At 65.9% G+C, this 56,444-nt stretch carries 48 protein-coding genes and 1 tRNA gene (1 of these 49 running past the window's edge); 24 read left to right on the plus strand and 25 right to left on the minus strand.

Translation table 11 applies throughout. From position 1 onward, the window contains the following. The first annotated feature begins 421 nt into the window (after positions 1-421). From J2805_RS22365 to J2805_RS22380, 4 genes are all read left to right on the plus strand, one after another. Entirely contained in the window at positions 422-1,990 is a 1,569-nt protein-coding gene (locus J2805_RS22365; protein ID WP_309980229.1) for an NCS1 family nucleobase:cation symporter-1, read from the plus strand. A gap of 30 nt (positions 1,991-2,020) precedes the next feature. Next, positions 2,021-2,764 carry an aspartate/glutamate racemase family protein gene (locus J2805_RS22370; protein WP_309980230.1) on the plus strand — a complete coding sequence of 248 codons (744 nt, stop codon included), beginning with the start codon at positions 2,021-2,023 and terminating at the stop codon, positions 2,762-2,764. A gap of 42 nt (positions 2,765-2,806) precedes the next feature. Beyond that, the gene (locus tag J2805_RS22375; protein ID WP_309980231.1) at positions 2,807-3,586 is read left to right on the plus strand and encodes an SDR family oxidoreductase; all 780 of its coding nucleotides are present in this window, start codon (positions 2,807-2,809) and stop codon (positions 3,584-3,586) included. 220 nt (positions 3,587-3,806) lie between these two features. Continuing rightward, positions 3,807-5,318 carry a cation:dicarboxylate symporter family transporter gene (locus J2805_RS22380; protein WP_309980232.1) on the plus strand — a complete coding sequence of 504 codons (1,512 nt, stop codon included), beginning with the start codon at positions 3,807-3,809 and terminating at the stop codon, positions 5,316-5,318. A 186-nt stretch (positions 5,319-5,504) separates the two neighbouring features. Here J2805_RS22380 and J2805_RS22385 read toward each other — a convergent pair whose 3' ends face one another. The 3 genes from J2805_RS22385 to J2805_RS22395 all read right to left on the minus strand — a co-directional run bounded on the left by J2805_RS22385 (position 5,505) and on the right by J2805_RS22395 (position 8,621). After that, positions 5,505-5,906, minus strand: coding sequence for a sterol carrier family protein (locus J2805_RS22385; protein WP_309980233.1), 402 nt, complete (start codon positions 5,904-5,906; stop codon positions 5,505-5,507). A gap of 64 nt (positions 5,907-5,970) precedes the next feature. Continuing rightward, positions 5,971-6,987 carry an asparaginase gene (locus J2805_RS22390; protein WP_309980234.1) on the minus strand — a complete coding sequence of 339 codons (1,017 nt, stop codon included), beginning with the start codon at positions 6,985-6,987 and terminating at the stop codon, positions 5,971-5,973. Positions 6,988-7,043: 56 nt separating this feature from the next. Further along, a complete protein-coding gene (locus J2805_RS22395; protein WP_309980235.1) occupies positions 7,044-8,621 on the minus strand; it encodes a molybdopterin-dependent oxidoreductase in 1,578 nt (525 codons plus the stop codon). A 91-nt stretch (positions 8,622-8,712) separates the two neighbouring features. Here J2805_RS22395 and purD point away from each other — a divergent pair, with 91 nt between their 5' ends. Together purD and J2805_RS22405 are read left to right on the plus strand one after the other, a co-directional pair. Next, the gene (purD, locus tag J2805_RS22400) at positions 8,713-10,038 is read left to right on the plus strand and encodes a phosphoribosylamine--glycine ligase (RefSeq protein ID WP_309980306.1); all 1,326 of its coding nucleotides are present in this window, start codon (positions 8,713-8,715) and stop codon (positions 10,036-10,038) included. A gap of 1 nt (position 10,039) precedes the next feature. Next, positions 10,040-10,993 carry a phosphoribosylaminoimidazolesuccinocarboxamide synthase gene (locus J2805_RS22405; RefSeq protein ID WP_309980236.1) on the plus strand — a complete coding sequence of 318 codons (954 nt, stop codon included), beginning with the start codon at positions 10,040-10,042 and terminating at the stop codon, positions 10,991-10,993. Positions 10,994-11,028: 35 nt separating this feature from the next. On the opposite strand, the gene J2805_RS22410 is transcribed toward J2805_RS22405, so the two are convergent. Beyond that, complete coding sequence (locus J2805_RS22410; RefSeq protein ID WP_307052248.1) at positions 11,029-12,303, minus strand: helix-turn-helix domain-containing protein; 1,275 nt, start codon at positions 12,301-12,303, stop codon at positions 11,029-11,031. 131 nt (positions 12,304-12,434) lie between these two features. Between J2805_RS22410 and J2805_RS22415 the strand changes: the two genes are divergently transcribed. Then, positions 12,435-12,662, plus strand: a complete 228-nt coding sequence (locus tag J2805_RS22415; RefSeq protein WP_309980237.1) for a hypothetical protein — start codon at positions 12,435-12,437, stop codon at positions 12,660-12,662. A gap of 198 nt (positions 12,663-12,860) precedes the next feature. On the opposite strand, the gene J2805_RS22420 is transcribed toward J2805_RS22415, so the two are convergent. The 6 genes from J2805_RS22420 to J2805_RS22445 form a co-directional block, all read right to left on the minus strand. Beyond that, positions 12,861-12,937 (minus strand) — tRNA-Pro (locus tag J2805_RS22420). A gap of 77 nt (positions 12,938-13,014) precedes the next feature. Continuing rightward, positions 13,015-13,707 carry a GntR family transcriptional regulator gene (locus tag J2805_RS22425; protein ID WP_309980238.1) on the minus strand — a complete coding sequence of 231 codons (693 nt, stop codon included), beginning with the start codon at positions 13,705-13,707 and terminating at the stop codon, positions 13,015-13,017. Positions 13,708-13,762: 55 nt separating this feature from the next. After that, positions 13,763-15,595, minus strand: coding sequence for an ABC transporter ATP-binding protein (locus tag J2805_RS22430; protein ID WP_309980239.1), 1,833 nt, complete (start codon positions 15,593-15,595; stop codon positions 13,763-13,765). Further along, positions 15,592-17,409, minus strand: a complete 1,818-nt coding sequence (locus J2805_RS22435) for an ABC transporter ATP-binding protein (RefSeq protein WP_309980240.1) — start codon at positions 17,407-17,409, stop codon at positions 15,592-15,594. Before J2805_RS22435 ends, J2805_RS22430 begins: the two co-directional genes overlap by 4 nt. A gap of 182 nt (positions 17,410-17,591) precedes the next feature. Then, entirely contained in the window at positions 17,592-18,536 is a 945-nt protein-coding gene (locus tag J2805_RS22440; RefSeq protein ID WP_309980241.1) for a metallophosphoesterase, read from the minus strand. 7 nt (positions 18,537-18,543) lie between these two features. Beyond that, entirely contained in the window at positions 18,544-20,844 is a 2,301-nt protein-coding gene (locus tag J2805_RS22445) for a transglycosylase domain-containing protein (protein ID WP_309980242.1), read from the minus strand. Positions 20,845-20,881: 37 nt separating this feature from the next. Between J2805_RS22445 and J2805_RS22450 the strand changes: the two genes are divergently transcribed. From J2805_RS22450 to J2805_RS22460, 3 genes are read left to right on the plus strand one after another with little or no spacing between them, the layout of a single operon-like run. Then, positions 20,882-21,037: a DUF4177 domain-containing protein gene (locus tag J2805_RS22450; RefSeq protein ID WP_011693223.1), complete on the plus strand. Its 156-nt coding sequence runs from the start codon at positions 20,882-20,884 to the stop codon at positions 21,035-21,037. 2 nt (positions 21,038-21,039) lie between these two features. Beyond that, a complete protein-coding gene (locus J2805_RS22455) occupies positions 21,040-21,609 on the plus strand; it encodes a RidA family protein (protein ID WP_309980243.1) in 570 nt (189 codons plus the stop codon). A gap of 16 nt (positions 21,610-21,625) precedes the next feature. Next, positions 21,626-22,537 carry an NUDIX hydrolase gene (locus J2805_RS22460; protein ID WP_309980244.1) on the plus strand — a complete coding sequence of 304 codons (912 nt, stop codon included), beginning with the start codon at positions 21,626-21,628 and terminating at the stop codon, positions 22,535-22,537. 341 nt (positions 22,538-22,878) lie between these two features. Here the strand turns inward: J2805_RS22460 and J2805_RS22465 are convergent, their stop codons facing one another. After that, positions 22,879-23,556, minus strand: a complete 678-nt coding sequence (locus J2805_RS22465) for a Crp/Fnr family transcriptional regulator (RefSeq protein WP_011693220.1) — start codon at positions 23,554-23,556, stop codon at positions 22,879-22,881. Positions 23,557-23,836: 280 nt separating this feature from the next. Between J2805_RS22465 and J2805_RS22470 the strand changes: the two genes are divergently transcribed. Beyond that, positions 23,837-25,021, plus strand: coding sequence for a MarP family serine protease (locus J2805_RS22470; RefSeq protein WP_309980245.1), 1,185 nt, complete (start codon positions 23,837-23,839; stop codon positions 25,019-25,021). Between the two features lie 67 nt (positions 25,022-25,088). Here the strand turns inward: J2805_RS22470 and J2805_RS22475 are convergent, their stop codons facing one another. Further along, a complete protein-coding gene (locus tag J2805_RS22475; RefSeq protein ID WP_309980246.1) occupies positions 25,089-26,129 on the minus strand; it encodes a DUF2332 domain-containing protein in 1,041 nt (346 codons plus the stop codon). Between the two features lies 1 nt (position 26,130). Further along, the gene (gene aroQ, locus J2805_RS22480; RefSeq protein ID WP_309980247.1) at positions 26,131-26,607 is read right to left on the minus strand and encodes a type II 3-dehydroquinate dehydratase; all 477 of its coding nucleotides are present in this window, start codon (positions 26,605-26,607) and stop codon (positions 26,131-26,133) included. A gap of 252 nt (positions 26,608-26,859) precedes the next feature. On the opposite strand from aroQ, the gene J2805_RS22485 reads away from it, so the two are divergent. After that, on the plus strand, positions 26,860-27,822 hold the full coding sequence (locus J2805_RS22485; protein WP_309980248.1) for an SMP-30/gluconolactonase/LRE family protein: 963 nt from the start codon (positions 26,860-26,862) through the stop codon (positions 27,820-27,822). Between the two features lie 106 nt (positions 27,823-27,928). Here the strand turns inward: J2805_RS22485 and J2805_RS22490 are convergent, their stop codons facing one another. The 4 genes from J2805_RS22490 to J2805_RS22505 all read right to left on the minus strand — a co-directional run bounded on the left by J2805_RS22490 (position 27,929) and on the right by J2805_RS22505 (position 33,585). Continuing rightward, on the minus strand, positions 27,929-30,151 hold the full coding sequence (locus tag J2805_RS22490) for an alpha-galactosidase (protein ID WP_309980249.1): 2,223 nt from the start codon (positions 30,149-30,151) through the stop codon (positions 27,929-27,931). A 160-nt stretch (positions 30,152-30,311) separates the two neighbouring features. Further along, positions 30,312-31,652 (minus strand): ABC transporter substrate-binding protein, encoded by a 1,341-nt coding sequence (locus tag J2805_RS22495; RefSeq protein ID WP_309980250.1) that lies wholly within the window; start codon positions 31,650-31,652, stop codon positions 30,312-30,314. Positions 31,653-31,707: 55 nt separating this feature from the next. Beyond that, positions 31,708-32,634, minus strand: coding sequence for a carbohydrate ABC transporter permease (locus tag J2805_RS22500; RefSeq protein WP_307052232.1), 927 nt, complete (start codon positions 32,632-32,634; stop codon positions 31,708-31,710). A gap of 9 nt (positions 32,635-32,643) precedes the next feature. Beyond that, positions 32,644-33,585, minus strand: a complete 942-nt coding sequence (locus tag J2805_RS22505; protein WP_309980251.1) for a carbohydrate ABC transporter permease — start codon at positions 33,583-33,585, stop codon at positions 32,644-32,646. Between the two features lie 216 nt (positions 33,586-33,801). On the opposite strand from J2805_RS22505, the gene J2805_RS22510 reads away from it, so the two are divergent. Both J2805_RS22510 and J2805_RS22515 read left to right on the plus strand, forming a co-directional pair. Further along, positions 33,802-35,004: a Gfo/Idh/MocA family protein gene (locus J2805_RS22510; protein ID WP_309980252.1), complete on the plus strand. Its 1,203-nt coding sequence runs from the start codon at positions 33,802-33,804 to the stop codon at positions 35,002-35,004. Positions 35,005-35,009: 5 nt separating this feature from the next. Then, positions 35,010-36,038, plus strand: a complete 1,029-nt coding sequence (locus J2805_RS22515) for a LacI family DNA-binding transcriptional regulator (protein WP_309980253.1) — start codon at positions 35,010-35,012, stop codon at positions 36,036-36,038. A gap of 31 nt (positions 36,039-36,069) precedes the next feature. Here the strand turns inward: J2805_RS22515 and J2805_RS22520 are convergent, their stop codons facing one another. The 5 genes from J2805_RS22520 to acs form a co-directional block, all read right to left on the minus strand. Next, positions 36,070-36,861, minus strand: coding sequence for a DeoR/GlpR family DNA-binding transcription regulator (locus J2805_RS22520; protein ID WP_309980254.1), 792 nt, complete (start codon positions 36,859-36,861; stop codon positions 36,070-36,072). Positions 36,862-36,919: 58 nt separating this feature from the next. After that, positions 36,920-37,849 carry a carbohydrate ABC transporter permease gene (locus J2805_RS22525; RefSeq protein WP_309980255.1) on the minus strand — a complete coding sequence of 310 codons (930 nt, stop codon included), beginning with the start codon at positions 37,847-37,849 and terminating at the stop codon, positions 36,920-36,922. After that, positions 37,846-38,832: a carbohydrate ABC transporter permease gene (locus J2805_RS22530; RefSeq protein WP_309980256.1), complete on the minus strand. Its 987-nt coding sequence runs from the start codon at positions 38,830-38,832 to the stop codon at positions 37,846-37,848. The genes J2805_RS22525 and J2805_RS22530 overlap by 4 nt, the downstream gene beginning before the upstream one ends. A gap of 132 nt (positions 38,833-38,964) precedes the next feature. Next, the gene (locus tag J2805_RS22535) at positions 38,965-40,275 is read right to left on the minus strand and encodes an ABC transporter substrate-binding protein (protein WP_309980257.1); all 1,311 of its coding nucleotides are present in this window, start codon (positions 40,273-40,275) and stop codon (positions 38,965-38,967) included. Between the two features lie 225 nt (positions 40,276-40,500). Then, entirely contained in the window at positions 40,501-42,609 is a 2,109-nt protein-coding gene (gene acs / locus J2805_RS22540; protein WP_309980307.1) for an acetate--CoA ligase, read from the minus strand. A gap of 586 nt (positions 42,610-43,195) precedes the next feature. Between acs and J2805_RS22545 the strand changes: the two genes are divergently transcribed. From J2805_RS22545 to J2805_RS22555, 3 genes are read left to right on the plus strand one after another with little or no spacing between them, the layout of a single operon-like run. Further along, on the plus strand, positions 43,196-44,749 hold the full coding sequence (locus J2805_RS22545) for a hypothetical protein (protein WP_309980258.1): 1,554 nt from the start codon (positions 43,196-43,198) through the stop codon (positions 44,747-44,749). Between the two features lie 10 nt (positions 44,750-44,759). Continuing rightward, on the plus strand, positions 44,760-45,593 hold the full coding sequence (gene nth, locus J2805_RS22550) for an endonuclease III (protein ID WP_309980259.1): 834 nt from the start codon (positions 44,760-44,762) through the stop codon (positions 45,591-45,593). After that, positions 45,590-46,267: an NUDIX hydrolase gene (locus J2805_RS22555; RefSeq protein ID WP_309980260.1), complete on the plus strand. Its 678-nt coding sequence runs from the start codon at positions 45,590-45,592 to the stop codon at positions 46,265-46,267. Before nth ends, J2805_RS22555 begins: the two co-directional genes overlap by 4 nt. A 25-nt stretch (positions 46,268-46,292) precedes the next feature. Here J2805_RS22555 and J2805_RS22560 read toward each other — a convergent pair whose 3' ends face one another. Continuing rightward, positions 46,293-46,493 carry a YegP family protein gene (locus J2805_RS22560; RefSeq protein WP_309980261.1) on the minus strand — a complete coding sequence of 67 codons (201 nt, stop codon included), beginning with the start codon at positions 46,491-46,493 and terminating at the stop codon, positions 46,293-46,295. A 160-nt stretch (positions 46,494-46,653) separates the two neighbouring features. Continuing rightward, positions 46,654-48,360: a bifunctional 3'-5' exonuclease/DNA polymerase gene (locus J2805_RS22565; RefSeq protein WP_309980262.1), complete on the minus strand. Its 1,707-nt coding sequence runs from the start codon at positions 48,358-48,360 to the stop codon at positions 46,654-46,656. 181 nt (positions 48,361-48,541) lie between these two features. On the opposite strand from J2805_RS22565, the gene ssd reads away from it, so the two are divergent. From ssd to J2805_RS22600, 7 genes are all read left to right on the plus strand, one after another. Next, positions 48,542-50,047, plus strand: a complete 1,506-nt coding sequence (gene ssd / locus J2805_RS22570) for a septum site-determining protein Ssd (protein ID WP_396134463.1) — start codon at positions 48,542-48,544, stop codon at positions 50,045-50,047. Further along, positions 50,044-51,366 (plus strand): TadA family conjugal transfer-associated ATPase, encoded by a 1,323-nt coding sequence (locus J2805_RS22575; RefSeq protein ID WP_309980263.1) that lies wholly within the window; start codon positions 50,044-50,046, stop codon positions 51,364-51,366. The genes ssd and J2805_RS22575 overlap by 4 nt, the downstream gene beginning before the upstream one ends. Beyond that, positions 51,363-52,232, plus strand: coding sequence for a hypothetical protein (locus J2805_RS22580; protein ID WP_309980264.1), 870 nt, complete (start codon positions 51,363-51,365; stop codon positions 52,230-52,232). The genes J2805_RS22575 and J2805_RS22580 overlap by 4 nt, the downstream gene beginning before the upstream one ends. Continuing rightward, the gene (locus J2805_RS22585; RefSeq protein ID WP_309980265.1) at positions 52,229-52,846 is read left to right on the plus strand and encodes a type II secretion system F family protein; all 618 of its coding nucleotides are present in this window, start codon (positions 52,229-52,231) and stop codon (positions 52,844-52,846) included. Before J2805_RS22580 ends, J2805_RS22585 begins: the two co-directional genes overlap by 4 nt. A gap of 165 nt (positions 52,847-53,011) precedes the next feature. Continuing rightward, positions 53,012-53,305, plus strand: a complete 294-nt coding sequence (locus J2805_RS22590; RefSeq protein ID WP_309980266.1) for a DUF4244 domain-containing protein — start codon at positions 53,012-53,014, stop codon at positions 53,303-53,305. Continuing rightward, positions 53,302-53,769 (plus strand): TadE family type IV pilus minor pilin, encoded by a 468-nt coding sequence (locus J2805_RS22595; RefSeq protein ID WP_309980267.1) that lies wholly within the window; start codon positions 53,302-53,304, stop codon positions 53,767-53,769. Before J2805_RS22590 ends, J2805_RS22595 begins: the two co-directional genes overlap by 4 nt. After that, entirely contained in the window at positions 53,766-54,278 is a 513-nt protein-coding gene (locus J2805_RS22600) for an Rv3654c family TadE-like protein (RefSeq protein ID WP_309980268.1), read from the plus strand. The genes J2805_RS22595 and J2805_RS22600 overlap by 4 nt, the downstream gene beginning before the upstream one ends. A 265-nt stretch (positions 54,279-54,543) precedes the next feature. On the opposite strand, the gene J2805_RS22605 is transcribed toward J2805_RS22600, so the two are convergent. Continuing rightward, positions 54,544-56,444, minus strand: the 3' portion of a protein-coding gene (locus tag J2805_RS22605; protein WP_309980269.1) for a DEAD/DEAH box helicase. Its footprint extends 514 nt past the window's final position; 1,901 of the gene's 2,415 nt are visible here — the last part of the coding sequence; the start codon falls outside the window, past its right edge; it ends in the stop codon at positions 54,544-54,546.

Consider the following 56,444-nt stretch of genomic DNA (forward strand, 5'->3'; position numbering starts at 1 on the left):
CCCTGATCAGCGTATCCAGGGACTCAATCCATTCGGCGGTCTCTTCCGGATCACGATCAGGCAGCTGGTTAGTCAACCCGCTGAGGATATGGGAGCTATCTTCTCCTGCAGCCACGGCAGCCTCTTTTCATCTTTGAATGTCTGGGCTTTAGTTTTCATATTGTGAGAAAACATTCTTGCCATTCGAGATTATGCAGAAGTCCGCGAGTGGTCAAGGTGACGACATGGAGCGGGTCCGTCCGGCGCGGGTCCGAGGCTGCGGACCGATTATGACCGTCGGCCGCCGCCAAAACTGCTTGACCCGAGGTGATCCACGTCATAGAGTTATTCCACTCTTCAAAACCTAATTTCCGCTATATGGAATTAGTCGTCGGAAGCGCAGACTTCCCGCCACACCCATCCCCTAGAACTGGAGATCCAGATGCAGACGACCCCATCAGTCGGCGTCGAAACGGCTCCCGCCCCGACAGAGTTGTCGGGCCAGCCGGTCCATCCCGCCACGGGCGTTGAAGCCCTGTGTGAAACAGCAAGCGCCGCAGCCGGGCGCACCATCAGCCCCAGCCTCTACAACATCGACCTTGCCCCGACGAAGCGGGAAGGCCGACGCTGGACCAGCTACAGCATCTTCACCCTGTGGGCCAACGACGTCCACAGCCTCGGAAACTATGCCTTCGCCATCGGGCTGTTCGCGCTCGGGCTGGGCGGCTGGCAAATCCTCCTGGCCCTCGGCGTCGGGGCCATCCTGCTGTTCGCCCTGCTGAGCTTCTCTGGCTTCATGGGCGTGAAGACCGGCGTACCGTTCCCCGTCATGAGCCGGATCAGCTTCGGCATCAGGGGAGCCCAGATCGCCAGCCTCCTCCGCGGCGCCGTGGCGGTGGCCTGGTTCGGCATCCAGACCTACCTCGCGTCAGTGGTGCTTCGCGTCATGCTCGTGGCCATGGTCCCTTCGCTCCACGAGATGGACACCAACTCCATCCTCGGCCTCTCCACGCTGGGCTGGGCCGCGTTTGTGTTCCTCTGGATCGTCCAGCTGGTCATCGTCAGCTTCGGCATGGAAATGATCCGCAAGTACGAGGCCTTCGCCGGCCCCATCATCCTGGTGACCATGGCGGCCATCGCCGTCTGGATCTTCGTGGAAGCCGGCGGCTCCATTGCCTGGGCTTCGGATAACGCCCTCGAAGGCGCGGACATGTGGCGCACCATCTTCGCCGGCGGCGCGCTCTGGGTGGCCATCTACGGAACCTTCGTCCTGAACTTCTGCGACTTCACCCGGTCCGCCGTCTCCAAGAAGGCAGTGGTGCGCGGCAACTTCTGGGGCATCCCCATCAACATGCTCCTCTTCGGCGCAATTGTGGTGGTCATGGCCGGCGGCCAGTTCAAGATCAACGGCACCGTCATCCAGAGCCCGTCCGACATCGTCCAGACCATTCCGAACACGCTGTTCCTGGTCCTGGCCTGCCTCGCGCTCCTCATCCTGACCATCGCCGTGAACCTGATGGCCAACTTCGTGGCTCCCGTCTACGCCCTGACCAACCTCTTCCCGAAGCACCTGAACTTCCGCAAGGCGGCCTGGGTCAGCGGCACCATCGGGCTCATCATCCTGCCGTGGAACCTGTACAACAATCCGCTCGTGATCGTGTACTTCCTGGGCGGTCTCGGGGCGCTGCTCGGCCCGCTGTTCGGCGTCGTCATGGCCGACTACTGGCTGCTGCGGCGCGGCAAGGTCAACGTCATTGAGCTGTACTCGGAAGACCCCGCCGGAGCCTACTACTACAAGAAGGGCTTCAACCCCAGGGCAATCATCGCGCTGGTTCCGGCAGCAGCCGTCGCGCTCCTGATTGCGTTCGTTCCCGCGATGGAGGCCGCAGCCCCGTTCGCGTGGTTCTTCGCGGCCGGCATCGCCGCGGTGGTGTACTACTTCATCGCGGACCGCTCGCAGCGGCTCGAAGACGTCGACGGCGAATCAATCGCCGTGGCGAGCACGCACTGACCGCCCGCCCCCGAAACGGAAGACATCATCATGCGCATCCTTGTCGCCAACGTCAACACCACGCAGTCCATGACCGATTCCATCGCCGCCCAGGCGCGGTCCGCCGCCGCCCCGGGCACTGAGATCATCGGGATCACGCCGCGGTTCGGAGCGGACTCCTGCGAAGGCAACTTCGAGAGCTACCTCGCAGCGATCGCCGTCATGGACGCCGTGGTCAACTACCCGGAACCGTTCGACGCCGTCATCCAGGCCGGTTACGGCGAGCACGGCCGCGAAGGGCTGCAGGAACTCCTGGACGTTCCCGTCGTCGATATCACCGAGGCCGCCGCCTCGACGGCCATGTTCCTGGGCCACAAATACTCCGTGGTCACCACCCTGGACCGGGCGGTTCCGCTCATCGAGGACCGGCTGAAGCTGGCCGGCCTCGATGCGCGGTGTGCGTCTGTACGCGCCAGCGGCATGGCCGTACTGGAGCTGGAAGAAGAACCGGAGCGGGCCGTTGAGGCGATCATCGAACAGGCGCTGGTTGCCGTCCGCGAGGACAAGGCCGAGGTCATTGTCCTGGGCTGCGGCGGCATGGCCGGGCTGGACGAGGAGATCCGCAAGCGTGCCGGTGTCCCTGTCGTGGACGGAGTCGCGGCGGCCGTCACCATCGCCGAATCCCTCGTGCGGCTGGGACTGTCCACGTCCAAAGTTCGGACTTTCGCCACTCCGCGGCCCAAGACAGTCATAGGCTGGCCCATAACGGCAGCGGAAGTGCCCGCTGCCCGGTAGCCTGGGCCTCGGCAGCCCGGCCCTCAACGCAAGGAGCGACGAATGACTGCAACCCACCGGCCCGTACCACCCCACCGGCCGGGACCGGTCGCCGTCGTGACCGGTGCAGGTTCCGGGATCGGCAGGGCGGTGGCGCGGCTTATGCTGGCCGACGGGTACCGCGTGGTGCTGGCCGGCCGCCGCGAGGCTCCGCTGCTGGAGTCCGCGGCCGGCCACCGCCAGGCGCTGACGGTGCCCTGCGACGTGACAGTGCCCGACGACGTCGAGCGCCTTTTCGCTGCAGCCCTCGGGAAATGGGGAAGGGTTGACGTCCTGTTCAACAACGCCGGCGTCTTCGGCCCGGCCGCATCGGTCGATGAAATCGGCCTGGATGACTGGAACACGGTGGTGGCGGTGAACCTCACCGGCTCCATGCTCTGCGCCGCCGCGGCCGTACGGGCCATGAAAGCGCAGGAGCCGCAGGGCGGCCGGATCATCAACAACGGGTCCATTGCAGCACATTCACCGCGGCCCCGGACAGTGGCTTACACAGTCACCAAGCACGCCATGACGGGCCTGACCAAGAGCATCGAGCTGGACGGCCGGGAATTTGGCATTACGTGCGGCCAGATCGATATCGGCAACACGGCCACGGACATTATGGGCACCATCGGCGTCGATTCCGGTGCCCTGCAGGCTGACGGCAGCCGCAGGGTGGAGCCCACGTTCCCGGTGCAGGACGCCGCGCGTGCCGTACTCCTGATGGCAGGAATGCCGCCGTCGGCAAGCGTGGGATCGGTGGTGATCACGGCCGCCGGCATGCCGTTCATCGGCCGGGGCTGACAAAGGGGAATACGCACCTTTCCGCTATGGAGGCGGGCGTCCGCATCGGGGTTTCCCGGCGCAGGCGTCCGTTTCTATGGCGGTTTTTTGTGCACGGAAATTCTGTGCATTTTTCCGCATTGTGAAAATCTAATTTCCTCTTGCGGAATAATGTGAGGGGGGTTACTTTTGAAACAGACCCCGATCTCCGGGGCTGTTCCCGATTGATAGGTACAGATCAATGAAGATCCCAGATTCCGCGGCGCTGAAGGCGAGTTCGGCGCCGTCGAAGAAGAAGCCCCTGTATAGGTCGCTCTTCTTCCAAATTCTGATCGCCGTCGTGGCAGGTGTTCTTATCGGACATTTCTGGCCGAACCTCGGCTCACAACTGAGGCCGCTCGGTGATGGCTTCATCCAGCTCATCAAAATGATCATCGCGCCGCTGATTTTCCTGGTGATCGTCACCGGCATCTCGGCCGTAGGCGACGTCAAGGCGGTCGGAAGGGTCGGAGTCAAAGCCCTTCTGTACTTCACCGCGGCCACGCTTTTCGCACTGGTCTTCGGCCTCATCGTAGGCAACATCGTCCAGCCCGGTGCCGGGCTGAACATTGATCCGAGCACTCTGTCCCAGGAGGCCCTGGACGCCAAAACCGGCCATGCCGCCCCCAAGGACGCCGCTGCATTCATCCTGGACGTCATCCCCACCAGCGTCATCGGCGCCTTCGCGAACAACAGCCTCCTGCAGGTCCTGTTCTTCTCGGTGTTCTTCGGCGCGGCCATTGTGGTCATCGGACGCGAGCGCTGCATGCCGGTCATCAGCCTCATGGAGACCGTCCTGGAGCTCATCTTCAAGATCATGTCCTGGATTATGAAAGTGGCCCCGATCGGTGCTTTCGGCGCCATGGCCTTCATCATCGGCCAGTATGGACTGGACACGCTGAGCACCTACGCGCTGCTCATAGCAGCCTGCTACGGCGCGGCCATTGTCTTCATCGGCCTGCTCTTCCTCGTGGCCTGGGGCTTTGCCCGGGTGCCGCTCTGGCACTTCCTGAAGTACACCCGCGAGGAGTTCCTGCTGGCGCTCGGCACCGCCTCCACCGAGGCCGTCATGCCGCGCATCATGACCAAACTCACCAACGCCGGCTGCTCACGCGCCACCACCGGCCTGGTTGTCCCCACGGGCTATTCGTTCAACCTCGACGGCGCCGCGATCTACCTTTCTATCTCCCTGCTCTTCCTGGCGCAGGCATTCGGCCACAACCTGGACCTCGGCCAGCAGCTGGCGGCGCTCGGCGTCCTGCTCCTGACCTCCAAGGGCATGGCCGGTGTGCCCGGCTCCTCGTTCCTGGCGCTGTCCGCCACCGCGGCCGCCCTCGGAATCTTCCCGGTAGCCGGCGTGGCCCTGCTCCTGGGCGCTGACCGCCTGATGGATTCCATGCGGGTTGTGGTCAACCTGCTGGGCAACTGCGTGGCCACGTTCGTGGTCTCCAAGTGGGAGGGCCAGTTCGACCGCAGCGTTATGGTCCGTGCCTTCCGGGGTGAAATCACCAACCACGACTCGGCCATCATGCTCGGCGTCGAGGATGACTTCGAGGACCAGGAGCTCGCCCGGATCAGCGGCGGCGAAGCGCCCTCGCCCAAATTCCGCGGCGGTCCCAACCCCGAGGACATCCCGGGGTTCCAAATGAGCCGGCCCGCAGGCGCCCACGCAGGGCCGCCGGAGCGCAGCTCGGCCGCCATCAACCACGAATAGCGGCAGCACAGCCACTCAGAACCAAAAAGGAACGCAGCCCCGCCCCGGTCACTTCGGGAGCGGGGCTGCGCCGTGACCCTGCCGGGATCAACCAGGCTCGGCCGCCTGAGTTTTGTCGAGGTATATGGGCGCAAAAGGTCACCGAAGGCCTTTGATCCGGACAAACTCCGGAAGGCGGACCGGGGCTTACAGCGGGAGCAGCTCCGACAGGTCCGCCCGCAGTCCTGATGCCGCCACTTTGCCGGAGGCGACGGCGTCTGACCAGCTCAAGCGGCCGGTGACCATCGCCAGCCAGGTGGCGGCGTCGCACTCGATGACGTTCGGGGGAGTCCCGCGGGTATGGCGCGGACCCTCCACGCACTGCGTGACGCCGAACGGCGGAACCCGCACTTCCACCGAGTTGCCCGGCGCCCGCGCGGTGACCTCCTCCAGGGTGTAGCGCACCGCCGTCGCGGTCACCGCCCGCGGGACCCCGGACACAGAAGGGCCCGACGCCGGAACGTCCGACGCCGGAACGCCGGCTTCCAGCCAGGCGGCCAGCGCGGCGCGGCCTTCTTCGATGCCAATGCGACGGCGTGAAACTGCCAAGGTTCGAGGTCCTTCCAAAAAACAGGCCGTTCCGGAACGGCGGTCCGGATTCAGCAGGAAACAGTCAGTCCAGCAGTGCCGAGACGGCGTGGCCCAGCCGGATCTTGCCCACGGGCCGTCCCCCGCCGAGTACGGGCTCCACCACTTTTTCCAGGACGCTGGAGACGCCCGGAATGTCCACGGCGCCGGAGGCGGCGAGCAGGGTGAGGCCCACCAGGGTCGTGGCGCGAAGGTTTCCATCCAGGACCTTGATGGCCACGGACACGCCCGTGGTGGTGGCCATGGCCAGCACGCCTTCGGCGCCGATCTTGGCGATGATCTCCAGTTCGTCCATCACGATGGTGTTGGGCTCGCCCTTGCCCTGGACTGCCCACGGGTAGTCGAGCATGGAGGTGGCGATGGTGGCAGCGCGCGCGTTGGAATTCTTGTCGCCGGGAGCCTTGGCCAGCCGCGAGTAGGCCCGGGCCAGGCCCGTCAGGGAAATGGCCGCCACGGGAGCGCCGCAGCCGTCGATGCCCAGGTGCGCAATCCGTTCGCCGGAGTACTCCTCGATCGCGGACCGGACGCGCTGCTGCAGCGGATGGTTGGGCTCAAGGTAGCTGTGGATGTCCCAGCCGTTCTCGGTGCAGGCCCACAGGAAAGCGGCGTGCTTTCCCGAGCAGTTGAACGCGAGCTTGGACCTGCCCTGCTCGGACCGGATGAGCCAGTGGCGGGCGTTCTCGTCCTGCGGCCAGGCGGACGGGCACTGCAGCTGCTCTTCCTTGACGCCGGCGGCCTTGAGCATTCCCTCCACCACATCCATGTGGTCCAGCGACCCGGTGTGGCTGGCGCAGGCCAAAGCAACCTGGGCGCCGCGCAGCGGGACACCGGCCTGCATGGCCGCCAGTGCCTGCAGCGGCTTCAGCGCCGAGCGGGCGTAGATGGGGGTGGTGATGTCGCCGAGCTGCGTGACCACTGTCCCGTCGGCGGCAAGAACCACGGCTGAGCCGATGTGCCGGGATTCGACGAAACCGCTTCGTTCCACGACTGCCAGTTCGACGGCGGACTCCACGGTGAATGTGGCATGCGGATTTTCTGGCATGGCTAAAGTCTATGGTGCGGGTGCCGGAAAGCCGGGCAATCCGGGGCCATGGCCGGCTATTGCACCGTGACCATGACCGACTGCCAGCCGGAGGCGCCGTCCGGCACGGGATCGGCACGCTTGTCTGTCTGGACCTCGCCGGTGCCATCAGTGGCGCGGGCCTTGATGTAGTGCGGCCCCGGGGTGGCATCCCATTCAAACGACCACTGGCGCCACGTCACCACGGAAGCCTCCGTGGACAGCACCGCTTCGGTCCAGGGGCCGTTGTCGATCTGCACTTCCACCTTGGTGATGCCGCGGGTTTGCGCCCAGGCGGTGCCGCCGATCGCCACCCTGCCGGCGGGGACCTGTGCGAAGGACTTCGGCACCTCCACCCGTGCCATGGTCTTGATGGGGCCGCGCTCGGACCAGCCGCGGTCCGTCCAGTACGCCTTGCTGTCCGCGAAGCGGGTGACCTCCAGGTCCACAACCCACTTGGTGGCGGACACAAAGCCGTACAGGCCCGGGACCACCATCCGCACGGGATAGCCGTGTTCCAGCGGCAGCGGCTCGCCGTTCATGCCGATCGCCAGCATGGCGTCACGGTCGTCCTGCAGCACCTCGAGCGGGGTCGAGGCGCTGAAACCGTCCTCGGAGGTGGACAGCACCATGTCGGCGCCTTCGGTGGGGCGAGCCATCCTGAGTACCTCGCGGAGGGGGAGGCCCAGCCACTTGGCGTTGCCGGCCAGGCTGCCGCCCACAGGGTTGGAGACACAGGTGAGGGTCACATGCGATTCGATCAGTTCGGCGTCGAGCAGGTCCTGGAACGTCAGGGTGACTTCCTGCTCCACCATGCCGTGCACCCGGAGTTCCCAGTCCTCGGCGTTGATTTCGGGCACGCTCAATGCGGTGTCGATCCGGTAGAACTCGCTATTCGGCGTAATCCACGGCGTGACGCCCGGCGCAGCGGACTGGACGCCGGCCGGGACGGCGGGGGCAGCCTTGGCAGGTGACGGAAGCTGCAGCGATTCCCGGGCCCGGGCAGTGTTGCTCCGCGCCGCGCTCAGCAGCCGGCCTCCGGTGGCAGCGATGGCCGCCGCCGCGGCTGTGATGCCGGTGGCGGCAAAGAAGGCGCGGCGCGTTGTGGCCGGACGGTCGGTGCCCTTGGCCGCCACATCGGCGGCGGCAGCGGGCCACGTGCGCAGCCGCCACAGCCTCGTCATCAGCAGCCGCAGCACCACCAGCCCGCCAACGCTGCCGATCAGGGAGGGCACTGCGTCCAGCGGGTCAACGCCGGCGCGGGTGACCACGCTGGCAACAATGACGGCACCCATCAGGAGCACGCCGGCAACGCCCAGCGCCCACTTCCGGTACGCCACCACCCCCAGCACACAGGCGAGCAGGAAGATGGTCAGGCCCATGCCCGCAAACAGCGCCGCCTTGTCATTGGTGCCGAACGTGGCGATGGCAAAGTCCTTCAGCCAGGGCGGCGTGAAGTCGATAAAGGTGGATCCGAGGGCAATCAGCGGCGTTGCCCGCGCCGTGAAGAAGGCGCCGATCAGTTCCGCAACGGAAAGGACGACGGCGGCCGCGGCCACGCCTGCCAGCGCGGCCAGCGCAGTAGGACCTTTGAGCCAGTTCGTAAGCTTCTTCATGCCCGGGGTTCGTAGCTGCCGGGCCAAAGGATTGATCGGGGCAGGTCACGGCTTAGGACCGGACCGGGTGCACAAAGTACCCTTGGAGACTGTGAAGGTACTCGTCATTGGCCCTGGTGGCCGCGAACACGCCATTGTCCGTTCCCTGCTTGCAGACCCCAACGTTTCGGAAGTCCACGCGGCTCCGGGCAACGCGGGCATCGGCAAACTGGTCCCCACGCATGCCATCGACGCCAACGACCCCGACGCCGTTGCCGCCCTGGCCGCCAAGCTTACGGTGGACCTGGTGGTGGTTGGTCCCGAGGCGCCCCTGGCGGCCGGAGTGTCCGACGCCGTCCGTGCAGCCGGGATCCCGGTGTTCGGCCCCAGCAAGGCAGCCGCCCAGCTTGAGGCGTCCAAGGCCTTCGCCAAGCAGGTCATGGCCGAGGCCGGCGTGCCCACCGCGATGGCGCGCGTCGCCAGCAACGCCGAGGAAGCCGCCGACGCGCTGGACACCTTCGGCGCCCCCTACGTGGTCAAGGACGACGGCCTCGCTGCGGGCAAGGGCGTTGTAGTCACCAACAACCGGGACGAAGCCCTGGCGCACGCCCAGACCTGCTTCGACGTGGGCGGCTCCGTGGTGATCGAGGAGTTCCTGGACGGTCCCGAGGTTTCCGTGTTCGTCCTGTGCGACGGCCGCAACACCGTGGCGCTCTCCCCGGCGCAGGATTTCAAGCGCATCTATGACAACGACGAGGGCCCCAACACCGGCGGCATGGGCGCCTACACCCCGCTGGAATGGGCCCCGGAAGGCCTGGTCCAGGAGGTCATTGACCGTGTAGCCCAGCCCACCGTCAATGAGATGGCGCACCGCGGCACCCCGTTCGTCGGCGTGCTGTTCGTTGGCCTTGCCCTGACCAAGCGCGGCACCCGCGTCATCGAGTTCAACGTCCGCTTCGGAGATCCCGAAACCCAGGCCGTCCTGGCCCGGCTCAAGACCCCGCTCGGCTCGCTGCTGCTGGCAGCCGCCAAGGGCGAACTGGACAAGGCCGAAGAGCTGCGCTGGTCCAAGGACACCGCAGTCGCCGTCGTGGTCGCCTCCGAGAACTACCCGGACACCCCGCGGACCGGGGACCGCATCCGCGGGCTCAAGAAGGTCGACGAGCTGGAAGGCGTGCACGTGATCCACGCCGGCACCAAGCTGGACGAGGAAGGCAAGGTGGTCTCCGCCGGCGGCCGCGTGCTCGCCGTGGTGGCGCTGGGAACCGACCTTGTGGAGGCCCGGGAACGGGCGTACGACGGCGTGGAGCTGGTGCAGCTTGAAGGCGGACAGTTCCGCACCGATATCGGGCGCAAGGCGGCGCGCGGCGAGATCAAAGTGGCGGCCACCAACGGATCCGTCACCGGAACGCTGCCCGTGACGAAAGCAAAGGCATAGCATGACGGAGAATTCCCAGCAGGACGCAGCCCCCAAGGCGGGCCTGGACACCGAAACGCTGGACCTGCCGGGCTGGCGCCACGTCTACTCCGGGAAGGTGCGGGACCTGTACGTTCCCGCGGACGATTCCCTCACGGAGCAGTTCGGCCAGGACTGCGTCCTGGTGGTGGCCAGTGACCGCATCAGCGCCTACGACCACGTGCTGTCGAGCGAGATCCCGGACAAGGGCCGCATCCTCACCCAGCTCAGCCTGTGGTGGTTCGGCCAGCTGGACGTGGAGCATCACGTGCTGGCATCGACCGTGCAGGACGGGGTTCCCGCTGCGGTCGAAGGCCGCGCCATGATCTGCAAGAAGCTGGATATGTTCCCGGTGGAATGCATCGCCCGCGGGTACCTCACCGGCTCCGGACTCCTGGAGTACCAGGTGTCCCGCACCGTGTGCAGCATTCCGCTGCCGGAGGGCCTGGTGGACGGTTCGCGCCTGGACGAGGCCATCTTCACGCCGTCCGCCAAGGCGGAGGTGGGGGAGCACGACGAAAACATCACCTACGACGCCGTGGTGGGGCTCGTGGGCGACGACGTTGCCGCGCGCCTGCGTGAGCTGACACTGAAGATCTACACCAGGGCGGAGGAAATCGCCCGTGAACGCGGCATCATTCTCGCTGACACCAAGGTGGAGTTCGGCTTCGACGTGGCCACCGGCGTCATCACCCTGGGTGATGAGGTCCTGACCCCTGACTCCTCGCGGTTCTGGGATGCGGCAACGTACGAGCCGGGCAAGTCCCAGCCGTCCTACGACAAGCAGTATGTCCGCGACTGGCTAACGTCCCCCGAATCCGGCTGGGACCGGTCCTCGGACGTACCCCCGCCTGCGTTGCCGGCGGACGTGGTGAGCCGCACGCGCGGCCGTTATGTTGAGGCGTACGAAAAGCTCACCGGGCTCAAGTTCGCTTAGGGAATTTGCCGAACGGACGTGCCTGAGGGGCGTTCCTAGCTGGCCTCTGCCGCGGCTTCGGCCGCGGCAGCGCGCCGCTGGGCCAGCTTGATCTCCAGCACGGCGTCCATGGCCTGCTGCACCCGGTCCGAGGCGCCGGCGGCACTGAACTCCTTCTGGGCCTCCTCGAGGAGCACCAAGGCTTCGTCGGACTCCCCGGCGGCCTTGAGCGACTTCCCCAGCAGGAGCGATACTTCGCCTGCGGTGTGGCGGGCAAGGGCCTTGCGCTCGGCATGGATCTCGCGCAGTTTCTCCACGGCTGCGGGGATGTCACCGGTGAGGTAGAGCCAGCGCGCGCGGATGAACGCCACTTCGAGCTGGTCGGTTTTGTTTCCGCCGACGATGGACAGGGCCAGTTCGGCGCGTTCGATCGCGGAGAGGGTTTCCGGTTCCACGATGCCGGACGAGAGCCGCACCGCGGCGGAGGCTTTGTTGAAGCGGGCCCAGAGTTCGATGTCATTGGCCGGCGAGAGCAGTTTGGCCGCCCGCTCGTGGTACTTGATGCCCTCGGGATAGTCATGCCGCATGAAGGCCACGTTGCCGATCACCCAGGCCACTTCGCCTGCGAGCTGCGAGATGGACTGGTCGTCCATCTGGTCGTTCATTGCCTGGCAGTAGGTCCAGGCTTCGTCCAGCCGGCCGCTTTCGGCCAGGGCGCCGATCAGCGCGCGCAGGGCACCGATGATCAGCGTTGACCCCTTCGGCAGCTGGGAGCACAGCTCAACGGCCTTTTGGGCATGCTCGACGGCGGTGGCCAGCTGCCCCTGCCCATGGCACACAGCAGCGAGCATCTGCCGGGCGCGCACTCCCAGGCCGGCGGACTCGGTGGCCATGGGGTGCTCAAGGAGGTGCAGCATGATGTTCTGGCATTCCTGCAGCTGGCCCTGCTTCATGAGGCATTCCGCCTGCATGTAGGTCATGTTCCACCAGGCGCTGGTGTTCTTGCCCTCGAGGGCTATCTGGGCGGCTGTGGCTGCGTGGGCCGCCGCGAGCGGGTAGTCACGAAGGTCCCAGGCCTGGCGTGCATAGAGACCGGCCAGTACGTACTCGGCATCGCTGACTGAGATGGGCTGGCTCCAGGCTTCCAACGCTTTGGGGGCAAGCTCGAGCCGGCGTGCTAACTCTTCTATAACATCGGCGGTTGGTTCACGCCGACCTGTTTCCAAGAGGGAGATATAGCTGGGAGAATAGAGGTCCTTTCCCAGTTCTGCTTGCGTCAACCCACGTTCGAGTCGTTCGGCGCGGAGCTTCTCCCCGAATCCGTTCCCCACGGGTTTCCTCCTTATTCCGGACAGTCTTTGTACCAAATGCTTGACAGTCTCTGTGGAAAACATTTTACAATGTATGTCAACAAGGGCAGTGCTGACTTTGTAACGAATCCGACTCGTATTGAGGAAACCTAATGTTGAAGAAGATCGCAGCCGCCGCCGCTTTGGCTGGCGCACTGGCGTTTTCAGCCGCGGCCCCCGCAGTGTTGTCTGCAGGTCCCGTTGGCAACTGGGTGGATCAGCTGGGAAGCACAAGCACCACCGCCATTGGCAACTGGCCCGATCCGATGCAGGCTATCGGCAACTGGCCGGACCCCATGTCTTTCCAGGCTTCCATCGGCAACTGGCCGGACCCGATGTAGACGGCTGATGCACCTCCCGCAAGGGACCGCAGGCTCCGGGACATGCGCGAACCATGTCCCGGAGCTCTTTTTTAATCAAAACGACGCCAGGGAGTGTCATGAAGCGCCGGGAACCCGATGACAGCCTCTGACGCCTGAGACGAGAGGCGTCATGGCAAAGCAAAGAGGGCCTTCCGAATGGAAGACCCTCTTTGCGTTTGGTCGGGATGACAGGATTTGAACCTGCGACCTCTTCGTCCCGAACGAAGCGCGCTACCAAGCTGCGCTACATCCCGATCCGCTGCAAAAGCAACTTTACAAGAATAGCGGATGCTTGCCCCGGATGCGAAATCGGGGCCAAAATTGCTCCCGGCTAGCGCTTTCGCACCACCCTGGGCGTGGCCTCGGCGGGCAGCCGCTGCGCCAGGACAGGGAGGGCAGCAGCCCTGCCGCGTTCAACGTGTGCCGTGGCCAGGGCCGCCGCGAGGGCGGACTGGCCGGCGGCTATGGCCTTGACAAGTTCCTCGTGTTCCTTCCACATTCCGGGGGTGTCCCGTTCCGGTGTCAGCCGGAACAGCCAGCGGACCCGTCCGTTCATCAGGCTGGTCAGCCGCTGCAGCAGCAGGTGGTCCGCAAGCAGGACAATCTCCTCGTGCAGGTCCGAGTTGCGGCCTGATGACTGTTCACCGGGAATCCCTCCCCGCGCATATTCCAAGGCTTCCAGCAGCCGGCCCGGGTCGGCTCCCGCGGCCACCCGGCGGGCGGCGCAGCCGGCGGCCAGGGGTTCGAGCTGGAGCCGCAGGTCAAATACTTCCTCCGCGTCGCGAAGCGTGAAGGTATGGACCACGGCGCCGCGCCGGGGCTCGGTTGCGATGAAGCCTTCCGCTTCAAGGAGCGGGAGGGCCTCGCGCAAGGGGATACGGGATACTTCGAACTCCGAGGCAAGTTCGCGTTCGTTCAGTTTGCCGCCCGCGGGAATCTGCCCTGAGATGATCCGTTCCCGGAGGATCTCTGCCACGTGTTCGGACAGGGACCCCGAGGCCAGGGCGGGGACTGCGGATTCCATCTTTTTGCTCCTCCGGGCTACGGGTTTCCCTAGCGGATTCCCATAGCGTAGTTCACTATACGAGCGAGTCCTTCCAGGCCCCGTGCAGCTGCGCGAACCGGCCGCCCCCGCCGATCAGTTCCTCGGGGGTGCCGTCCTCCACGACGCGTCCGTTATGGACCACCAGGACGCGGTCCGCAGTCTCCACCGTGGACAGGCGGTGGGCGATGATCAGGGCGGTACGCCCGACGTCGTGCCCCGCCACACCCGCCAGGAGGCCGGCGAGGCCGTGCTGGACCAGGCGCTCCGAGGGGATGTCCAGGGAGGACGTGGCCTCGTCCAGAATCAGCACTGCGGGGCGGGCCAGGAAGGCCCTGGCAAAGCTGATGAGCTGGCGCTGGCCGGCAGAAACACGGCCGCCGCGCTTGTTCACCTCGGTGTCGAATCCTTCCGGCAATTCCATGATGAAGTCATGGGCGCCCACCGCCCGCGCCGCTTCCTCGATTTCCTCGCGGGACGCTTCCGGACGGCCCAGTGCAATGTTGTCTGCCACGGACCCGCTGAACAGGAAGGCCTCCTGGGTGACCATCACCACGTTCCGCCGCAGGTCCGGCGTGGTGAGGCTACGGAGGTCCACGCCGTCGAGTGTCACCGACCCCTCGGACACATCGTAGAAGCGGGCGATCAGCTTGGCCAGGGTGGACTTGCCGGCCCCCGTCTGACCCACCAGGGCCACAATCTGCCCGGCCGGAATGTGCAGGTCCAGCGTCGGAATGATCACCGGGCCGTCGCCGTACCGGAATTCCACCGCGTGGAAGTCGATGGTGCCACGGGCGTCGCGGAGCGCTACGGGGTTCTTGGGGGGCCTGACCGTGGGAACCTCCTCGAGGAGGCCGGAGACCTTTTCCAAGGCCGCCTGTGCGCTCTGGAAGGAGTTGTAGAACATGGCCATCTGGTCCACGGGCTGGAAGAAGCGCTTGGTGGACAGGATCAGAGCCAGCAGCACTCCGACGGCGAGCTCGCCGCCCAGCACCCGGAACCCGCCGAAGAGCAGCACCACAGCGACGCAGACGTTGCCGATCAGCACCAGCCCCGGCTGGAAGACACCGTTGAGGTTGATCGACCGGACGGTGACCTTGCGGTAGTCCTCGGCCAGTTCCCCGTAGCGGGCTGCGTTTGCGCGCTCCTTGCGGAAGGCCTTGACCGCCCGGATGCCCGTCATGGTTTCCACGAAGTGCATAATCAGCCGTGCGGACACCACGCGGGATTCGCGGAACGCGATCTGGGAGTGCTTCTGGTACCAGCGGGCCAGGAAGTACATCGGAACACCCGCCGCCAGCACGATGAAGCCGCTGCGCCAGTCCAGGGCGAAGACCGTAATTACGGTGAACACCATAAAGAGCATCCCCGAAACCAGCGAGCTGACGCCGGAGTCCAGGAGTTCACGCAGGGCCTCGAGGTCCGAGGTCTGCCGAGCAATGATGCGGCCGGAGGTGTACTTCTCATGGAATTCAAGGCTGAGCCGCTGCGTATGCCGGAAGACGCGGACGCGCAGATCCAGCAGCATCGCCTGGCTCAGGTTCGCCGTCGACGTGACGTACAGGGCGGTGAGGCCGGCAGTGGCAACCGCCGCGGCGAGGTAGGCGGCGCCGGTGAGCACCAGCGGCACGTTGTTCCCGGCACGGAGCGCCGGCAGGGCGTGATCGATGCCGAAGGCAATCAGCGCCGGTCCGGCCACCCTGGCGGCCTGCGAGAGGACCACCATGGTGATGGTGAGCCAGAACCGCAGCCGGACGGGCCGGATCAGGGACCAGAGCAGGGCGAGCGACCGCCGTCGGACGGCCTTGCTTTCGCTTTTGGTCAGGTGGGCGTTGTCCTCGTTGGCGGTGCCGAACGTTGCGGTGCTCATCGGGAGATCTCCTCGGACTCATCGCTTAACTCTGAGAGGTCCGACAGTTCGGAATCCAGGTCCCGGGGCTCCGTTTCCAGGCTGGCGATCACGTAGCGGTAATGCTCGTTCTGCCCCAGCAGTTGCGCATGGGTCCCGACGGCGGTGATCCTGCCTTCCTCGAGCAGCGCCACCCGGTCGGCCAGCGCCACGGTGGATGGCCGGTGGGCAACGATCAGGGTGGTGGTGTCGGCGAGGACTTCGCGGAGGCGGGCTTCGACGAGCTCTTCGGTGTTGACGTCCAGGGCGGACAGCGGATCATCCAGCACCAGCACCTTGGGCTTGGCAGCGATGGCCCGGGCCAGGGCGATGCGCTGCCGCTGGCCGCCCGAGAGGCTGAGTCCCTCCTCGCCGATCAGCGTGTCCAGGCCGTCGGGGAGCGAGTAGGCAAAGTGTGCCTGCGCAACATCGAGGGCTTCCTCCAGTGTTTCCTGGCTCCGGTCTCCGGCGCCGAGCAGGACGTTGTCGCGGACGGAACTGGAAAACAGGGTGGTGTCTTCGAAGGCCACGCCCACCATCGTACGAAGTTCCTCCACAGAGAACTCGCGCAGGTCAATGCCGTCGATAGTGATGGAACCTGCGGTGACGTCGTAAAGGCGGGGGACCAGCTGGAGCAGCGCGCTCTTGCCGCTGCCGGTGATGCCCACCAGGGCCATGGTTTCGCCGGGGCGGATGTCCAGGCTGACATCCTTGAGGATCGGTTTGTCCGGGGCGTCCTCAAACGCGAACGTCGCCGCGTTGAAGCTGAGGGCGCCCGCCAGCCGTGCGGGTGCCCGGGACCGCTCCGGACTGGTGATGGTGTTGGCCGCGTCCATCACCTCGAAGTGCCGGTCGATGGCTGACTTAGCGGTCAGGGCCATGGCCAGCAGCATGCCGCTGAACTCCACGGGCGCCGCGACCACGGCTGCGGTGGCGAAGAACGCCACGAGGGCGCCGATGCTGAGCTGGCCATCCGCGGCCAACATGATGCCCACCACCAGTCCGGTGCCGAGCGCGAGTTCCGGCAGCAGGGTGACCACCATACTGAAGATGGCCTGGTGCTTGGCTTTGGCGATCTCGGTCCGCCGAAGTTCCTCGGCCTGCCCGTTGAAATTCTCCAGGGCCTCGCGGCTGCGGCCGAACGCCTTCAGCACCCGGATGCCGTGCACGGACTCCTCCACGGTGGTGGCGAGGTCTCCGGCCTGGTCCTGGCTTCGGCGGGCCACCTTGCTGAACCGGGTCCGGAACCGGAATCCGTAGATCATGATGGGCACGGCGGCGGCCAGGAAGATCAGTGCCAGCTGCCAGCTCATGGAAAACATCGCGACGACGCCGATCAGCGCCGTCAGGGTGGTCACCACCAGCATGATGGCGCCGAACGCCATCCAGCGCCGCAGGAAGTTCAGGTCCGTCATCGCCCGGGACAGCAGCTGACCGGAGCCCCAGCGGTCGTGGAAGGACACCGTCAGGTCCTGGAGATGGCGGTACAGCGATACCCGCATGCGTGTTTCCACGGTGGTTGCCGGGTTGATGACGAACTGCCGGCGGAGCGCAACCAGACCGGCTTCGGCGATGCCCAGGCCCAGGATGATCAGCGAGGCGATCCAGACTGCCTCCGTCGCGCCGCCCGGCTGGAGGGAGTCATTGATGAGGACCCGAAGCACCTGCGGGATGGTCAAAGCCACGATGCTGGCCAGGAGTGCGCACAGAAGTCCCATGACCAGCCGGGGGATGATCGGTTTTACGTGGGGATAGAGTCGGCTGATTGACGTGAAGAATGGAGTCTGCTTGGCCATGCCCGCTTCTTAAAGCTCAACTGCGAATGTAGTTTCCTTTAGCAACTACCTTAGGCCATGCCGTGACACGGTTCACAGGATTCCGGGCGGTCCGGGGATCTTGCCCAGTCATTGCGTTTCGCAATACTCCGCGGCTGCTCGAGCCGATCCCATTGGTGGGCCCGGGCTCGGCCACCGCCGCGTCAGCGTGCGGTCAACGTCAGCAGCACGGCCTCGGGCCGGCAGGCGATGCGTACGGGGGCGAAGCGTGAGGTGCCGATCCCGCCGGACACGTTTACCGGCGTCGTGCTTCCATTGCTTTCCCAGTCGTTGAGGCCCTTGGCACGCCACGTGGGGATGTCGCAGTTGGCAACCAGGGCGCCGAAGCCGGGCACGCAGATCTGGCCGCCGTGGGTGTGGCCGGCCAGCAGCAGGTCCGCGCCGTCCTCCGTGAAATGGTCCAGCACGCGCTGGTAGGGGGCGTGGACCACAGCCACCCGAAGGTGCGGCGTGGTGTCCTGGCCCCTGGTGCCGCGGGGCCAGCCGGCGTACCGCTCCAGGCCCAGGTGGGGATCGTCCACACCGGAGAAGTCGAAGCGCAGGCCGTTCAGCACCACAGACTGGTTGCGGTTGGTCAGATCCACCCAGCCGGACATCCCGAAGTTGGAGCGCAGCCGGGGCCAGTCCAGCACCACCGGCTTCGGCTGGGCCTTTGAGGGACCACGGAGGTACGACGCCGGGTTCTTGAGTTTGGGCGCGAAGTAGTCATTCGATCCCGGCACGAACACGCCCGGAAATTCCAGCAGCGGCGCCAGGGCCTTCAGGAGCGGGTCAATTCCGTTGACGTGGCTGAGGTTGTCGCCGGTGTTGACCACCAGGTCCGGTTCCAGTTCCGCCAGCGAGGACAGCCACTGCGCCTTCCGGTCCTGCCCCGGGACAAAATGGATGTCACTCAGGTGCAGGATGCGGAAAGGACCGAAACCGGCGGGGAGGATGGGCACGGTTTCCTCGCGGAGTACGAACTGGTTCTTTTCCCACAGCCCGTAGCCCGCCGCTGCGAGTCCCGCGGCCGCCCCGGCAGCGGCGGTGACGGCAAAGCCGCGCCCGATCCCGCGGACGCGGCTTGCCAGCGACGTTGTGTCCCCCATCGGTGCGCTACCCGTTTCCGTTGCCGTTGCCGTTGCCCTTGCTGGGCGCCGGTGCGGGGGTGGAGGGTGCCGGGGCGGGCGCCGAATTCTGCGTGGACGGTGTGGTCTGCCGCGTGGTGGGTGCCCCGCCGACCAGGTTGGCCGGCGGCGCGGTGAACGGGTTGGTTCCGTACGCCGGGGCCACCTGGGACATGAAGTTGGAGAACATCGGGCCGGCGATCATGTAGCCGTCGATGCCCTTGTAGAACTTGCCGTTGATGGTGACGTTCTGGCCGGCACGCTTCTGGTCACCGAGGGGATCTCCGAACCAGGCCGCGGTGGCCAGGCCGGTGGTGTGGCCCACCACCCAGGTGGAGCCGTTGTTGTTGGAGGTACCGGTCTTTGCCGCGATGGGGAAGCTGGTCTTGGTGGAGATCCGGGGCTGGATGAGTGAACCGGATCCCTGGTTGAGCACTTCCTGGAGCGCGTAGTTCACACCGCGCGCCACCTCCGGCTTAATGGCGTCCCGGCAGTTGGTGGACTGGGCGGGCAGCTGGGCGCCGGTCTGGTCCGTCACGGAGGTGATGGCGATCGGAGCGCAGTATTTGCCGTCATTGGAGAAGGTGGCGAACGCGCTGGCCATGGTCAGCGGCGACGTCTGCGTGGAGCCGAGCAGGTTAGCCAGGGTGAACATGTTGATCTTCGGCTGCGCCTCGACGACCTTGCCGGTGTCATCCCGCTTGGGCAGCCCGGAGTGCAATCCCACGGCGTCGACAATCTTCTGGATGCCGCAGAAGTCCAGTTGGGCGGCAGAAGCGAACGTGATGGTGTTGATCGAGTTGTAGAGGCCCTGCAGCACCGACATTGAACGGTAATAGCCCTCCTCGGCGTTCTGCAGGTCATCTGCGGCGCCGAGGCCCACCTCCGCAGAGTTGTACGCACCGGTGGTCACGCCGCAGCTGTTCCGGAACTGGTAGCTCAGCGGGTACTTTCGCACGGCCCCGTTGACCACGGTGTTCATGGATTTGCCCTCGTTGAGCCACTCCGCGAACGTGAACGGCTTCATGGTGGAACCGGGCTGGAATCCGCCCAGGCCGTTGAGGTCGTTGCCGTCCGCATCGAGGGTGTCCACGTTGAAGTTCTGTTCGGCCTGGAATTTGCCGTCAGCGGGCAGCCACACCGTGTTTTGGGCCATGTTGGTGATCTTGCCGGTGTTCGGCTGGACCGACACCATGGATGCGCCCCACTTGTCCGGGTTCGCGCCTGCAGCGCCATCCACCTGGGCCTGCGCTGCGTTCTGGGCGTTCGGATCAAGGGTGGTGGTGATGGTCAGGCCGCCGCGGAAGATCTTGCGTTCGCGCTCATTGGCGTCGGCGCCGTAGGCGGGATCGTTCAGCAGCAGGTGCAGGACGTAGTCACAGAAGTACGGGGCCGTGGAGGCGTAGGCACAACCCTGGCGGGCGGGGGTGACTTTGGTTTCCACCGGCGTGGCCACTGCCGCCTCATAGTCGGCCTGGTTGATCTTGCCCTGGGTGTACATGGCGTTCAGCACCTGGTCGCGGCGGTTCTTCGCGTTGTCCGGGTTGTTGATGGGGTCATAGAAGGACGGGCTGTTCACCACACCGGCCAGCAGCGCGGCCTGGGGGAGCGTGAGGTCCTTGGCTGCGGAGCTGAAGAAGAACTTGGACGCGGCTTCGATGCCGTAGGCGTCCCGGTTGAAGAACACGATGTTGAGGTAGCCCTCAAGGATCTGCTCCTTGGTGAACTTCTTCTCCAGGGCGATGGCCAGCTTCATCTCGCGGAGTTTGTCTCCCACGCCCTTGTTGACGCCGTTGAGCTTGATGTCCTCAGTGTTGCCTTCGGCTTCGAGCGAGGCGTTGATGACGTTGTTCACATACTGCTGCGTGATGGTGGACGCGCCCTGCTTGTTGCCGCGGGCCGTGCTGACCAGCGCACGCATGATGCCCGTGGTGTCCACGCCGCCGTGCTCATAGAAGCGGCTGTCCTCGATGGCGATCACTGCGTCCTTGATGTATGGCGACATCTGGTCCAGTGAAACGCGCGTGCGGTTTTCGGCGTAGAGGTTGGCGATCAGGCTGCCGTCAGCGGCAAGGATCTTGGTGGACTGGCTGGGCGGGTCCACCTGCAGCTCCGCCGGCAGCGTGTCGAAGAACTCGATGGAACCGCTGGCTGTGCTGCCGGAAACAGCTGCCGCAGGGACCAGCAGGCCTGCTACCAGGACACCACAAATCGCGCTCACGCCAAGGAAAGCAAAGATCTTTCCGAGGGTGGTGGCCGTGTCGAATAAAGGGTTCTTACCAGTCGCCATGTTTTCCACTTTACCGGCAAGGACTAGTCTTTAGCTCATGACCAAATGGGAGTACGCCACGATTCCGCTCATTATTCACGCCACAAAGCAGATCCTGGACCAATGGGGAGAGGACGGCTGGGAGCTCGTCCAGGTCGTCACCGGTCCTGACGGCAACGGCCTCGTTGCCTACCTGAAGAGGGAGAAGCAGTAGTTATGACAAGCCCTGCAGGCACGGCGCCGGAAACCCCGGCCCCCGCCGAAAACCCGGTCTCCGGTGCGGAAAACGGAGCGCCGGCATCCGCCGTCGAACAGCGGTTGGCCGAGCTGGGACTGGTCCTTCCGGAGGTCGCGGCCCCGGTCGCTGCCTACGTCCCGGCCGTCATCTCCGGCAACCATGTTTACACCTCCGGACAGCTGCCCTTTATTAACGGCAAACTCGAAGCTACGGGCAAGGTGTCCACCGGTACCGAGGGCTTCGCCGACGAACCCACTGTGTCTCCCGAAGACGCCAAGCGCTTCGCTGCCGTTTGCGCCGTCAACGCCCTTGCCGCGGTGAAAAGCGTGATCGGCGACCTCGATCGGATCACCCGGATCGTCAAGGTGGTTGGCTTTGTCTCCTCCGATCCGTCCTTCACCGGTCAGCCGGGAGTTATCAACGGCGCCTCGGAGCTCCTCGGCAAGGTCCTCGGCGACGCCGGCCAGCATGCCCGCTCTGCCGTCGGCGTGTCGGTCCTGCCGCTGGACTCGCCGGTGGAAGTCGAACTGATCGCCGAATTCAGCTAAAGGCCGGTCACTTCCCTTGCCCCAGTTAGCCCGTCGCCTGTTCGTGCTGCCTCCCGATCTCGAGGGGGCAGCACGAAGCTGGCTCGAACACGGCGAGCGGACACCACGTGCCGCCAGCCTCGCCTCCTCCGTCGTCCTGCTGCGCGATGCGCCCACAGGACTGGAAACCTGGCTGGGCTACCGTCCGGGTAATTCCCCGCTCGGTGTGCTCGCCTTTCCCGGCGGCTCACTCGATGCGTCCGACGACGACGCCGTCGGCTGGCTAGGCCCCACAGCGCAGCATTGGGCGGAACAGATGGGAACGGACGACGTCGGGCTGGCGCGCCGGCACGTGGTGGGCGCCATCCGTGAACTTTTCGAGGAAACAGGCGTCCTGCTGGCCGGTCCGGACCTCTCCACCACCGTGGAAGCCACTTCCACTCCCGAATGGATGCGCGCCCGCGAGGCTGTGGCCAACCAGGAGAAGTCCTTTACGGACGTCCTGGCCAAGCGCGGCCTGTCCATCCGCACCGACCTGCTCAAACCGCTGGTCAACTGGCTCAGCCCTGACTTCACCCACCGCCGCTTCAACACCCGCTACTTCGCCGCTACCGTGCCCGTGAACCAGCAGCCAACCCTGTTGGCGAGCAAGGGCGTGTGGGGCCGCTGGGTCTGTGCCAGCAAGGTCATCGCCGATCGCGACACCACCGCCCTGGGCGACGAAGTGGGCCAGGAAAACACCGTCGGCCTGAAACTCGGCCAACTGCTGGTGCCCGGCTCCGAAATCATGCTCGAGAAAATGGCAGCCGCCAACGGCTGCATCGCGTACCTGAGCTACAAGCGCAAGGCCCACGTATATCAGCCGAAGCTGGTCGAAGAAGACGGCACCCTCATGCTCGAGGTCGAAGCGGCCAAGACGGTCGCCGGGGAACCCCAGCGGGAGCGCTAGCCTCTCTTCTCTCCGGGCTGGATCCGGTGGCGCCTGTGGTCGCGACGCTCTCTCAGTTGTTGTCGCGTTTTCCGCGACGCTCTCTCAGTTCCCGTCGGTTTCTGAACGATCCTCTCCCGGTTCTTTCAGTCTCGACTGCCCGGAGCCGAAGAAGAGCTCCGGAAAAGCCGCAGGAAGTGAGAGAGCGTGTCCGGAAAAGCCGCTGGAAGCGGGAGAGCGTGTCCGGAAAAGCCGCTGGAAGTGGGAGAGCGTCCGTGGGTTTAGAACTCAATTAAATGCAGAAGGCCGGCTCCGTACTTGCGGACCGGCCTTCTGTTTGCGCTGTAAGGGTGTAGCGGGGGCTAGCGGGAGCGCTGGCGGAGCCGCTGCATGTCCAGGATCACGACGGCGCGGGCTTCGAGGCGGAGCCAGCCGCGCTGCACGAATTCGGCCAGGGCCTTGTTCACGGTTTCGCGGGACGCGCCCACCAGCTGGGCCAGTTCTTCCTGGGTGAGCTCGTGTGCCACCAGGACGCCGTCGGTTGCCGGGCGGCCGAAGCGGTCGGCCAGGTCCAGCAGTGCCTTGGCAACGCGGCCCGGGACGTCGGAGAACACGAGGTCCGACAGGGAGTCGTTGGTGCGGCGCAGGCGGCGGGCCAGGGCCTGCAGGAGCTGGGCCGAGACCTCGGGACGGGTACGCAGCAGGGCGTTGAGGCTTTCGTTCTTCAGGCCGGCGAGGCGGGTCTCCGAGACGGCAGTTGCCGTGGCGGTACGCGGGCTCGGGTCAAACAGTGCCATTTCGCCGAAGAGCTCGCCCGGGCCGAGGATGGCCAGCAGGGACTCGCGTCCGTCCGGGGACGTGCGGCCAAGCTTCACCTTGCCGGAGACGATGAAGTAGAGCTGATCACCCTGGTCGCCTTCACGGAAAACCGATGCTCCGCGTGACAGGTCCACCTCTGTGAGTTCGTCCGTGAGCAGACGGAATGCTTCGTCGTCGAGCGTGGCAAATAGGGGTGCGCGGCGCAATACCTCGATGTCCATGAAATCTCCTGAGTAAATGTGTCGGCTGGGGCGCTTCAGCCATTGTTTCAGAATTTTGAAGCTTCTGTGACGTACTTGGCACGTGAAACGCCTGAAACGGGGCGCCGGGAGCCCTTCAAGGGCCGGATTCGCATCCGGGACGTGGCCTGTGGAAGGGGTGTGGAGCTTTTCCAAGGCATTCCGAGTGCGTCTTGCGGTATCGCCCCGGTCCGCCGGTCATCGGGAAACTGTCAGGGTTCGCCACTAGAATTGGGGCTTACCTGTTTTGTAAGGAGCCCGTGTGTTCGGCTTGACCATCCTGGACCTGGCGTTGATCCTGACGTTGCTGTCCTACCTGATCTACGGCCTTCGCAACGGCTTCCTGGTGACGCTTGGCGGCATTGCCGGTTTTGTTGTGGGCGCCTTGGCCGCGTTCGTGTCCGTGCCCATCGTCAGCAACCTGGTGGAGGACAGCGGTTGGAGGCTCACCGCGATCGTGGCCAGCGCCGTCGTACTTATTGTCCTGGGGCATGCGCTGGGGACCATGATTGGCCGCAAAATCCGCAGCGCCGTGCGGATCCAGCCGTTGCGGGCCATGGACCGCGTGGTGGGCGGCGGCGTCAACGTAGTGGTGGCCGCACTGGTCATGTCGATGCTGGCCTTCAGCATCAGCGCGCTGGGCGTCCCGTTTGTGTCCCAGCAACTGGCGGAGTCCAAGGTCATCCGCTTCATCGACGGCCTCACGCCCGTGCCGGTGAAGACGGCAGTGGCGCAGTTGCGCTCCACGGTGATCGGTGACGGCATTCCCACCCTCATCGAGGGACTCGGCCAGGGGCAGCAGGTGGCCATTCCCAACGCGAGCACCGACACGCCGGCCCTGAACCGGGCGGGGGAATCGGTCCTGAAAATTGCCGGTACTGCGTACCAATGCGGCCAGAACCAAACCGGGAGCGGCTTTGTGGTCTCGCCGGGGCGCGTTGTGACCAACGCCCATGTGGTCGCGGGCGTGTCGCAGCCGGTGGTGGAGATTCCCGGCGGCGGAGCAATGCCTGGCCGGGTGGTCTACTTCGACAGCCAGCGCGACCTCGCTGTCCTCGCGGTTGACGGTCTGCCAACGTCACCGCTCCAGCTCAGTGCCGACCTTCCGGCGGGCAGTCCGGCCGCTTTCGCCGGCTACCCGCACGGCGGGCCGTTCCAGTCCAAACCGGCAACAGTGCAGGACATCACCTCCGTCCTCGTCCCGGACATCTATGGCAGCAGTCCGTCACCCGAAGACGTTTACCGGCTTGCCGGCGATGTCCAGCCGGGCAACTCGGGCGGGCCGCTTCTGACCACCGAAGGCCTGGTTGCCGGTGTGATCTTCGCCAAGGCCACCTCGGATGCCGACATGGGTTTCGCCATCACCATGGACGATCTTGGACCGGTCGCAGCGCAGGCGCCGGACCTGAGCAATGCCGTATCGTCGGGGCAGTGTATCCAGAAGTAGCGGTGCATCCAGAGGCAACACCGCTGTCCCCGGCAGGACACCGCTGCCCGCTGTACGGCTGCCGCGCCTAGAGCCACTCCAGGGTTTGGCCGTGCGGACCGGCAATGGCCACAGGAACTCCGTCCTGAAGCAGGAGGAAGCGGCCCCGCAGCCGGGCATCGTCCATTTCCGGCACCACCACGGAGCCGTCCGCCTGGGCGATTACCGTATGGCCCTCGTTGGAGAGCCAATGGCAGCCGCGCTCCGCGGCAAGCCTGCCGATCTTGGCCCGGAAGGCTCGCCGCCCGGAGGAGCCCACGTAGGCCATCACGGCGCTGTGGAACACCACCAGGGCAGCCTCGGAAGGTGCCTTCGCGGCCAAGGCAACAAGCCGTTCGTTCAGGTCACCCGCCACCAGGAGCGGCGGGTCCTGCTGCGCGATGGCTATGGCTTGCCGCAGCCGCTCACGGCGAAAGTCCTGCTCGGGCCAGATGAGGGCCTCCAGCCAGCCGACGTCATCGGGATCGTTGATATCAAGGGGATTCAGGTCGATCCCCGCCCGCCAGACCACCGCTGGAAGTTCGGTGGGTAGCGGAACGGCGCCTTCCACTGTGCACCGAAGCACCGGCGGGCCGGCCGCCGCTGACTGGGCATCGGGGTCCGGAGCCAGCCGAGTGACGGTCGTGCCGTCGTCGTATTCGTAGGCGTATTTGTCGGGAAACAGCGCCAGACCGGCGGAGGCCCCCACCTCGATCAGGGCCAGCGGACGGCCTTCCGCGGCGGCGATGCGGGCGAGGGACGGCAGCAGCGTGGCGCAGCGGCCGGCTTCGTTGGTCTGGGTGGCGCGGGAATGCACAATCCGGGAGACGTCGTTCCAGCGGGCCAGCAGGAACTCCCGGAATTCGCCGAACGGGCTGATTTCGGCGCCGAGGAAACGTGCGGCCGCCAGGATCAGCAGGGGCTGGCGCTTTTTGTGCGGCCACTGCTCAATGCGGCGGATCAGCTCGGGATCGTCGGCGATTCCCAGTGACCATTCGGCGTAGCAGGGGGAGGAACCTGGCGCATCAACAGTGCCGAAGTTCCGGTACCAGTCCGCGGTGCCCGCCCTCCCCGCACTGGCGGGTGGCATCTCAGGCCTTGCCGGCGTTCAGCTCCGCGAGGTATTCGACGGCGAACCGGTAGCCCATGACCCCGGCACCGGCGATCACGGCCTTGCTGATATCCGAAAGGTAGGAGTGGTGGCGGAATTCCTCGCGGGCGTGCACGTTGGTGATGTGGACCTCCACCGTCGGCACCTGAACTGCGGAGATGGCATCGCGGATGGCCACCGACGTGTGCGTGTATGCCCCGGCGTTGAGGACGATGCCGATCGCCGTGCCCCGGGCGGCGTGAATTGCGTCAACCAGCGCACCCTCGTGGTTGGACTGGAAGCATTCGACCTCCACGCCGTGGGCCGCACCGGCGTCCTTGGCGAGCTGTTCGACGTCGGCCAGGGTTGCCGTGCCGTACTTTTCCGGCTCGCGGGTACCGAGCAGGTTCAGGTTGGGCCCGTTGAGGACAAGGATGGTGCCGCGGCCGGCGTCGGTGGCGGGGGAGGCTTCAGTCATGTGTGCCAATCTATCGCTTTGCGTGCCGCGCGCGCTGTTCTTTACGGTCGGCTGACGGCCATCCTGGCGATGCGGCTCAAAGCCACCGCACAGACCGGAAGGTAAGGACCCGACGCCGGTGAAACCGGCGGTCCGGCAGTTCCCGAGCCTCTGGCCACCCGATGTGGAGGTGCCTAGACTTGAAGGACCATCGTGCGGAGCTCCCGTACCGGTCAGCTCGCGCGAAAAGCCCGATCTGGAGAGAGCGTCATCATGCGCTGCAAAAATGTGGATTCAGGAAAAGCACTTCGCCGTGCCGCTGTGGGACTGGTGGCCCTCGCAGCACTATTCGTACCGGCACCCGCGGCGTCTGCCGGACCTCCGCCAGGCGGCGGTCGCGACAAAGTCATTGAGCTTCCGGGGGCCTCATCCGCCGAGGGTATTGCCGAAGGCAAGGGCACTACGTTCTTTGCCGGGGACCTGTTCAAAGGGGACATTTTCCGCGGTGACATCCGCCGCGGGACCGCTCGGCTCTACATCGACGTACCTGACGGCCGGATGGCTGTTGGCATGAAAGTTGACGTTGAGAACGACCTGCTCTTCGTGGCCGGCGGCCCCAACGGACAGGCCTATGTCTACGACACCGATACGCGAAAATCCGTGGCCACCTACCAGCTGACCGCGGACCCTGCCTTCATCAACGATGTCGCAGTCACGGACGACGGGGCCTGGTTTACCAACTCCATGAAGGGCGAGCTGTACTTTGTCCCCGTGGATCGCCACGGCAAGCCGGGCGATGAGGTCAGGACGCTCACGCTGACCGGCCCGGCTGCAGAGACTCCCGCCGACTTCAACCTGAACGGCATCGCGGCCGTCCGGGGCGGGCGGACCCTCATCCTGGCGCATTCAGCGAACGGAGCCCTGTACACGGTGGAGCCGGGCTCCGGTGACACCGCCGACAGCGCAAAGATCAGGGGTGCCAGCCTGCCCTATGTGGACGGCATAGTGGTGAAGGGGAACACCCTCTGGGCTGTGCAGAACATGCTCAACCAGGTCAGCCGCGTTCGGCTCGACTCCCGACTGGATTCGTTTGAGGTCCGGGACGTCATCACCAGCCCTGACTTCCAGATCCCGACGACGGCGGCCGTGTTCGGTGACACGCTCGCTGCGGTCAATGCGAAATTCGGCATTGCCGGGGCCAGCAAATACGAAGTGGTCCTGGTGGACGCCCGCTAGTTGGGTTTGAGGAAGCCAGTCGAGTTTGGGGACAGAAGAGTCTGCCGGCCGGGTGGCTACCCGGCCGGCAGACTGCGTGTGATGCGGCGGCCTACGGACGGTTTATCTATGCTGCCGTGAAGCGGAGGAGCACCGCGTGCTCCGGGTTGAGGATGGGCATCGGAAGGCCCACCTCGGCCAGGAACCGGCCGTTGGCTACTGCTCCGGCGGCCAGCCACGCCGGCGGCTGCACCTGCGTGAAGTTGTGCGCATAGTCGGCGTCGCCCGGCGCCGGGAAGATGGCCTCCACACGGTAGTTGCCCTCCGGTTCGAGCCCCGGCACGGCGATGCGTCCCGGCTGCTCGGCAAAAGCAGTCCTGGTGCTGACCAGGGTGAACAGGGCGGCAGTTTCACCCGGTGCCGCGGGACGCTGCGAAACCACGCCATGGAACATCAGCGAATCGTCGGCCACGTCCGCGTGGACCATCCGGCCGGAGTGGATGAGACCGCGGTGCTCCTTGTAGATGCCGATGAAACGCTTGAGCTCTTCCCGCTCGGCGCCGTGGACCTGGCGGACGTCCCATTCCAGGCCGAAGTGGCCGAAAAGGGCCGTGAGGGCGCGGAACGAAACGTCGTGTGTGCGGGCTGTGGTGTGGGACGTGGTGGGGCCGATGTGGCCGCCCACCAGCTCCGGCGGCACCACCAGGCCGGTCCAGCGCTGGATTGTCTGGCGTTCCAGGGCGTCGTTGCAGTCCGAGCCCCAGATCCGGTCTGTCCGTTCCAGGATGCCCAGGTCCACGCGTGCCCCGCCGGAGGAGCAGCTTTCAATCTCGACGCCCGGGTGGGCCTTCTTTAGTTCGTCGAACAGCCGGTAGGCGGCCAAGGTCTGTTCGTGGACGGAGGAACGCCCGGCGTGGCCGTGCTCGGTCAGGTCCCGGTTCTGGTCCCACTTCAGGTAGCTGACATTGTTCTCGCGGAGTAGGGCGTCGATGCGGTCAAAGATGTACTGCCAGGCCTCGGGGTTGACCAGGTCGATGATGTGCTGGTGGCGCCACGTCAGCGGCAGCCGGCCGCCGTCCTTGTGCGACAGCGCGGCGGGGCCGACGATCCACTCCGGATGGGCGCGGGCGATGTCGGAGTCCAGGTTGATCATCTCCGGCTCGACCCAGAGGCCGAACTCCATGCCCCGGGAGGTGACGGCGTCGATCAGCGGGGTCAGGCCGTCGGGCCACAGGCCCTCGTCGACGTACCAGTCGCCCAGTCCGGCCTGGTCGTTCCGGCGGCCGCGGAACCAGCCGTCGTCGAGGACGAAGCGCTCCACGCCCAGGTCCGCTGCGGAGTCTGCCAGTTCGATCAGCGTGTCGAGATTATGGTTGAAATAGACGGCTTCCCAGACATTCAGCACCACCGGGCGGGCCTTGCCGGATCCGGCCTTGCCTGCTCCTGTCTTGGCTGAAGCCGCCGGCAGCACGTGGTGCGGACGGCTCCGGAACCAGCTGTAGAAGGCTTCGCTGATGCCGTCCAGGCCGCGGTCCGAGTATGCCGCGAAAAGCGCGGGAGTGGTGTAGCTGGCGTTCGGCTGGAGCACGACTTCGGCCGGGCCCAGCAACTCGGAGCCGCCGATCATGGTGCGCCCGTCTGCAATGCTGTCCGCGAACTGTTCGTGGTTGCCGCTCCAGGCAAGGTGAGTGGCCCAGACTTTGCCGTGGCGGTTGCTGAAGCCTGCCGTGCCGGCGGCCAGCAGCAGGGAGGAGTCGTGGCCGGTGCGTCCGTGCCGGCCGGTCCGCACCCAGGTGCCCTGCTGGATGGCCCGGCGCTGCGGGTGGCGTTCACGGCACCAGCGGCCGGTCAGGTCAAGGAGTTCGACTGCGTCAGGAGCCACCGGTAGCACGGTGGCCAGTTCGTCGAGCTGGAAGGGTGATATGCCGGTGTTGGTGACGGTGTGGCGCATTTCCAGCAGCCCGCCATCGTGCAGTTGCAGCGTGGATTGCACGGTGATGCCGGCGTCCGGATCGGACTGGACGATCACGGCAGAATTCCCGACGGCGGTACTTGCGCCGGCGTTTACGGCGGCGACGCGGAGGCGGACGGAGAAGTCGTAGCCGGGGGCGCCGTCGGCGATGCGGTGTCCGCGGAGGGCCGGACGTCCGCGCCAGCTGGAGGATGCCTGCGGCAGCAGTCCGGCAGGGACGGTGGCATCGATGGCGGAGTGGGGGACCGGTTCGCCGAGGATGGCCAGATCGGGCAGTGAAGCGCCCAGATCGGCGCCCCAGTGAATGACCTCGGCCTCCCCGCTGTCGAAGCTGATCACCAGGCTGGTGCCGGCGGAGCGGAGGTGCAGGGGCTTCATAGGGGTTCTCTTTCGTTGTGGCGGTAAGCGTACTGCGACGCTGCCCGTGAATTTCGTATGCGTGTGGGGGATGGGGTGCCCGGATGCCGCCGCCGCGAGGAGAAGCGGCGGCATCCGGAGCTGTGGCTGCGACCACTTACGCAGCCACTACAGGTGCGGTCTACTTGAAGAGATCGTTCACCTGGTTGTTGGCTTCGGTCAAGGAGCTGGCAGGCTTTTTGCCGGAGACCACGGCGTCCATTGCAGGCTCCATGATGCCCTTGACCTTGGCAGTATTGTCAGTGATGGGGTAGAGGAAAGTGGTTTCGTTCTTGACGTGCTCGGTGAATGCAGTCACGTCAACACCCTTGGCCTTGAACGCCTCCGCAGCCTTGTCGGAAGATGCCTTGAGTGCGGGGAAGACGACAGCCTTGGACGCAACCACATCCTGGCAGGGAGCCGAGGCAAGGTACTCGACCCACTTGATGGCCGCGTCCTTCTTCTTGGTCCCGGCCCAGATCGAATCGGCCAGGCCGTTGAACATCGACGCCCGTTTGCCTTCCGGACCCGTCGGGGTCGGGGCGATGCCTACCTCGACGCCCTTGTACCCTGTGTACTGGCCGACCATCCATGAGCCGTGGGCGTTGATGGCCGATTTGCCCGCCGCGAAGGTGTCGGCCATGGCCGCACCGACAGTGGTTTCCAGCTTGGGCATGTAGCCCTTGGCAGCCAGTCCGGCGAACCAGTCCATGCTTTCCTGGAACTTGGGGTCGTCGTAGTTGTAGTGGGTGCCCCACGGGTTCTTATCCGTGTGGGACCAGCCCGTGGTGTTGGTGAGGTAGCTCCACTCGGTCTGGCCGGACGAGTCGCCGCCGCCGTTGAGGCCCAGGCCGTAGACGTCGACGTTGTTCTTGTCGAAGCCGGCCTCATCCCCGCGTTTGCCGTTCTTGTCAACGGTCAGGTGGGCGATGACCTTCTCGTACGTGCCGCCGTCCTGCGCGTTCCAGGTGAGGTTCTTCATCTGTTCCTCGGTGACACCGGCGCTTGTGAGCATGGCCTTGTTGTAGAAGAGCCCGATGGTGTCCCAATCCTTCGGCAGGCCGTAGCGCTTGCCGTCCTGGCCCACCCAGAGGTCCGCAAGGCCGTCGTTGTAGGCGGCCAGGTCGACATTGTCCTTTTCGACGGCATCGTCAATGGGAAGCAGCTGCTTGTTCTCGGCAAGCTCGCCGTAGCGTCCGAGGTGGTTGGTGAAGACGTCTGGGGCAGTGCCGCCGACGAACCCGTTCGTGAGTGTGCTCCAGTAGTCGTCCCACCCGCGCTGGGTGATCTTGACCTTGATGTCCGGGTTGGCCTTGGTGAAGTCATCGGCGCACTGCTGGTACGCGGGAAGCTGGTTGGCGTCCCAAAGCCAATAGCTGAGCTCGCCCTTGGCTGATTCTGCAGAGGATCCTGAGCCGCCACAGGCGGAGAGGGAGAGCGCGATGGCTGCCGCGACGGCGACGGTGCCGAGGGATTTCTTCATGATTTTCTTTCCGTTGGGGATGGAGGGAATGAGCGAAGGGGTGGAGGCGGGGAGCCTATTTGATGCCGGAGAAACCGATGGAGTTGACGATCTTCTTGCCGAAGGCGGCGAAGAGAATCAGGACGGGCAGTGCCGAAACCAGGGTTGCGGCCATGAGGCCGGACCAGTCGGGTGCTCCCTGCGGGGACTGCGACTTGAAGACGCCGAGCCCCACCTGCAGGACCCGTACGTCGTCCTGCGAACCGACCAGCAGGGGCCAGAAGTATTCGTTCCACTGGCCGATGAAGGTCAGCAGCGCAAGCGTGGCCAGGGGTGCCGCGGCGTTGGGGAGGACAATCTGGAAGAAGATGCGCAGGTGCTTGGCGCCGTCGAGCATGGCCGCCTCTTCGACCTCGCGGGACATGTTCAGGAAGAACTGCCGGAGGAAGAAGATGGCGAACGGGGTCATGAAGATGTACGGCAGGACCATGCCGAGCATCGTGTTGAGCAGGTCCAGGTTCTTGATCAACAGGAAGTTGGGCAGGGCCGTGAAGATCGGCGGGACCAGCATGGTGCCCAGGAACAGGCTGAACACCACGTTCCGGCCCTTCCAGCGCAGCCGGGCAAAGGCGTAGGCAGCCATCGCACTGAAGAACACGGCCCCGGCAGTGGTGATGGAGGAGAAGATGATGGAGTTCCGCAGGTAGAGCCAGAAGTCGATGGCGGCACCGGAACCGCCTTCTGCGACGGCGTCGGCCGGGCTCTGCAGCCCGAACACCCGCATAAACGCGCCAAAGGTGAATTCCGCGGGAAGCAGACTGGCCGAGTTGGAAGCCAGCGCCGAGTTGGTGGACAGCGCCGTGCGCAGCACCCACAGGAACGGGACGACGGAGACCGCGATGGCCAGGGCAATGAGGGCCCAGGCGCCCGCGCGGCGGGCGTTGAAAGGACGACGGCGGCGGGTTTGGGCCGGCAACGGTGCGCGGCTGGTGGTGGTGGTCATGCGGGGCTCCTAGTCCAGGTCCGACTCGTTGCCCTTGAGGAACTTCATCTGGATGAAGGCCACGAGGGCGAGGATGAGGAAGAGAATGACGGCGATTGCAGATCCGTAGCCGAAGTCCGACTCGGTGAAGGCGCGCTGGTAGATGTAGTACTGGATGACGCGGGTGGCGTTGACCGGGCCGCCCTGTGTCGTTACGGAAACGGTGTCGAAGACCTGGAAGGAACCGATCACCGTTACGACGAGGACGAGGACCAGCACCGGCCGCAGCAGTGGAATGGTGATCTTGCGGAAGGTCTGGAACGGTGAAGCGCCGTCGAGTTTGGCTACTTCATAGATGTGGCCCGGGATGGCCTGCATGCCGGCGAAGATAAGCAGGGCGGTGTAGCCCATGTGGCGCCAGGTGTTGATCACGGCCTGGGTGGGGATGGCCCACTCCTCGCTTCCAAAGAACGCGACGCGGGGGAGGCCGGCCCATTCGATGAACTGGTTGACGACGCCGATCTGATAGTCGAGCATCCAGAACCAGAGCAGTGCCGCGATGACGTTTGACATCATCCAGGGCAGCAGCAGGGCGCCGCGGATGAGGGTGGACTTCGCGACCTTGTGCATTAGGAGGGCCAGGCCCAGGGCCAGAGCGGTCTGGAGGACGATGTTGAGGAAGACGTACTGGCCCGTGACGGCCAGGGAATTCCAGAAGAGCGGGTCCTTGGCGATCGCCGTGTAATTGTCCATCCCCACCCATTCCGGGTCTCCGAGGATGTTGTACTCCGTGAAGCTCAGGTACACGCCGCGGATGGTTGGGACAACGTAGAAAAAGATGAACCCGATCATGGCCGGGGCGATGAAGAAGAGTGCGATCTTGATGTCGCCGAACCGGCGTAGGCCGCCGTGCGGCTTTTGAGCTCCTGACCGGAGCGGAGCAGTACTCGCGTGCTTGGTAAGGGTGGTCATCTTCGACCCTTTCCTGACTGTGATGTGGGTAACAACTGGTTAGAAATCTACACGAGTAGATTTGGGTAGGCAAGTTAATTCTCTTAGTAACATTGAAAGTTGCTTCTTGATCTTCTCAAATCGTTGACTCGAGTAGATTGCGGTGCAAGACTCTCAGCAAGCCCATTTAGGGCCAATTCGCGCCCGGACCTGCGGGCAGCCAGGGAAAGGTAAACAATGACGTTTTCTATCGGAGTCGTCGGCGTCGGACAGTTCGGCGGCCACTTTGCCCACCTCTTCAAGCTCCACCCGGGAGTGAGCGAGGTTTACGTCGTCGACGAGCGGCCGGAACGCGCCGCCGCGGCGTTGGAGCGCTGGGGGCTTGACGGCACCAAGGCGAGTTTCGAGGAGCTCCTGGCGTCCGACGTCGACGCCGTCGCCATTTTCACGCAGCGCTGGACCCACGGGCCGCTGGTGGAGCAGGCGCTGCGTGCCGGCAAGCATGTTTACTCGGCTGTTCCCATGGCGGTTTCCGAAGAGGAGATCGAGCGCATCATCGAAGCCGTGAAGGAAACCGGCCTGGTCTACGCCATGGGTGAGACCAGCTACTACAACCCGGCCACCGTCTATGCCCGTAACCAGCATGCCGCCGGGAAGTTCGGCAGGATCTTCTACAGCGAAGGCGACTATGTCCACGACATGGACCTCGGCTTCTATGACGCCTATCAGTACAGCGGCGGAGAAGCCTGGAAGGCGACGGCGAGCTACCCGCCTATGCTGTACCCCACCCACGCAATCGGGGGTGTCCTGGGTGCGCTGCCGTCCCACGCGGTCAGCGTCAGTTGCATCGGCGTCAAGGACGACCGCGAGGACGGTGTCTTCGACAAGGAAGTCAGCATGTTCGGCAACGACTTCTCCAACGCCACCGCGCTCTTTGAGCTGAACGATGGCGGCGCCATGCGCACTAATGAGATGCGCCGCGTTGGCTACCCGTCCCACATCCGTGAGTCCCGGTTCCGCTTCTTCGGCACCGAGGCCAGCTTCGAGCAACTCGCCAAGGTCACGGTGTGGCAGGACAAGGAGAATGTCCATGACATCTCTGAACAGGTGGAGACCAGGCCCAGCATCCCGCTCGATGACCCCTCGCTCGCGGACGTTGCACCGGAACTGCGTGATGCCTTCATCTCCGGCCTCGCCCCTGTGCATGACCGCGAACGCCTGCCCGAGGAATTCCGCGGCGCCCCGAACGGACACGAGGGAAGCCACCAGTTCCTGGTGGACGACTTCGTGACTGCGGTCAACGAAGGAATGCTCCCTCCGGTCAACGCCTGGGTCGCCGCGCGGTTCACCCTTCCCGGGATAGTGGCCCATGCCTCTGCCCAGCAGGACGGCGAACGCCTGCCCATCCGCGATTTTGGCGACGCTCCGCGGGCTACATAGCTAGCATGTACTCCATGACCACTTCCGCAACGCATACGCCCCGAGGCCCGGTAACCCGCAAGGATGTTGCCCGCTACGCAGGCGTGAGCACGGCCGTGGTCAGTTATGTTGTCAACGGCGGTCCCAAGCGGGTGGCGCCAGCTACGGAAGCAAAGGTCCAGGACGCGATCCGCGTCCTGGGCTACCGCCCCAACGCCGCCGCGCGCGCACTGAAACTGGGGTCCAGCGAAACCATCGGCCTGATCATTCCGGACAACAGCAACCCGTTCTTCTCGTTGCTGGCACACGCGGTGGAAGACGCAGCCGGCGAACTTGGCTACGCTTTGTTCCTCACCAACTCCGACGGCAACCTTGCCAAGGAACGCCGGCACATCCGCAATCTGGCCGCCCGCCAGGTGGACGGGGTCGTGCTGGCGAGCGTCCTCTCCGAACCCGACCTTGCGGATCTGGAATCGGCGGAGATTTCATCGGTCCTGCTCAGCCACAGCGAAAGAACGGCCGGCGTCACCAGCGTCGGCGTGGATCTCGCCGGGGGTGCCCGCGCCGCCGTGGAGCACCTGATCGGGCATGGCCATACCAATATCGGACTCGCCATGGGTACCACCACGGCCAACGAAGCTGATGATCGCGAACAGGGCTGGCTGCAGGCCCTCAAAGCCGCCGGCCTCCCTGAGGGCCCGATCGCGCGCAGCGCCTTCACCCGGGATGGAGGCTACGCTGCAGGCAAACGCCTCCTGGCGTCAGGCCACCGCCCCACCGCCATTTTCGCGAGTTCGGACATGCAGGCGGTGGGCATTCTCCGGGCCCTCCATGAAGCCGGCCTCTCGGTGCCCGGGGACATTGCCCTGGCCGCGTTCGACGGTTCGGTGGAGGCTGAATATTCATGGCCTCCGTTGACCACCGTAGAGCAGCCGGTGCGCGATATGGCTGACGCCGCGGTGCGGGCTCTGGTCGGAGCCGGACGCGGCGAGCCGCCACGTCACCACGTCTTCCCCACCCGGCTGCTGGTCAGGCAGTCCTGCGGCTGCCCGTAGCAGCAGGGCGGTAAACGGCGTAGCGCCGGGCCTACCCGGCGCTGACGATCCGCAGCCGGCTGACGCTTTCCTCCAGGAGGCGCCGCGCATCCCCGCTGAGGCCTGCGTCGCTGATCACTTCGTCGGCCTCCTCGAATTCCGCGATGGTGCTCATCCCCTGTGTTCCCCACTTGGTGTGGTCGGCCAGCACCACCACCTTGCGTGAAGCGGCCACGAACGCCTTGTCCGTCTCGGCCTCGAGCAGGTTGGGAGTGGTGAACCCGGCATCGGGATCCATGCCGTGCACGCCCAGGAACAGCAGGTCCAGGTGCAGCTGCTTGAGCGCCGCCGTCGCGATCGGCCCCACCAGCGCGTCCGACGGCGTGCGCTCGCCGCCGATCAGGATCACCGTGGAGCCGAAACGTCCCGCACCGGAGGACGAACCGTGATGGAAGAGATCGGCAATGCGGATCGAGTTGGTCACCACCGTGATGCGCGGGCCGTTGACCAGTTCCTTAGCCAGCGCCCAGGTGGTGGTTCCGGCGCCCAGCCCGACGGCCATGCCCTCATGGACCAGGGAAGCCGCTTCCAGCGCAATGGCCCTTTTCTCGGCTGTTAGCTGCGTGGACTTCTGCTCGAAGCCGGGTTCATGGGTACTGGCATCGCCGGGGAGCTTGGCACCGCCATGGATCCGTTCCACCCGGCCGCCCTCCTCGAGCAGCTCGATGTCCCGCCGGACGGTCATCAGCGACACGCCCAGCTGCTGGGCGAGGTCCGAGACACGGACCACCCTTTCGCGCTGGACGGCGTCCACAATTGCCTGATGGCGTGCTGCGGGAAGCATGGAGTTCCTTTCGGGCTGCGGCTCGGGGGAGGCTGTCCCCGTCAGAGTCCATCATGGTCTACCCCTTGCTGGAACCAAGAGTCAGCCCTGCAACAAACTGCCGTTGCAGGAGCAGGTAGATCACCAGCGTGGGGATGACGGTTATGACGGCGCCGGCGGCCAGGAGGTTGTAGTTGTTCAGGAACTGGCCTTGGAGGTTGTTGATGGCGGTGGTGATCGGGAGCCGGTTGCCGCTCTGGATGAAGATCAGCGGCCAGAAGTAGTCGTTGTAGATGAAGATGACCTGCAGGGTGCCGAGGGCGGCAAACGCGGGCCGGCACAGCGGCATGATGATCTCCCGATACTGCCGCCAGATGCCGGCGCCGTCCACCAGGGCGGCCTCGGTCAGGTCGGCGGAGAGCGCCTTCATGTAGTTGGACAGGACGAAGGTGCAGAAACCCATCTGGAAGGCCGTGTTGACGGCGATCACCACGATGTACGTATTCAGCATGTTGCCGGAATCGCTGAAGGAATACGGCACCTCGAAGTGCTTTGCCATTTCGAACAGCGGGGCGGCCAGGACCTGCGGCGGCAGCAGGTTGCCGGCCGTGAACATGATGAGCAGGGTGATGTTGAACTTCCAGCTCACGCGGCTCACGGCGAACGCCATCAGGGATGCCAGGAACAGGGTCAGCAGCACGGCCGGAACCGTAATGATCACGGAGTTCCAGAAGTACGTGGAAAATCCGCCCTGCGTCCAGGCTTGGGCGAAGTTGTTGAAGTTGAAGTCACCGGCCACGCTGAAATAGCCGTGCTCGTTGGTGGACGCGACCGGACGGAGGGCGGTGAACAGCGACCAGCCCAGCGGGATCAGCCACATGACGGCCATGACGGTGAGGAAGATATGGGTGCCGTAGTGGCGTTTGGGTCGGCTGCCGGAGCGAAGTCCCGCAACATTATCTTTCCCGCCGGCGCGACTGCCGCCCCGGGCGGTGGTGGTGGTGCTCATGCTTTGCCCTCCTTGCCGAAGGTGCGGCTCAGGTAGAAAACGATGGGGACGAGGGAAATGACCAGCAGCACCACGGCCAGCGCCGAGCCGACGCCGATCACCTGGCCTTCGCCCACCAGGTTCTGGATCACCAGGGCGCTGAGCATCTCCAGGCCGTTGGTGCCGCGGTTGATGACGTAGACAACGTCAAAGGCGCGCAGGGATTCGATGATGGTGATGACCACAATCACGATGTTGATGGGGCGCATGGCGGGAAAGACCACCCGGAAGAAGGTCTGGAAGCCGTTGGCGCCATCGATGGCCGCGGCCTCCTTGAGGCTGGGGTCCACACCCTTGAGCCCTGCCAGGTAGAGGAGCATGACGTACCCGGCGTGCCGCCACGTGGCAGCGATCATCGCCGCCCAGATATTGACGGAGGAATCCCCGAACCAGTCCACGGCCTGCGGCGTCCCGGCAGTGCCGAGGAGGAAGTTCAGCAGCCCGTTGTCGCGTTGGTAGAAGAGTTGCCAGATGATGCCGATGAGGGCCAGCGAGAGCATGACCGGTGCAAAGAAAATGCTCTGGTAAATCTTGCTGCCGCGGATGTTCTGGTCCAGCAGGACGGCCAGCAGCAGGCCCAGTGGTGTGGCCACCAGGGCCAGGAACACGAGCCACAGCAGGTTGTGCTGCACCGCTGGCCAGAACGGCGGGTAGTCCTGCGTGACGTACTGGTAGTTGTCCAGGCCCGCCGGGCGGATGCCGCCAAGGTCCAGGCCGTTCCACCGGGTAAAACTGAGGCCCACCGACATCAGCGTCGGCAGCCACACGAGCGTCAGCTCGATCAGGGTGGGAATGCCCACCATCAGCGACAGGACAAGCTTGTCGCGTCCGGACAGGCGGCGGACCCGCCCGCCTTTGGTACGCCTGGTTCTAGCCCGCCTCGCGGTAGCGCCTTCGGGCTCCCTTGCTTCGGGCGGAACCAGTTCTCTTGCGGTGCTGCTCATAAAGTTTTCCCTCGCTTGGTCCGGATGCAGGGAAGGCACGACGACGGCGGCAGGCGGTGCCGCCGTCGTCGTTCCTTCCTGCCTGGTCGGCTGTGATGCGGGGCCCACCAGGCTGGAACTACTGGGCTGGAACTACTGCGCGGCGTAAAGCGTCTTGGCCTGGCTTTCGAGGTTCTTGACGTCCACCTTGCCGTCCTTGATGAAGCTCTGCAGTGCCGGGATCATCACGTTGTTCGCCATAGCCGGCAGGGCGTCACGGTCGAAGAACTGGCTGATGTGTTTGGCGTTCGCGATGGTGTCTGCGCACGTCTTATTGAGCGGGGTGAACTTGGACATGTCCGCGCCCTTGGCCGTGGCGATATTCGACGCGTCCACCGCGGCGTACGCGTCCTGCGCTTCCGCCGTTCCGAGGTACGCCAGGAAGTCGCGGGCAGCCTTGTTCTCGCCGCCCTTCTTGGACAGCAGGAGGCCGTCGATCGGAGCCTCGACCGAGTCCCGGCCTTCCATGGCGATCTCCGGGAAGGCGAAGAACCCGATGTCCGCCAGGACAGCGGGATCAGTGAACTGCTGGGTCACGAAGGAGCCCAGCAGGTACATTCCTGTCTTCTTGGCCTCCAGCGCCTTGGCGGCATCCTGCCATGTCTGGCCGAGGGCTGCCGGGTCCTGGAAGGGGAGCAGCTCGGCCCACGTGTCAAAAACGGCGCTGACCTTTTGCTGGTCCCAGGATTCCTTGTGGGCGCACAGGTCCACGTGGAACTGATAGCCGTTGAGCCGCATGTTGATGTAGTCGAAGGTGCCCATGGCCGGCCAGCCGTCCTTGTCCGCAAAGCCGATGGGAATGATGCCGTCGGCCTTCATCTTCGTGGCCAGGGCCTTAAGCGCGTCGAAGGTTTCGGGAACTTCGTACCCTCTCTCCGCCCAGAGGCTCTTCCGGTAGAAGAATCCCCACGGGTAGTTGTAGTTGGGTACGAAGTACATCTTGCCGTCGGGACCGGTGGAGGCTTTTTTCAGCGCCTCGGAGTAGTTGCCTCCGATGCTCTCCCAGACGTCGTCGATGGGGGCAAGGAGTCCTTTCTCCGCGTAGTACTGCATGCGGTAGCCGGCGAACCAGGTGAAGGTGTCGTCCGGGGAGCCCTGCAGGTAGGAGTTGATCTTGTTCTGGAAATCGTTGTGCGGCACCACATTGGTGGTGACTTTCTTGCCTGTCTTGGCGGTGAATGCGTCGGTAACAGCCTGATACGCCCGCTTGGGGACATCGTCCGAGGACCCCGAACCAAACGTCAGGCCAGGGGAGTCGGAGCCTGTGGCCGACGGCCCGCTGCCGCCGGTGCAGGCTGCGAGGAACGGGATGCCGGCCAGGCCCGCCGCTCCGACGCCGACGGTCTTAAGGATGGTCCGCCTGCTCGGATACGGGACTGCCGACGCATCAAACTGTGCTGCCATGTTCTCTCCCTTGAAAAAAGCCGCTTGTGAGACACCTCACATTCCCGACTATAACCTCTCAAAAGAGAACAGGAAAGAACGGGAAACAACATCTTTGCCGGAGCAGGCGTTTGAATCGTCGCAAAAAGAAGCGGCCCCGTCTTCCCGTCGTGAAACGGGAAAAACGGGGCCGTTCGGATGTGCACGGAGCTGTTGCGGGCGGAGCCGTCCGGCCGCCCGTGCCTGTTACTTTTTGAGCGACTGCGCGATCTGGGCCATGACGGTGTTGTCTGCCAGGGTGGTGGCGTCGCCCACTTCGCGGCCTTCGGCCACGTCCTTCAGCAGGCGTCGCATGATCTTGCCGGAGCGGGTCTTCGGCAGTTCCGGGACCACCAGAATGGTCTTGGGCTTGGCGATGGGCCCGATCTCCTTGCCCACGTGGTTCCGGAGTTCCTGGACGATCTGGTCCCCGGTGTCCACGGCGTCTTCGCGGAGGATCACGAACGCGACGACGGCCTGGCCGGTGGTCTCGTCGGCGGCGCCCACGACGGCAGCCTCGGCCACGGCCGGGTGGCTCACCAGGGCGGATTCGATTTCCGCGGTGGAGAGCCGGTGGCCGGAGATGTTCATGACGTCGTCTACACGGCCCAGGAGCCAGACGTCGCCGTCGTCGTCCTTCTTGGCGCCGTCACCGGCGAAGTACATGGTCTCGAAGCGGGACCAGTAGGTCTCCTTGAACCGTTCCGGGTCGCCCCAGATGCCCCGGAGCATGGCCGGCCAGGGTTCGCGGATCACCAGGAAGCCGCCGTGGCCGTTGGGCACGGACTCGCCGGCTTCGTCGACGACGTCCACGGCGATGCCGGGCAGCGGGACCTGGGCGGAGCCGGGTTTGGTGGCGGTGACGCCGGGCAGCGGGGCGATCATCTGGGCGCCGGTTTCGGTCTGCCACCAGGTGTCCACGATCGGTGCCGGGTTGCCCTTTTTCTCGCCGTTCTTGCCGGCGTTGGCGCCGATGACGTCGCGGTACCACATCCAGGCTTCGGGGTTGATGGGTTCGCCCACGGAGCCCAGGACCCGGATGGAGGAGAGATCGAACTTGGCCGGGATCTCCTTGCCCCACTTCATGAACGTGCGGATCGCAGTGGGTGCGGTGTAGAGGATGGAGACCCTGTATTTTTCGATGATTTCCCACCAGCGGCCCTGGTGCGGGGAATCCGGGGTGCCTTCGTACATGACCTGGGTGGCGCCGTTGATCAGCGGGGCGTAGGCGACGTAGGAGTGTCCGGTGACCCAGCCGACGTCGGCCGTGCACCAGTAGACGTCCGTTTCGGGGTGCAGGTCGAACACGGCCTTGTGGGTGTAGGCGGTCTGGGTGAGGTAGCCGCCGGTGGTGTGCAGGATGCCCTTGGGCTTGCCGGTGGTGCCGGAGGTGTAGAGGATGAACAGCGGGTGTTCGGAGTCGTGGCCCACGGCCGTGTGCTCCGGGGAGGCCGCCTCGACGGTGTCGGCCCACCAGTGGTCCCGGCCCTCGTGCCAGTTGACGTCCTGGCCGTTGCGCTTGACCACCACCACGTTCTGGACGGTGTGTCCGGACTGGGCCAGGGCTTCGTCAACCGCTGGCTTCAGGGCGCTGGGCTTGCCGCGGCGGTAGGTGCCGTCGGCGGTGACCACCAGTTTGGCCTCGGCGTCGTCGATCCGAGACCGCAGGGCGTCCGCGGAGAAGCCGCCGAACACCACGGAGTGAATGGCGCCGATCCGGGCGCAGGCCAGCAGGGTGATGACGGCCTCGGGAATCATGGGCAGGTAGACGGCCACCCGGTCACCCTTGGCCACGCCGAGGGACTCGAAGGCGTTCGCGGCCCTCTTCACCTCGTCGGTGAGCTGCGCGTACGTGTAGGAGCGGCTGTCCCCGGGTTCGCCCTCGAAATAGATGGCCACCCGGTCCCCGAGACCGTTCTCCACGTGACGGTCCAGGGCGTTGTAGGCGGCGTTGACCTCGCCGCCGACGAACCACTTGGCGAAGGGAGGGTTGGACCAGTCCAGAGTTTGGGTGAAGTCCTTGCTCCAGGTGAGCATTTCACGGGCCTGCCGGGCCCAGAAAGCGGGCCGGTCGGCGTCGGCCTCCGCGTAGTCTGCGGCGGTGACCACCGCGTTCGCGGCGAAGTCTTGGGAGGGAGCGAACTTCCGATTCTCGTGCGAGAGGTTCTCGAAGGCGTCGCCGTTCCCGGCCTGGCCAGCGTTGGCTGCGGCTCCGTTTGCGCCGGTGGCGGTTCCGGCAACGCCGGTGGGGGACTGTTTGGCCGGCACTTCGGCGTGGGCAGCGGTGGCCGTGGAGCTGGGTGTGTCCTGGGACATGGTGAACCTCATCATTCATCGATCCTTTGCTGCGCGGGACACGCCGTCACCGTGCCGCAGCCGTGCCGCGTGCGCGGCGTCGGGCAGCGGCTGATCACGGCTGTACCGCAAAGAGCTGTTCCGAAATACACACTAATGCCTGCCCCGCGCCGCACGTGTGCCCGGTCACATAGTGAGCCGTGAGCGGCGCATATTAAGCGGCGAATGGTTCCCGCGGCGGAGAGCTGGCACCTCTGGTGCGGGGGCTGCGAGTCCGTCAGACTGACTGAACGACTCGAGATGGCCGGGTTGCCGTGCCAGCTGCGACGCGCCATGATCCGGCGGGCTGCACACTTGCCCTGAAAGGCTGGATCCGCGGGTCCTAACGGAATACGTTCACCCGGCAAACAGGCGCATGTGCTAGGCAAATTCCGCCTGCAATCCCGCGCGCCCGCCTCCGGCCCGTCAGCTAGTGATCAGCCAAGCACTTGGCTAGGCTGAGATGGAGTTGTGACATCCAATGGAGGCGACGGGACCGCTTGCGGTCCTGTTCTTGCCTGCCGTTAGGAGGCGCTGTCCAGGGCGCCGCCGTGCTAAGGAGAACAGAATGAACCAGCAAAGCCATGGGCAGCATAAGGCCGCCCATCAGCATCCCGGTCAGACGACCGGCCCGGCAAGCTCCGGCAAACCGGCAAGCACGGACGGGCCAAAGCCCGCGGGAAGCCGACTGACAGCCAAGAAGAATGAAACGGTCCTTGGCCCGTTCACCATCCGCGACCTCACCGTCTTCGGATCAACGCTGATTATGTTTGTAGGATCGCTGATCCCGATGTTCGCTTCACGGTACAACCTGTGGAACCTGGGCAGTCTCTTCTTCCTGGGCCTGGGAATCATCCTGCCGCTCGTCGTGACCGCTCTCTTCGTGGCGCGCCGCCTCACGCCGACGTCAAAGCTGAGGATCGGGTCACTTTCCATTGACCAGTTCGCGTCCGTGGTAGCGTCCTTTGCCCTCGCCTTCTTCTTCCTGGCCACTGCCGAGACCTATGAGCCGGCCGTACTGGTGTCGCTGATCGGATCCTTGGGGCTTTTTGCCGCCACTGTCCTGGCGCGCTTCATTCCCTTCTTCGCCGGCGATTTCCTGGACCGTGCCGAGGCGCCTGCACACGTCGTGGCCCGTGAATCCGCTGTGCCGTTCCGCAAGCCCAGCGCCCCGAAGGAGCCCAAACCCGCGAAGGAACCGGGCTCCGGCTCCGGTACGCTGGCCGGCTGGGGCAAGAGACTGACGTCTGGCAGTGCAGCAAGCAGTGCAGCAGGTGGTGCAGCCGCGGCAGGCGGCACGGCAGCCGGAGCGTCCCTGAACGGCGACCGCCCGCATGCAGGAACTGCGACCGGCACGGCCCCCTATGGGGAGCAGCACGGGGCTTCGCAGCACGGGGCCACGCAGCATGGGGCAACGCAATACGGCGCTGGCCAGCAGGCTACCGGCCAATACGGTTCCGCCCAGCAGAGCTGGGCCCAGCCCGATTCGGCACACGGGCGTGCCACCCTGCAGGATGAGGCAACACCGGCCGCTCCCGCCGCCGGATCCGGGAACGTAACCACGGGGAACGCGGCCACCGCAGCTGCAGCCGCCGGGACCACCGGCGCGGCAGCCGCAGGCGCGGGTGGGACGGCCGCAAGCCGCGGAACCGACGCCGCCCCCGCCACCCAGGCCGCCGACGTCGTACCGGCAGCAGCGGAACGGACACAGGCCGCCGCCGTACCCACCGCCTCGGGCGCGACCCAGGGATCGGACGTCCCCTCCGCCGCAGCCGGCCACGGGATTGCCAGCGGTCCTGCCACCGGCGCGATGCCCGCCGCGTCGGCGCCGGCAGAGACCATGCTGCACCCGCAGGTGACGTCACAGGAGCCCATCGGCGCCACCGTGGACCCGTCCAGCCGCCCCGAGGAGCATGAGGAACAGCCGGTCCACGAGGCGTTCTGGTTCGCCGTCGCCCAGCCCCGCACCGCTGTCGATGAACGGACGGGTATGCCGGCCTTCGTGATCGAACCCGGCGGCTGGGTCCTTGCACTCGAAGACCGTGGACACGAATTCCTGGTCCAGCACACTGACGGACGGGTAGGCGTCCTGCGCGACCTCAGCAACATCGAGCGCGGCTAGCCGGCCCCCGATGGCCAACCAATCCGGCACTCCGAAGCCGGGAAGCATCACACCGCTGGCGTCCGGGGAATCCATGCTGGCGCTGAAGCGCCGCGCCCGCAGGATCAACCGGGCGCTCGCGGAGCTCTACCCGTATGCGCACGCCGAGCTGGACTTCCGCAGCCCGTTCGAGCTGCTGGTGGCGACGGTGCTCTCCGCGCAGACCACCGACGTGGTGGTCAACCAGATCACGCCGATGCTGTTCACCCGATATCCGGATGCCCGGAGCATGGCCGAGGCTGATCCGGCCGACCTCGAAGTGATCCTCAAGCCCACCGGGTTCTTCCGCGCGAAGGCGAGGAACGTGATGGCGCTGTGCAACCGGCTCGTGGACGAGTACGACGGCGAGGTGCCGCCCCGGCTGCAGGATCTGGTGACGCTTCCCGGAGTGGGGCGCAAGACCGCCAACGTTGTGTTGGGCAACGCCTTCGGTATCCCGGGAATCACCGTGGACACGCACTTTGGCCGGCTGTCGCGGCGCTTCGGCTGGACGGAATCGGATGATCCGGTGCGCGTCGAGGCGGACGTGGCCGAGCTGTTCGAACCGAGGGACTGGACCATGCTGTCGCATCGGGTGGTGTTCCACGGGCGCCGCGTCTGCCATTCACGCAAGCCCGCGTGCGGTGCGTGCGCCGTGGCCACGTGGTGCCCCAGCTACGGGGCGGGGGAGACGGATCCGGACAAGGCGCGGAAGCTGCTCAAGTACGAGCTCGCTCCTGGGCAGGAAGCCCTCCTGGCGCAACTGCTGGCGGAAACACACCGCGCCGCGGAAATCCGGATGGAATCACAAAAGCGGGAGCCATGACCGCCCGCCAGGATCTCATCGAGCTTATCGCCGCCATCGAAGCCGGAACAGGACCGGCCCGCAATCCGTACTGGCGCGAGCTGACTGTGGACGACACAGTGGCCCGCAAGGCAGCCGTGCTGATGCTGTTCGGTGCGCTGGACAAGGTGCCTGCGGCTTCCGGAAAGCGGCTCGCCCCGGCTGATCTCGACGTTCTTTTGCTGGAGCGGGCCCACACCCTGGATGATCATCCCGGCCAGGTGGCGTTCCCCGGTGGGGGAATCGATCCCGGTGAATCGCCCATCGAAGCGGCCCTCCGTGAAGCAGAGGAGGAAACAGGGCTGGATTCGGCCGGCGTGGAGGTTTTGGGAGCCATGCCGCAGCTGGCACTGCCCCGCGGAAACTTCCTGGTGACGCCGGTTCTTGCCTGGTGGCGTTCGCCGTCGCCGGTCCGCGTTGTGGACTACGGCGAATCCGCCCAAGTGTTCCGGATCCCGGTGCGGGACCTGCTGGATCCCGACAACCGGGTCATGGCTAAAGTCAGCCGCGCCGGCCAGACCTTCCTTAGCCCAGCGTTTGTGGTGAACAAGGTGGTGGTCTGGGGTTTCACCGGAATGGTCCTGAATGAACTTTTTGATCACCTGGGCTGGGCGGTTCCGTGGGACCGGTCCCGGCTGCACCAGATTGATGTGTGACTTCCAGGTTGATTGTGCTCGCGGGTTATCCGGGCGCCAGTTCGCGCCGGGAGCGGTTCACTACAAGTCCCGTCGCTGCGTTCTCACGGACGGCATTAATGCCCGCGACGACGCCCTTCAGCGTCTTGAACCGTGGCGAAACCGCCACTAGTGTGCCGTCTTCGGCGGTAAGTCGGAAGTAGAAAGCGTCTTCCTCGGTACTAACAATTTCAAATGTGCCAGCCACTCTGTGGTGCCTCCCCAAAAATCCATGCGTCATTGCATCGGCCGGTCCTTCTCGGTGCTGCACTGCCACTGCTGCAGAACCGGCTAATTGAGCTTAACCGGGAGGTGAGGCAGTTCACAAAGCTACCCGTGGGTACGTTACAGAGCGCGTCTTACAGGGCCTATTTCGCCTTGTCATAGGAATCAACAACGGCCACGCTCACCGGAAATTCCACCGGAATCGGGCCGAACAGCAGGTCCTTGGCAGCGGCGGCCGCCGCCTCGATCGCTGTGACGCAGTCATCCACCGACCCATCGGGGCAGTGGATCATGACTTCGTCGTGCAGGAAAAACACCAGCTCGCCGGCTGGTTCGCCCGCTGACCGCATGGCGCGGAGCCGCCGTCGTAATTCCGCCAGCCAGCAGGCCGCCCAGTCAGCAGCGGACCCCTGGACCACGAAGTTGCGGGTGAACCGGCCGCGGGAGCGGGCAATCGCATCTGCCCGCCGCTGTTCGTCGGCGGTGGTGGACTTCTGGCTTTGCCGCCAGCGGTCCGAAGGCGGCGGACTGCTGCGGCCCAGCCGTGAGGTGACGGTGCCGCCGGCTTCGCCGTCGCGGGCGGCCTGCTCCACGTAGCCGACGGCGCGCGGATAGGTACGGGTCAGCTGCGGCATGAGCCGGCCTGCTTCGCCGGAGGTGGCGCCGTACATGGCGCCCAGTAGCGCGATCTTGGCCTTGCCGCGGTCGCCGCCGAAACCCTTGGCGGCAATGCCGGCGTACAGATCCTGGTCGCGGGCGGCCTCGGCCATGATGGCGTCCTGGGCCAGGGCCACCAGGACCCGCGGCTCAAGCTGGGAAGCGTCAGCCACGATGAGTTTGTGGCCGGGATCTGCGTGCACTGCGCCGCGGATCTGGCGGGGAATCTGCAGGGCCCCGCCGCCGCGTGAGGCCCAGCGCCCCGACACGACGCCGCCTACGACGTATTCGGGCTGGAAGCGGCCGTTCTTCACCCAGGCATCCAGCCACGCCCACCCGTTCGCAGTGTGCAGCCGCGAGAGTTTCTTGTACGCCAGCAGTGGCTCGATGGCCGGATGGCTGGACTCCTTCAGCTCCCATTGCCGGGTCGATTTCACCTCGATGCCGTTCCGGTGCAGAGCACGCATCAGCTCCTGCGGCGAGTCCGGGTTCAGGCTTGGCGAGTTCAGGAGCCGGCGGAGTTCGGTGTTCAGCGCCTCGAGCTTGGCGGGCCGGTGACCAATGGAAGGGCGGGGACCCAGGTAGTCCACAAGGATCTGTTCGTGCAGTTCTTCGCGCCAGGGCACTCCGGTGTGCTGCATCTCCGCGGCGATCATGGCTCCGGCGGACTCCGCGGCAAGAAGCAGTTGGAGCCGCTGCCTGCGGTTCGCATCCGAGCTGACCTGTCGCAGGGCTTCCTGCTGGGCGGCGTACTCGTTGCGCAGCTCCTCCGCCGAGTGCTTGGGCGTGCGGCTGAATCCGGAATCTTCGAACAGTGCTCCCTGGTGTTCCGGCTGGGGCGGTGGCTGGAGGCTTCGGGGCGGTTGCTGCACCTCGTCGTCCTGCGTGAGCTTCTCCGCGTTCCGGGCGTATGCAGTGTGGGCCGCAAACTCCGAATGTGCCAGGATGGCGCCGCAGAGCATGAGGTCGTAGCAGCGTTCCAGTTCGACGCCGGCGTTCAGCAGCGCCGGATACCAGTCCTGCGTGCGGCGCCAGATCCAGCGCGGACGCCGCTTTTCGAGTTCGCGGACGACGCCGGCCAGCTCGCCGGCGCTGATCAGGCGAGGTTCCGGGTTCGCAGCAGCAGGTGTTCCGTCCGCGGCGAGCTCTTGTAGGGCTGCGCCGTCGGGGCGGGCGGACAGCAGCAGATACATAGCCCTAATTCTGCCTTGTGCTCGCCCCCGGGTTGCACCGCATGCCGGCAATTGCGGACAGTCAGCGTCCGCATAGGGTTCGGCCAGGCCACTGCCCCTCCACAAGCCCCGGACGGCGCTGTTGTCCACATGGCGTGTCTGCTCTCTGTCGCGACAACTGGGTACTGGGCACAGTGTCAGGATGAGCAGGCAACATCTCCAGAAACCCGCCCCGGAAGTCAGCGGTCCCGGCCTTGTGACGGAGTTCGGCATAGCTTCCCGGCCAGACGCCGCCGCGGCTTCCGGTGCAGGCGCAGGGCCTCCGGAACCGGCCACGGCGGCGCGCCGTGCAGCGCGCGCCGCTGCCCGCGCCGCACCGCCCGGGAGCGAAGGTCCTGCTGCCCGGGGAAACCACGCCGGGGCACGCGGGACAGCGCGGGACGGCGGCGGGGGCGGCAGGGCTGGGCGGGACGGTGCCGCGCGGGACAGGGTCGGGCGGGACGCGGCCGGACCGGACGCTGCCGGGCGCCCATGGCGCGGGCGGCAAACGCCCGCACAGCAATCACCAGGCGCACCGCCCGGTGCGGGCAGTGCGCCGGGCCGCCCCAGTTCCCCGTCCGGGGATTCCTCGCTGGGGCCACGGGCTCCGGGCGCATGGCTTCCGGCCGAGTCCGCGGAAACGCTCCTGGTGACGGGCTTTGACTTCCTGCGCGGCGAGGTTGAGCGGATCGTCGCAGCAGCCGGCGGCCAGCTTCGAGTGGTGGCTGATGCCATGGAAGCCGCTCCCTTCTGGGACACTGCAGCCGTCGTCCTTGTGGGCAGCGATATCCGCGAACTGCCGCCCCGGCGCCGGGCACCTGCCGTTCTCGTGGGTTTGGGCGGCGAGGGAGACAGTCTCTGGCACCTCGCCGCGGCAATGGGAGCCGAACGAGTGGCAGTACTGCCCGATGCTGCCGCGTGGCTGGCTGAATACCTGAACCGATCCCGGTCACCGGAAGCCGGAGGGCTTGTTCTGGGCGTGACCGGCGGGTGCGGTGGCGCCGGAGCAACAACCGCCGCCATCTGGATCGCCCAGTCAGCCGCGGAGTGGGGAGCCAAGGTTCTGCTCATCGACGGAGATCCCTGGGGCGGGGGCCTTGAGCTGGCGCTGGCAGCCGAGGAGTCTCCCGGGCTGCGCTGGACTGACCTTTCGGAGGCGAGCGGGAGCATCGACCCGGAACAGCTGTCCGACGCACTCCCGGTAGCGGGCGGGTTCTCCTTCCTGTCCTGGCCGGGCAGCCGCGAACGCCAGCCCGGCGTGGAGGCTGCCACGGTGGGCGGTGTTCTTGACGCTGCCCGGCGGGGCTACGAACTGGTCGTGGTGGACATCGGGCGGGGAACGGAGCCGCTGCGGACGTTCGCGTGGGATTGTGACCGCATCCTTGTGGTGGCGCCTGCGCAGCTCAAGGCCGCTGTTGCCTCGGCCAGGCTGCTGCAGGAGCTACCTCCGGTGGAGACGGCGCTGGTGATCAGGGGCAAGGCCGGTGCCGTCCTTGACGGGCCCCTGATCGCCGAATCCGTGGGGCTGCCGCTGCAGGGACTCGTCCCGGAGGTACGGGGCACTGCCAGTGCCACGGAACTCGGCCGCTTGCTGGAAATGGGACGCCGACGCACCGTACGCCGATTCGCGGCATCAGTCCTGGAGTTGCTTGGCGGTGAGCTTCCATGACCGCGTCTCCGCAGCCGACGGGGCTGTCGCGCTTTCCCAGCCCCGGCGGAAGCTCCAGGCGACGCCCGAACCGTGCCGTGGATGCAGGGCTGCTGGAATCTGTCCGGGAATCGGTAATGGCCGACTCCGGACCGGTGACCCCGTCCCGGGTGGCCGCAGCGGTGCAGGCTACCGGCAAACTCCTGGGGACGGCAGGTTCCCTGGCCGCGGTCGAGCGGATCAGCGCGGAGCTTAACGGCTTGGGACCTCTCCAGGTCCTGATGCGGGATCCGTCGGTCACCGACATCTTCGTCAACGCCCCGGATTCCGTCTGGTTGGACCGCGGCAACGGCCTGGAGCTTACGGCGGTGTCGTTTTCATCAGAAGGGGAGGTCCGCGCCCTGGCGTCCCGGCTCGTGGCGGCAGGCGGGCGGCGCCTGGACGACGGTTCTCCGTGCGTGGACGTCAGGCTCGAGGCCGGGTATCGGATCCACGCTGTCCTCCCGCCCATTTCGACGGCAGGGACCCTTTTGAGCGTCCGAATCCGCCGGCCTGAGGTATTCACGCTGGACGAACTTCGGGACGGCGGCATGTTCGGCAGCCTGGTGCAGGACGTGCTCGAGCGGATGGTTTCCCGGCGGCTGAGCTTCCTGATCAGCGGGGCCACCGGATCAGGCAAGACCACCCTGCTTTCCACGCTGCTGGGGCTGAGCCACCCCGGTGAACGACTCGTACTGATAGAGGATGCCTCCGAACTGAACCCTGTCCATCCGCACGTCGTGTCGCTTGAATCGAGGCACGGAAACCTCGAGGGCGGCGGTGGTGTTGACCTTGCCGAGCTGGTCCGCCAGGCCCTCCGGATGAGGCCCGACCGGCTGGTGGTGGGGGAGTGCCGCGGAGCCGAAGTCCGGGAACTGCTCACGGCCATGAACACCGGGCACACCGGAGGAGGCGGCACCATCCATGCCAACACAGCAGCTGCCGTACCGGCGCGGCTCACGGCACTGGGCGCCCTCGCCGGGATGGGCCAGGACGCCATGCGGCTGCAGGTCGCCAGCGCCCTGGACGTCGTGGTGCACGTTGAACGGGACCGCGCCGGACGTCACGTGGCATGCATCGGCGTCGTCGAGGACCGCCCCCACGGACTCGAAGTGTCAGCGGCCGTGACGGTGCAGGCGGGTATCCTCAGTCTGGGTCCGGCGTGGCCAGGGTTGGCCCTGAGGCTCGGCCTGGATGATTCCGGGCCGGCCGACGGGGTTGCCGGGCCGTCACCCGGGGGAGCCGGGCCAGCCGTGGGGAGATCTGAGCTGCGGCGGCCGAGGCCAGGAGCAGGCACATGATGGCTCTACTGATTGCCGCACTGGCTATCGCTGCGTGGCTGGCACTGCGGCCTCCCGGCGGCCGGTCAGGCAGGATCCGCAATATCCTGGACAGCAGTCACTCAGGGCATTCGGGCCGGGGCAGCAGCAGAGGTCCCGGCCCAGGCAGCCGCAACGGCGGCGACGATCGGCGGGATACGCCCGGGGTGCGGAAGGCACCCCACGGGGCAGATTGGCGGCCAAACTGGCGCGTGAAACGGCCAGGGACGGCCGGCCAGCGCTCCGCCTCCGTACCGATGACGGTTGTTGTCCAGCAGTTGGCCGCACTGCTCAAAGGCGGTCGTACGCCTTTGCGGCTGTGGGATGAACTGTGGCTGGTTTACGCCGCGAAGGAGGACATCGGCGGTGAAGGTGGACCGGGACTCACACCGGCTTCTCTGTCCTTGGTATCGGTGGCCCGGGCAGCTGCCATGCGGGGATCGCCGGTAGCGGACGCCATCCGAGCGGCGTCTGCCGCCGCCTTCTCAGGGCGACAAAATCGGGAACGACGGATCTGGGGCGAGCTTGCCGCCTGTTTCGATATTGCTGCCGCGAGCGGCTGCCCGCTGGCGGATGTCCTGACCCGTTTGGCCGCACAGCTTGAGGTGGAGGACGACGCCGACGCCGCCCGTCAGACGGCCTTGGCCGGGCCGAAGGCCACCGTCACGCTCCTCACCTGGCTGCCGCTTCTGGGTCTGGGGCTAGGGGTCGCACTGGGCGTGGATCCGCTGTCCATCCTGCTCGGCACTCCGTTCGGCGTGGCCGCGCTCGCAGCGGGCATGGTCCTCACAGTCGTCGGCAGGATTTGGTCAGCAAAGCTTGTCCGCTCTGCCGTTGGAACATCATGACGGCGGAATGGGTGCCGTCAGTCTTCTTTGCACTAGTACTGGCGGCCGCTTCGACGCTGGCGTTGACCGGCCGTGGCGGCGCGCGCAGAAGGCTCCGCAGGCAGCATCAGTTGCGTGCGGGCGGAAGAAGGAACGGCGACGGCGGAACTGGAGACCGGCCGGACTTGCAGGCCTATGAGGGTCTGCGTGACACGGCCATGATGCTGGAACTGATTGGAGCGATGCTGGACGCCGGTTCGGGGATCGGACGCGCCCTGGAGCTCGTGGCGGCATCAGCGGCACCGGAGTATCACCGGTCCCTGCGCCCTGTTGTGTCTGCCCTTGCCATTGGGGCCGACTGGGAAACGGCCTGGCGCAGTTCAGAGGCCCGGACACCCGAGCTGCTGATCCTGCGACAGGCACTGGGGTTCGCCGCCCTGACAGGGGCGCCATCGTCCGCCATTCTCTACGCCCAGGCTGCCAGGTTGCGACGCGAGCGCTTCCGGGCGGCGGAGAAGCGGGCCGCCGCCCTCGGCGTCAGGCTGGTGGTCCCGCTCGGCCTGTGTTCGCTGCCCGCCTTCATCTGTCTGGGCGTAGTGCCGGTGTTGCTCGCGATGCTCCCGTCCGGAGCCTGATCGGGGTCCTTGTGCGTCCCTGCAACGGCATCCAAGTGCTCCTCCACAGCCAGGACTTCGAGGCCTTTTCCACTTAGCCAAACTTCTGCCTTATCCGCGTTCGCCGGAGCCGGGAGAGTCGAATCAGCCGGCAACTCAGCCGGAAAACCAATGAAAGGAACTGCCATGTCAACCACGTTCAATCACCGTCCGTACGCCCAGCCGGAGAACTCAGGCCTCGCCGGATCGGAAGAAGCGGAGGTCCGGGAAATCTACCCCGGGGCCAGGGCCGCGGCCCCGGTTTCGGCCCCGGGGCGCCGAGGGCTGATGGCATCCGAGCTGGGAATGGCCACCGCAGAATATGCCATCGCCACCTTGGCGGCCGTCGGCTTTGCCGGGATTCTGGTGTTCATTCTCCGCAGCGATGAAGTCCGTGGCTTCCTGCTGAACCTGATCCGGACGGCGCTGGCGTTGCCATGACGCAGGCTGCGCAGCGCGGGGCGTCCGATGGGAAGGGGCTCCGGGGTTCGGGGAAGGACCATGGAGCTGTTACCGCCGAATTCGCGGTGGCGCTGCCGGCCGTCCTGCTCCTGCTGGCCCTGCTGCTCGCTGGCTCAGCAGCCGGGATCACCCAGCTCCGGTTCGAAGAAGCGGCACGGGCGGGCGCAAGGGCGCTGGCCCGAGGCGAGGATGCCGGAGCAGTGGACGGTATAGTCCGGCAACTCGCCGGCGCCTCCGCGTCGGTGTCGGTCGGGGCCGAAGGCGAATGGCTCAGCGTCACGGTGTCCGGCAGGGTCTCCGGTCCTGTCGGGTCGGTAGTCCCCTGGACGCTGTCCGCCCGGGCTATGGCGCGGGGCGAAACTGCCGAAGCAGCTGCCAGCCGTCTCTCAGCGCGGTGGCCCGCACCCACCCGGGACCATCGTCCGGAAGCCTCAGCGTCATGACCGGACAGCGGACTCCGGAGCCGGGACATTCCGAACCGGGCACTCGGGAGCAGCGGATACAAAAACCGCGGCATTCGCTGCCGAGGGCTCCGGAGCCGGGGAACCTGAACCCGGGGAACGCGGAGCCAAGAAATCTGAAACGTCCGGGCCCTCAGGGCCTTCCCGGCCGGTCGCCTGAGCGCGGATCCGGAACGATACTCGCCGCCGGGCTCGGGATGGTGGTGATGGTGGCCATGGCGTTGATGCTCCTGCTGGCCCAATCAGCAGTGATGGCGTCCAGGGCCGCCGCGGCCGCCGACCTCGCGGCGCTGGCCGCCGCGGACGCGCTGCGCGGGATCAGTCCCGGTGTGCCGTGCTCGGTTGCTGCCGATGTCGCGGGCCGGCAAGGCGCAAAGATAGTCAGCTGCACAGAGGGAGGAGGCGAAACTGTGGAGATCCGGACGGAGCTCCTGAACCGCAGCATGTTCGGCGCGGCCACCGGCCATGCCAGGGCCGGTCCGCCACCATGACCCGCCACCGTGACGTCCGAGTTCCCGGCGGGCCGGCGGGCCTGCGGGCGTGGGAGCCATGCGGGCTTCGGCGAGCCCGCCGGCCCCCGCGTCCGCGGTTGCCGGTCGCCGGCGGCGAGTGAGCGACCGAGATCAGAAGCGGCGTCCGCGGTTGCCGTACGCCGGCGGCGAGTGAGCGACCGAGATCAGAAGCCGCGTCCGCGGTTGCCGATCGCTGGTGGCGAGTGAATCAAACGGGGTTAGGAAGAAGGCGGGCTGACCGGAATCACAACGGAGCTGCGTGCTCTTCCGGCTGCCTCGTCCGCCCCGCAGGAGTCGGCTGGGGTTCGCGCAGTTGCTCTGTGGCGTCTTTCAGCAGCACGTCGATAAGGGTGATCGCGGCGGCTTTGTCCAGGGGGTTGTTCTTGTTGCCACATTTGGGCGACTGAACGCAGGACGGGCAGCCGGCATCGCACTCGCAGGCCGCGATGGCATCACGCGTCGCCGACAGCCACACTTTGGCTTTGTCGAAGCCGCGCTCGGCAAAACCGGCGCCGCCGGGGTGCCCGTCGTACACGAAGATCGTGGGCACCCCCGTGTCGGCGTGGATAGCGGTGGACACTCCGCCGATGTCCCAGCGGTCGCTTGACGCCACAAGCGGAAGCAGCCCGATGGCGGCGTGTTCGGCTGCATGCAGTGCGCCGGGGAACTGGGCTTCGATCAGCCCGGCCCCGGTCAGGGAACGGTTATCCACCACAAACCAGACAGCCTTCGTGAACAGGTCCCGTGCCCCGAGTTCCAGCGGTTCCTCACCCAGGATTTCATTCGAAATCAGCGCCTTGCGCTGGAAGGAGACCACCTGTGTTGTCACTTTCACGTCCCCGAAGTGGACGGCAACGTCGCCCCACTGAGCCGTGCGCTGCGTCTCCAGGACTTCGATCTGGGTCACGTCACGGGCTGTGGTGTAGTAGTCGGGGTTGGCGCGGCGCACCATCACGCAGTGGTCCTGCTCGTTCAGGTCTTCCACCACATAGCTGTCGCCCTGATGCACGTACACGGCACCCGTGTGGGCCTGGTAATGCGTTTGGGGTGAGTCCATCGTTCCGAGCAGGGAGCCGGTCTCGGCGTCGACGATGCTCACCGGGCCGCCGCCGTCGGCCCTCAGATTCACCATGGCCGCCGCGCTCTGCGGATGGGTCCAGAACCAGCCGGCCGGGCGTTTGCGGAGGTAGCCCTGGGAGACCAGCTGGTCCAGCAGTTTCTCCGCTGAGGGTCCGAACAGCTCCAGCTCCGCATAACCCAGGGGCAGCTCAGCCGCGGCGGCGCACAGATGCGGCCCCAGCACGTACGGATTGGAGGGATCGAACACCGTGGCTTCTACGGACACATCAAAGATGGCCTCCGGATGGTTTACGAGGTAGGTGTCGAGCGGATCGTCACTGGCTACGAATGCGGCGATGGCATCCTGCCCGGCGCGTCCCGCCCGGCCGATCTGCTGGAAGAGGGAAGCCCTGGTGCCGGGCCATCCTGCAACCAGGACGGCGTCGAGGCCGGAGATGTCGATGCCGAGTTCGAGGGCGGAGGTGCTGGAGACCCCCAGCAGTTCCCCGGAGCGCAGGGCTTTCTCCAGGGCGCGGCGCTCCTCGGGCAGGTACCCGGAACGGTAGGCCGCCACGCGCTGCGGAAGGCTGGGATCCACCTCGTCCAGGAGCCGTTTGGTGATGGCGGAAATGGTCTCGGCCCCGCGCCGGGACTTGATGAATGCAATGGTCCGGATTCGGGAGGAGACCAGATTGGCCAGGAGGTCCGCGGTCTCCGCAACTGCGGTCCTGCGTTCTTTGGCGCCGTTCTCGCCCCGCAGTTCCGTGAGGGCCGGCTCCCAGAACGCCACGGTGGTGGAGCCGTGCGGCGAGGAATCCTCGGACACGGCCCGGACGGGTGCACCGATGAGCCGGCCGAAGGACGTGCCCGGTTCGGAGGCCGTTGCCGAGGCCGCGATGAACACCGGGCCGGGCTGGGAGGTATTGGCGCTGTAGTACGCGCAGATGCGCCGCAGCCGTCGCATCAGGTTGGCCACGTGGGATCCGAAGACGCCGCGGTAGCTGTGGGCCTCGTCCACAATGACGTACTTGAGCCGGCGGAAGAAGCTGGCCCACCAGGCGTGGTTGGGCAGGATGCCGAAGTGCA

The organism is Arthrobacter oryzae (assembly GCF_031454875.1).
Classification (GTDB): Bacteria; Actinomycetota; Actinomycetes; order Actinomycetales; family Micrococcaceae; genus Arthrobacter; species Arthrobacter oryzae_D.

What these genes read in the sequence shown, in the direction of transcription:
- J2805_RS22370 (WP_309980230.1), top strand. Translation starts at nt 2,021, where the DNA reads ATGCGCATCCTTGTCGCCAACGTCAACACCACGCAGTCCATGACCGAT.
- J2805_RS22450 (WP_011693223.1), top strand. Translation starts at nt 20,882, where the DNA reads ATGACCAAATGGGAGTACGCCACGATTCCGCTCATTATTCACGCCACA.
- J2805_RS22590 (WP_309980266.1), top strand. Translation starts at nt 53,012, where the DNA reads ATGTCAACCACGTTCAATCACCGTCCGTACGCCCAGCCGGAGAACTCA.
- J2805_RS22495 (WP_309980250.1), bottom strand. Translation starts at nt 31,652, where the DNA reads ATGAAGAAATCCCTCGGCACCGTCGCCGTCGCGGCAGCCATCGCGCTC.
- J2805_RS22465 (WP_011693220.1), bottom strand. Translation starts at nt 23,556, where the DNA reads ATGGACATCGAGGTATTGCGCCGCGCACCCCTATTTGCCACGCTCGAC.
- J2805_RS22530 (WP_309980256.1), bottom strand. Translation starts at nt 38,832, where the DNA reads ATGAGCAGCACCGCAAGAGAACTGGTTCCGCCCGAAGCAAGGGAGCCC.
- J2805_RS22375 (WP_309980231.1), top strand. Translation starts at nt 2,807, where the DNA reads ATGACTGCAACCCACCGGCCCGTACCACCCCACCGGCCGGGACCGGTC.
- J2805_RS22415 (WP_309980237.1), top strand. Translation starts at nt 12,435, where the DNA reads ATGTTGAAGAAGATCGCAGCCGCCGCCGCTTTGGCTGGCGCACTGGCG.
- J2805_RS22405 (WP_309980236.1), top strand. Translation starts at nt 10,040, where the DNA reads ATGACGGAGAATTCCCAGCAGGACGCAGCCCCCAAGGCGGGCCTGGAC.
- J2805_RS22485 (WP_309980248.1), top strand. Translation starts at nt 26,860, where the DNA reads ATGCGCTGCAAAAATGTGGATTCAGGAAAAGCACTTCGCCGTGCCGCT.
- acs (WP_309980307.1), bottom strand. Translation starts at nt 42,609, where the DNA reads ATGTCCCAGGACACACCCAGCTCCACGGCCACCGCTGCCCACGCCGAA.
- J2805_RS22555 (WP_309980260.1), top strand. Translation starts at nt 45,590, where the DNA reads ATGACCGCCCGCCAGGATCTCATCGAGCTTATCGCCGCCATCGAAGCC.
- J2805_RS22430 (WP_309980239.1), bottom strand. Translation starts at nt 15,595, where the DNA reads ATGAGCACCGCAACGTTCGGCACCGCCAACGAGGACAACGCCCACCTG.
- J2805_RS22500 (WP_307052232.1), bottom strand. Translation starts at nt 32,634, where the DNA reads ATGACCACCACCACCAGCCGCGCACCGTTGCCGGCCCAAACCCGCCGC.
- J2805_RS22380 (WP_309980232.1), top strand. Translation starts at nt 3,807, where the DNA reads ATGAAGATCCCAGATTCCGCGGCGCTGAAGGCGAGTTCGGCGCCGTCG.
- J2805_RS22525 (WP_309980255.1), bottom strand. Translation starts at nt 37,849, where the DNA reads ATGAGCACCACCACCACCGCCCGGGGCGGCAGTCGCGCCGGCGGGAAA.
- J2805_RS22425 (WP_309980238.1), bottom strand. Translation starts at nt 13,707, where the DNA reads ATGGAATCCGCAGTCCCCGCCCTGGCCTCGGGGTCCCTGTCCGAACAC.
- nth (WP_309980259.1), top strand. Translation starts at nt 44,760, where the DNA reads ATGGCCAACCAATCCGGCACTCCGAAGCCGGGAAGCATCACACCGCTG.
- J2805_RS22520 (WP_309980254.1), bottom strand. Translation starts at nt 36,861, where the DNA reads ATGCTTCCCGCAGCACGCCATCAGGCAATTGTGGACGCCGTCCAGCGC.
- J2805_RS22435 (WP_309980240.1), bottom strand. Translation starts at nt 17,409, where the DNA reads ATGGCCAAGCAGACTCCATTCTTCACGTCAATCAGCCGACTCTATCCC.
- aroQ (WP_309980247.1), bottom strand. Translation starts at nt 26,607, where the DNA reads ATGACTGAAGCCTCCCCCGCCACCGACGCCGGCCGCGGCACCATCCTT.
- J2805_RS22595 (WP_309980267.1), top strand. Translation starts at nt 53,302, where the DNA reads ATGACGCAGGCTGCGCAGCGCGGGGCGTCCGATGGGAAGGGGCTCCGG.
- J2805_RS22490 (WP_309980249.1), bottom strand. Translation starts at nt 30,151, where the DNA reads ATGAAGCCCCTGCACCTCCGCTCCGCCGGCACCAGCCTGGTGATCAGC.
- J2805_RS22545 (WP_309980258.1), top strand. Translation starts at nt 43,196, where the DNA reads ATGAACCAGCAAAGCCATGGGCAGCATAAGGCCGCCCATCAGCATCCC.
- J2805_RS22365 (WP_309980229.1), top strand. Translation starts at nt 422, where the DNA reads ATGCAGACGACCCCATCAGTCGGCGTCGAAACGGCTCCCGCCCCGACA.
- J2805_RS22575 (WP_309980263.1), top strand. Translation starts at nt 50,044, where the DNA reads ATGACCGCGTCTCCGCAGCCGACGGGGCTGTCGCGCTTTCCCAGCCCC.
- J2805_RS22455 (WP_309980243.1), top strand. Translation starts at nt 21,040, where the DNA reads ATGACAAGCCCTGCAGGCACGGCGCCGGAAACCCCGGCCCCCGCCGAA.
- J2805_RS22390 (WP_309980234.1), bottom strand. Translation starts at nt 6,987, where the DNA reads ATGCCAGAAAATCCGCATGCCACATTCACCGTGGAGTCCGCCGTCGAA.
- ssd (WP_396134463.1), top strand. Translation starts at nt 48,542, where the DNA reads ATGAGCAGGCAACATCTCCAGAAACCCGCCCCGGAAGTCAGCGGTCCC.
- J2805_RS22535 (WP_309980257.1), bottom strand. Translation starts at nt 40,275, where the DNA reads ATGGCAGCACAGTTTGATGCGTCGGCAGTCCCGTATCCGAGCAGGCGG.
- J2805_RS22515 (WP_309980253.1), top strand. Translation starts at nt 35,010, where the DNA reads ATGTACTCCATGACCACTTCCGCAACGCATACGCCCCGAGGCCCGGTA.
- J2805_RS22565 (WP_309980262.1), bottom strand. Translation starts at nt 48,360, where the DNA reads ATGTATCTGCTGCTGTCCGCCCGCCCCGACGGCGCAGCCCTACAAGAG.
- J2805_RS22445 (WP_309980242.1), bottom strand. Translation starts at nt 20,844, where the DNA reads ATGGCGACTGGTAAGAACCCTTTATTCGACACGGCCACCACCCTCGGA.
- J2805_RS22510 (WP_309980252.1), top strand. Translation starts at nt 33,802, where the DNA reads ATGACGTTTTCTATCGGAGTCGTCGGCGTCGGACAGTTCGGCGGCCAC.
- J2805_RS22580 (WP_309980264.1), top strand. Translation starts at nt 51,363, where the DNA reads ATGATGGCTCTACTGATTGCCGCACTGGCTATCGCTGCGTGGCTGGCA.
- J2805_RS22600 (WP_309980268.1), top strand. Translation starts at nt 53,766, where the DNA reads ATGACCGGACAGCGGACTCCGGAGCCGGGACATTCCGAACCGGGCACT.
- J2805_RS22505 (WP_309980251.1), bottom strand. Translation starts at nt 33,585, where the DNA reads ATGACCACCCTTACCAAGCACGCGAGTACTGCTCCGCTCCGGTCAGGA.
- J2805_RS22440 (WP_309980241.1), bottom strand. Translation starts at nt 18,536, where the DNA reads ATGGGGGACACAACGTCGCTGGCAAGCCGCGTCCGCGGGATCGGGCGC.
- J2805_RS22395 (WP_309980235.1), bottom strand. Translation starts at nt 8,621, where the DNA reads ATGAAGAAGCTTACGAACTGGCTCAAAGGTCCTACTGCGCTGGCCGCG.
- J2805_RS22585 (WP_309980265.1), top strand. Translation starts at nt 52,229, where the DNA reads ATGACGGCGGAATGGGTGCCGTCAGTCTTCTTTGCACTAGTACTGGCG.
- J2805_RS22475 (WP_309980246.1), bottom strand. Translation starts at nt 26,129, where the DNA reads ATGCCACCCGCCAGTGCGGGGAGGGCGGGCACCGCGGACTGGTACCGG.